Source organism: Lonepinella sp. BR2474 (genome assembly GCF_051851555.1).
Taxonomy (GTDB): domain Bacteria; phylum Pseudomonadota; class Gammaproteobacteria; order Enterobacterales; family Pasteurellaceae; genus Lonepinella.
Genome location: NZ_JBPDVH010000011.1, coordinates 1 through 48,069, shown reverse-complemented (window position 1 = coordinate 48,069; position 48,069 = coordinate 1). Strand labels below are relative to the sequence as shown.

Genomic DNA, 48,069 nt, shown 5'->3' with positions numbered 1-48,069 from the left:
TGGTTTCGGTTTCTAGTGGTTTTTCAGCGATTGGCTCAACAGCTTGATTTTGTTGAGCTTGTTTTTTGGCTTTTGCTCTTGCAATAGCTGCCGCTACTGCCGCTTTCTTCGGATCCACTTCAGCGTTGGTTTCGGTTTCTATTGGCTTTTCAACGATTGGATCAACAGCTTGATTTTGTTGGGCGGCTTTCTTGGCTTTCGCTCGAGCCAAAGCGGCTGCCACCGCTGCTTTTTTCGGATCAAGTGCGGTGTTTTTTTCTGAAATTTCGTTATTTTGCACCGCGCTTTCTGTTGTGTGTTCGGCTTGTTCCTGTTGCCGAGCTAAACGGCGAGCTTTGCGGGCGGCCATAATATCGCTGTTATCTGGCAACACTTCGCCTTTATTTTCATCTACGATAGTTTTGATTTCTGTTTCTGCAGGTGTATCGGTTTTTTTCGCTTTGAGACGAGCAAGAGCGGCAGCCACAGGATCGACGCCGTCACTGTTTGCCACTTCTTGACGGCGATTTTCAGCGGCTTTTTGGGTGCGGGCTTTGCGGGCTTGTTCTTCTTTTTCTAAGCGAGCTTGACGGGCCTCGAAGCGGAGTTTGGCGTCTTCGGCTTTTTTGGCTTTTTCTTCCTGTTCCCAAATAGCGGATTTTTCCTGACGGAAATATTGCACCAACGGAATATGGCTCGGGCAAACGTAGGCACAGATCCCGCATTCGATACAATCCATTAATTGATATTGTTGCGATTTTTCGTGATCTTCCGCACGGGCAAACCAATATAATTGTTGTGGCATAAGTTGCACAGGGCAAGCGTCCGAGCAAGCTGAACAGCGAATACAGGCTTGTTCTGCGGGCGGTGGCGCATATTCAAAATGATCGGGGGCGAGCAAGCAGTTGGCTAATTTAGTGACGGGAGCGTCTAAATTCGGCAACGCTAAGCCCATCATTGGCCCGCCTAAATACACCGGCAAGCGTTCATCCGCCTGATAACCCGCTTGAGTTAATACAGCGGAAATTGGCGTACCCAAACGTACCCAGACATTGCCTTTATTGGGGATTTTATCGCCCGTGAGCGTGACCACACGTTCAATTAACGGTTCATCATCCATCACTGCACGCTTAATCGCAAACGCCGTTCCTACGTTTTGCATATGCACGCCAATACTGGAAGAACGTTTACCAGTTGGCACTTCTAAGCCCGTGAGGATTTTCACTAATTGACTGGAATCGCCAGAGGGGTATTTGGTCGGAATCACCCGAATATCTATATCATCTGCACCGTGTAACGCAAATTCAAGGGCTGCGACCGCCTCGGGTTTGTTGTCTTCTACCGCAATCACCACTTTTTCAGGGCGAAGAATGTAGCGTAAAATGCGCACGCCCTCAATAATTTCATCGGCGTAATCCCGCATTAAACGGTCGTCACAGGTGATGTAAGGCTCACATTCTGCCCCGTTAATAATCAATAATTTCACCAAATTCGCAGCAGAACTGACTTTCGCTGCGGTTGGGAATACCGCACCGCCTAAGCCTGCCACGCCTGCTTGGTAAATCTTTTGAATAAGTTGATCGGGTGTTTGACTGAGAAAATCTTCAATGGGTTGTTGTTCACGCCATTGATCTTTGCCGTCTGCCAGAATATGCACCGCCATTTCGCTTAACCCCGATGGGTGAGCTGCGATATAAGGGGCAATGTCCGTGACAACGCCAGATGTCGGCGCATGCACAGGCAAGCAACGCAAGCCGTCGCCTTGGGTGAGCGGTTGTCCTTTGAGAACCTGATCGCCGACGTTGACAAGCAAATTCCCCGCCGAGCCAAGATGTTGTTTAATTGGCACATAGTATTTTTCCGCCAAAAGTGCGGTGAAAATCGGCGTAGAATTGGATTGTGATTTCATTTCTGGTGGGTGAATCCCACCGTAGAAATCCCATAATTTGCCTGATTGGTAGCGAGTTAAAATATCGGTCATTATTCGCCCACCACCAGTTTATTTTCATATTTAATCGGGATCACCATTTTCGGATCGAGTTTCCAGTTCCAATTTTCGACCTGTTTTTCTACTTTTTCCATGGTAATACAATCCGTTGGGCAAGGTGCCACGCAAAGTTCGCAACCCGTACAAAGATCCGCAATAATGGTGTGCATGGCTTTGTTGGTGCCGATAATCGCATCCACAGGGCAAGCCTGAATACATTTTGTGCAACCAATACACATATCTTCATGAATAAACGCCACCTTGACTTCAGGTTCTTCCATGCCGTCCAGCGTTGGAACATCAACGCCCATCAGTTCGGCAATTTTGACCACGGTTTGTTGCCCACCCGGTACGCATTTTGTGATCACATCACCGTTGGCAATGGCCTCGGCATAGGGTTTACAACCGGGGTAACCGCATTGTGCGCATTGGGTTTGAGGCAAAATCGCATCAATTTTTTCCACAATGGGATCGGCGTCTACCTTTAATTTTATCGAGGCGAAACCCAGCACCACGCCGAAAATCAAGGCGAGGACAGTGATGGCAATCAATACGCAAGAAAGGGTCGTCATCTAGGATCTCACTAAGCCAGCAAAGCCCATAAAGGCAAGGGACATCAGCCCTGCGGTGATTAAGGCAATGGATGCCCCACGAAATGGCACGGGAACATCTGCTGCGGCAAGCCGTTCACGCAAAGCCGAAAATAGCACCAACACCAAGGAAAATCCCAGTGAGGCGGAAAAACCATACACCACGGATTGGGTTAAATTATGGGCAAGATTAATATTCAATAATGCCACGCCTAACACCGCACAGTTGGTGGTGATTAAAGGCAAGAAAATCCCGAGTAAACGATACAATGTCGGACTGGTTTTGTTAATCACCATTTCGGTAAATTGCACCACCACCGCAATCACTAAAATAAACACCAACGTACGCAAAAATTGTGCGTTAAACGGGGCTAAAATATAGGTATCCACCAAATACGCCGTGAGCGAGGCAACGGTTAACACAAACATGGTCGCCAAGCCCATTCCCACTGCGGTGTCCACTTTTTTGGACACCCCCATAAACGGGCATAAGCCAAGAAATTTCACCAACACAAAATTGTTAATCAGTGCGGTGGAAATAATCAATAAAATATATTCCATAAATAGCTAAGGTATTGTTATCAGTAAAAATCGTTAAAATCTTGTGTATTATCCTTGTTTTGGGCGGTGAGAACAATAAAAAAATCAATATGTCATTAATTTTTACCGCGGTTTTATGCTAGAATACGACGAATTTTAATGAATAACGAAAATTGTAGGGGCGTATTGCATACGCCCAAATTACGCTCCGTTAATGCCAAGGGCGTATGCAATACGCCCCTACAAAAATTTTTGAAAAAATTTTGATTTTAATCGATTTAAAAGGTCAATATGAAACCCAGTATTATCAGCAAATTAGACAGCCTACAAGAACGCCATGAAGAACTTGAGGCCTTATTAGGTGATGCGTCCGTGATCAATGATCAAGACAAATTCCGTGCCTATTCCAAAGAATACGCCCAATTAGAAGATGTGGTGAAAGTCTTTGGACGTTGGAAACAACTGCATGCGAATATGCAAGAGGCGGAACTTTTATTAGACGATCCTGATATGAAAGAAATGGCCGAAATGGAAATTGAAGAATGTCGGGAAGAAGTGGACAGCGTCGAGCAACAGTTACAAATCTTGCTGTTGCCGAAAGATCCGAATGATGAATACAACGCCTATTTAGAAATCCGTGCGGGCACGGGCGGTGATGAGGCGGGGATTTTTGCCGGCGACTTGTTCCGTATGTACAGCCGTTATGCGGAAAGCAAACGCTGGCGGATTGAAACCTTGAGTGCTAACGAAAGCGAGCAGGGCGGTTATAAAGAAATTATCGTGAAAATTTCAGGGGAAAATGTCTACGGTCAGCTTAAATTTGAATCGGGTGGTCACCGTGTGCAACGTGTGCCAAAAACCGAAAGCCAAGGGCGGATTCATACCTCGGCTTGTACGGTGGCGGTGATGCCAGAATTGCCTGAAAGCGAATTACCTGAAATCAATCCAAGCGATTTACGTATTGATACATACCGATCATCTGGCGCAGGTGGTCAGCACGTGAACACTACGGATTCAGCGGTGCGCATTACCCATATTCCAACGGGCATTGTGGTGGAATGTCAAGATGAACGTTCACAACACAAAAACAAAGCCAAAGCCATGTCAGTATTGGCCTCCCGTATTGTGCAAGTGGAGCAAGAACGCCAAGCCGCCGAACAAGCGGACACTCGCCGTAATCTATTAGGTTCGGGTGACCGTTCCGATAAGATCCGTACCTATAATTATCCGCAAGGTCGTGTGACCGATCACCGTATTAATTTAACCGTGTATCGTTTAGATGAAGTGATGAATGGCAAAATTGATGAATTAATTCAACCGATTATCACGGAATACCAAGCGGATCAATTAGCGGCCTTGTCGGAACAGGGGTAAGGCTAATAGATGGATAACAAGCCATTTGATGTTATTTCGCTCTTTTCTGGTGCTGGGGGGTTAGATTTAGGCTTTAAAGGGGGCTTTGCGTATTTAGGTAAACAATATGCTCAACATCCCTTTAATGTCGTGTGGGCAAACGATCTGAATGAACGGGCTTGCAAAACATTCCAGCATAATTTTCCTAATATCCCTGTTGTTTGCGGTGATATTAATCAAATTGATAAAAACACATTGCCCTCTGCGGATATTGTGTTGGGCGGTTTTCCTTGTCAAGACTTTAGCGTTGCGGGGAAACGGCAAGGGTTAGCCGTTGAACGTGGGCAACTGTATTTGAATATGGTTGAGGTGGTGAAAAAAGTACAGCCTAAGTTATTTTTAGCGGAAAACGTCAAAGGGTTATTAACTTGGCAAAAAGGCTTGGCGATTACCACCATTGTCGATGATTTTCGTCAATTAGGCTATGACATTGATTATCGCTTGTTAAATACCGCTAACTATGGCGTGCCGCAAACCCGAGAGCGGGTGATTATTGTCGGCATTCGAAAAGACTTAAAAATTAAATTTAACTGGCCCCAAGAAACCCATAGTGAGCAGAGTGATGGTACTAAAAAACCTTGGGTGTCATTAAAGCAAGCCATTGGCGACTTAGAAAGTGATGAAGTGCATTTTTCCTTGCCAAATAGTGGTTATTCTAAGGCAAAATTATTTAAAGGGACGCAAGGCAATACCAAAACCAAAGCAGATAAACCAGGCCCTACCATGCGAGCAGAGCATCACGGCAATATCGAATTTCATTATACATTAGATCGGCGTTTATCTGCCCGTGAAGCAGCAAGAATCCAGTCTTTCCCCGATGATTTTGTGTTTTTAAATTCGACCACCGATGCTTATCGTCAAGTGGGCAATGCCGTTGCGCCAGTGTTTGCTTGGCATTTAGCGCAAGCCGTTAAGGAATCTTTACGATGATTTATAGCGATAATGTATCGGTTCATGCAGAGCAGGTATTATTTTTGCAACTGTTAGAAAAAACGAAACAGTTTGTATTGGCGAACATCGACGTAAATGTCATTAATTCCGGTAATAAATTTGAACAATTTGTGTTTGAAAGCATGCAAGCGGTCGCTCAAAATACGGTTTTTGAACATGCGTTATATCGTACGAGTGACCGAGAATTTCCCGATATTATCGCAAAAGGGTATTGGGGCGTTGAAGTCAAATTTACCAAAGACGACAAATGGCTATCGATTGGCAACAGTATTTTAGAATCCTCACGAGTGAGCAGTGTCGAAAAAATTTATATTTTTTTCGGCAAATGTGGTGGCGTACCTGAAATTAAATATCGCCGCTATGAAGATTGTTTAAGTGGTATTTCCGTTACCCATTATCCACGTTATCAAATTGATATGACCTTAGCCGAGGGCCATTCTATCTTTGATAAAATAGGTATTTCCTATGATGAATTAAGACAGGATAAGCGACCGGTTAGCAAAATTCGCCAATATTATAAAAAACAGTTAAAAAACAATGATTCCTTATGGTGGATTGACGAAGAAAGTACCGCAAAACAATTCGCCATTTATTCCTTTGCGAATTTAGAGCAGCAACAAAAAGATAAATTGATTGCGGAAAGTTTTATTTTATTCCCTGAAATCTTGAGTAATAAACAAGATAAATATGCCAAAGCCTGTGCCTTTTGGGTGTCCTATTACTCGGTGATTTGTCCGAACATGAGAGATCTGTATTCGGCAGGGGGAAAAGTTGGGTTGGCAGATATTGAGGCGGAGCAACAAGCCTATTATCAGCAATGGCAAATCGATAAATTAAGCCAAGTGTTTTATCGTTTGTTATTTCAATATCAGCCCATCATTAAATCCTTATTAGGCAACATTGATCTTGCCGTGGTGGAAGATTGTTGGAATGAACAGATGGCGGATTATGATAGTCTTGTTAAAAAATGGTGTAGCAAGATTGATCATTATTCGTTGGATCAACGCTTTCCATTCGCATTATCCCAAATGTTTATGGCGGTCAAGCCGATGAGTAGGGAATCATAAGCAGAACAAGTGGCCACATTGTTGGCATAAAATTAAGGAGAAAGCATAATGTTAGTTGAAAATCCCAATACCGTTGCTCAGACAATAAAAACGGACGAAGTAACGCCTGTTATTTATGCTGGACGTGGTTGGCGTTGGTTGGCTTCAGCCATTAATGTGTTGATTTTTATTGCATTCCTATTTGTTGGCGGATTTATTGCAGGCCTTGTCGGGGATGATATTACGGTTATTCCACTTTTAGCCGTCGTGGTTTATTTTGGACTGCAAATTTGGACAATGAAAACTTATCAACAAACCTTAGGTAAAAAATGGTTAGGCTTGAAAGTGGTGTCTTATACCACATTTCGCCCGATTAGTTTGGGACGATACATTGCTCGAGAAGTGGTAGAGGGAATTGGGGGGCAACTCGTGGCCTTAGGTTTGTTTGACGCTATTTGTGCTTTTATTCGCAAAGATCGTCGCTCTGTCGCCGATTTGATGTTTTCTACGATTGTCATTAGTGTACCGAAATAATGATGAATATTGCCCAAGGGATCGCCTATGCTCAGCAATTTTTAACCGAAAATCTTATCAACGATCCTTATTTAAACGCCAAAGTCGACAGCTATTTATTATTGCAAGCGGTAACAGGATTAAGCAAATCGCAGTTAATGGCATTTGATGATCGTAGCTTAAGCGAAGAAAATCAGCAAAAACTCACCGCACTTTTACAACGCCGAGCCAAAGGCGAACCCATAGCGTATATTTTAGGCGAAACAGAATTTTGGTCGTTAAGATTGAACGTATCGCCTGATACCTTAATTCCCCGTCCAGATACGGAAATTTTGGTGGAACAAGCGTTAACGATTGCTGAAGAAAAAATACAACAAAACGGCAATGTGTCGATTTTGGATTTAGGCACGGGAACGGGGGCGATTGCGTTGGCATTGGCTAATGAGCTTAAAAAGTGCGGTGCAAAATGTCGGATTTTAGGCGTGGATCTTATTCAGGGGGCCGTTGAATTTGCGCATAAAAATGCGGTTCGCCATGATTTGCTTGAGGTGGAATTTAAGCAAAGTGCATGGTTTGAAAAGATAGCAGAACGGTTTGATATTATTGTCAGCAATCCGCCTTATATTGATGCGCAAGATGTTCATTTACAACAAGGCGATGTACGATTTGAACCCTTGACGGCATTAGTGGCAGAGCAACAAGGCTATGCGGATTTACAAAAAATCATTGAAAATGCACCACAGTTTTTGCAGCCGAATGGCGCATTATTGCTTGAACATGGTTGGCAGCAAGGCGAAAAAGTGCGGTCATTTTTTGTGGAAAAATTATGGCAAAATGTGGTGACAGTCAAAGATTATGGCGGTCACGAACGAGTAACATTGGCAAGGTTAAAATGAAATTAGGTATTAAACAAGCCCTGTATTTGGAAATGGAAAGTTTCTATTTAATTACCACCGAAGATGAGGGTGAGGATTTACGAACCATTCGTTCACTGATGGGCGGTTTGGTTCGCAAAGCACGCAAAGTCATTCCCGCAGAGGCGGATGTAAAAGAAAAAATCCACCAGTTATTGCAATTAATGTATGGTAATTGGGGCTTTGCTTGCGATCCGCAAGAATATTTTCATACGGAAAATTTATATTTAAGTTATGTACTGCGTTCACACCGTGGTATGCCAGTGAGCTTGGGCTGCATTTTGTTATATTTAGCGGATAAATTGGATTTGCCGTTGTATCCCGTGATGTTCCCCACGCAGTTAATTTTGCGTGCTGATGTGGCGGATCAAGTGGCCTTTATTGACCCATGGGACGGCAAATATTTAAGTCAACAGGATTTGCAAAAATTGTACGAGGGGGCATTTGGCTTTGGGGCAACCATTGCCCAAGAAGATTTGGCGGTAGCCGATGATGACGCCTTGCGGGAGCGTTTTGCGCAATTAGCTAAAGGCTGTTTAATTCGGGAAGAACATAATGATGCGGCATTAAAATATATTAATAGCCGCTTAGATCGTTATGCTTATCGCCGTTTAGTGCAACCCCATCTTGAGGCACAAAAATTTGAACCCTATGAACGGCGGGATCGGGGCTTGGTGTTAGCGCAAATGGGTGCATATCATGCCGCAGTAGAGGATTTGCAATATTTTATTGAACAATGTCCAGAGGATCCGACCGCTTTTATGTTAATGGCACAACTCCCAGATATTAAAAAAGAATTACATAATGATTTATTACACTAAGGAAATAGTATGACAGACAAAATCGTAAAAATTGGCCATCTTGATGTGGCCAACAATAAGCCATTTGTATTATTTGGTGGCATGAATGTGTTAGAAAGCCGAGATATGGCGATGCAAGTATGTGAACGCTATGTGGAGGTTACGCAAAAATTAGGTGTGCCTTATGTATTTAAAGCCTCGTTTGACAAAGCCAACCGTTCTTCGATTCATTCTTACCGTGGGCCAGGGATGGACGAGGGCTTGAAAATTTTCCAAGAATTAAAACAACAATTCGGCGTGAAGATTATCACCGATGTACACGAAATTTACCAATGTCAACCGGTAGCGGACGTGGTCGATGTGATCCAGTTACCTGCCTTTTTGGCACGTCAAACAGATCTCGTGGAAGCCATGGCACACACGGGTGCCGTAATTAATGTGAAAAAGCCACAATTTTTAAGCCCCGGTCAAATGGGCAATATTGTAGAAAAAATCGCAGAATGTGGGAATGATAACGTGATTTTATGTGATCGGGGTTCTAATTTTGGTTACGACAATCTCGTGGTGGATATGCTCGGTTTTGGCGTGATGAAAAAAGCCACTAACGGTAGCCCAGTGATTTTTGATGTGACCCATTCGTTACAATGTCGTGATCCATTTGGTGCCGCCTCAGGTGGTCGCCGTGAACAAGTGACGGAACTCGCTCGTGCAGGATTAGCGATTTGTATTGCGGGTTTATTCTTAGAGGCTCATCCAAATCCAAATCAAGCTAAATGTGATGGTCCATCCGCCTTGCCATTAACGGCGTTAGAAGGGTTTGTAAGCCAAATGAAAGCGGTAGATGATTTGGTGAAATCCTTTCCAGTGTTGGATACGGCGAATTGATTTTTTGTAAAAATACCCAAGAAAAAAGGATACCTTAAGTATCCTTTTTCCATTATTTTTGATAGATCCCGAAAATACTCATCAAGGCATCGCACCTTACTCAAATTTGAGTCGTCTTACGATCAATTTCATTGGGTCTCCGTAAGTTATAGATCCATTATGCGGTGTACTTGATCAAAAATCAAGATTATTCTTTTCTACATTCTATTTTTGCCTAAGTCAATAATTAGAATGACACTATATAGATAAAAAAACGCCACTCTCTGTGGGGGTGAGTGGCGTAAAATGATGGAGTGATTATCTAATTATTGTTTGAATGAGTGAATGATACCTATTCTCAAATAGACTGTCAAGCAATAAATACGAATAATTATCAAAAAAATAATATTTTTTGGCTTTATTCGATCCAATTCACCGCATGAGTTAAGCGAAGTGCGGTGGGAATACCTTGAGAAATATCAAATTCACCCGCATAAGCATAGGCTTCGACGCCTTGTGCGGTTACTTCTTTTAATAATCGATCATATTCTGGATCCACATAGTCGGCGATTTTAAAACAATCAAAACCATTATGTAATCCAGCAAATAACACCACGGCTCGGTGGCCTTGTTTTTTCATGGCGAGCAATTCGCGTAAATGTTTTTGCCCTCGAGTGGTGACGGCATCGGGGAACATGCCAATGTTGTTTTTTACCAAGGTAATGGATTTGACTTCCACATAACAATCGGGCAAGCCTTCGCCTTTGAGCAAGAAATCAATACGGCTATTTTCTTCACCATATTTGACTTCGGGCAAAATCTGATCGTAAGCGGCCAATTCTTTAATTTGTTTCTGTTGCAATGCCTCAAACACTAATTGATTTGAACGATGGGTGTTAATGCAAACGAGTTGGCCATTTTTTAACTGGGTAATTTCCCAAGATTGGGGGTATTTTCGGGTGGTACTGCCAGAGTCAGAATACCAAACGATGTCATTTTTTTCGCCACAACCTGTCATGGCGCCCGTGTTAGCACAATGAATGGTGATTACGTCGCCATTCGGCAATTCAATGTCGGTTAAAAAGCGTTTATAACGTTTGATCAGTTTGGCGAATTGTAATAATGGGAGCTGCATGTGATTTCCTTATAATTTTTTCTGTACATTGTAATGATTTCTGCTATTCTCTCAAGCGTTAAATTGAAAGGAAAAAATGATGTTGTGCGCTATTTATAAAAGCAAGAAAAAAGATGGAATGTATCTTTATGTGGAAAAGCGAGATAAATTTGATGCCGTGCCAGATAGCTTACGTCAATTATTTGGGCCACCGATTTTTGTGATGTTATTTAACTTGATGGGCCGTCAATCCTTGGCGCAAGCAGATAAGCAAGACGTGCTAACACAGATTCAACAGCAAGGTTATTATTTACAGATGCCACCGATGCCAGAAAATTTGTTAGCACAACATAAAAATCAAGGCAAACAGTGAATTTTTTCACCTTTCTTTTGTCATAAGCATACAGTTTTCAATTAGGATGATAAAGTGGCTCAGCACGTTAAATTAGCAAGAGATAGACGCAAAAGAAAATCACGTATTAAAGCGATGATTTTCTTTGTTGCATTGTTTTGTCTTGTGATAGGTGGCTTGTTGAGTTTAAAACATACCGCTGAAAATACCCCATTGGATCCGGCTGATAATCTTGATGGTCAATATCAAGCCTTAACGCCTACCCAATCGAGTACGCAATCCACGACATCCTCAACAGAAGAAAATGCCCAAGTACCTGCGAAAACCCATCATCAGCAAGGCAGTATAGATGCCACTTCCTATGATGATGAACTGTTAGGAATTGATGATGAAGTAGACCAAGTGGATCTTGGCGATAAATTGCCAGAAGATGCACAAAATGCCGTAGATGATTTGTTAGCTGCCGCTGATCAAGCTAAACGTATTTCTGATCAATTTTCTTATACCGTGGTGCGAGGCGATAAATTAAAAGATGTGTTGGAAATGTCGGGTTTGGAAGATGAAACGAGTCAAATTTTAATCGCCAGTTATCCAGAGTTAAAAAACTTAAAAGCGGGTCAACAGATTTATTGGATTTTAGATAATGAAAATGAATTAGAATATTTAAATTGGTTGGTTTCCGAGAAAGAAGAACGCATTTATGAATTAAAAGAAAAAGGTAAATTTGCACGTCAGATTCTAGAAAAGAAAAGTATTTGGAAGAAAGATGTGCTGAAAGGCAAAATTGAGGGATCATTGCGAGCTAGCCTAAATAAATTAGGCTTGGATAATCGCCAAATTAACCAATTAAGCACCGCACTGCAATGGCAAGTCAACGTTTCCTCACTGTCAAAAGGGGATAACTTTGCTGTGTTGGTAACACGTGAATATTTGGATAATAAATTAACGGGTCAAGGGAACGTCGACGCCATTCATATTACTCATAACGGCACCAGTTATTATGCGATTCAAGCAGATAACGGCCGTTATTATAATCGTCAAGGGGAAACCATTGGTAAAGGCTTTGCACGTACGCCCTTACAACGTCAAGCCCGTATTTCATCACCATTTAATCCTGCTCGCCGTCATCCAGTGACAGGGCGAGTACGTCCACATAAAGGGGTGGATTTTGCGGTGCCAATCGGGACACCCGTGATTTTGCCAGCCGATGGGGTGGTGGAAAAAGTCGCCTACCAAGCGGGTGGGGCAGGGCGTTATATTGTGGTGCGACATAGCCGTGTGTATCAAACCGTGTACATGCACTTAAGCAAGCCTTTAGTCAGAGCAGGGCAGTCCTTAAAACGGGGGGAACGTATTGCATTATCAGGCAATACAGGCATTTCAACAGGGGCGCATTTACATTATGAATTCCATATTAACGGCCGTGCGGTTAACCCGATGACCGTGAAATTACCTGGCACGAACTCAGGTATGGGGGATAAGGAGCGTAAGAATTTCTTAGTCAAAGCCAAGTCTGCCGAGCGACTGCTGAAATTCTAGTCATAGAAAGTGCGGTGTAAAATTTTCATGAATTTTCACCGCACTTTTTTGATAAAGAAACGGAACTATGCTATTCTTAATACGCTATTCTTAAATAGAATGATTCTCATTTTTCTGCATTATTGAAAGGATAAGATTTGATCAAGCGCCGTTATTTGTGTTTACTGGTTATATTATTGTCATTGCTCTCGCTGTTTATTGGCGTGAGCACGGTCAATCTTAGCGGATTATTGGCTTTTAACCCAGAACAATGGGAAATCTTTGCGATCAGCCGTGTGCCTCGTTTGGTGAGTATTCTGATTGCTGGGGCAGCTTTAAGTATCTGCGGCCTTGTGATGCAGCAATTAAGTCGTAATCGTTTTGTGTCACCAACCACTGCAGGCACCATGGACAGTGCCCGATTAGGCATTTTAATTGCGATTTTATTGTTCCCCTCTGCCTCGATGTTACTCAAAACGGGGATCGCTATTGCGGTTTCTTTCTTAGGCACGTTGTTGTTTATGACTATTTTGTCCCGTCTTAAATTTAAAGACAGCATTTTCGTCCCGCTTGTGGGGATTATGTTTGGTAATATTATTAGTTCCATTACCGCTTTTATTGCTTATAAAGAAGATTTGTTACAAAACTTAGCGGGTTGGTTACAAGGCGATTTTTCTCTTGTGATGGCGGGGCGTTATGAAATGCTGTATTTTAGTTTGCCGGCCTTAATCGTAGCCTATCTTTTTGCTAACCGTTTTTCCATTGTGGGCATGGGCGAAGAATTTGCCACTAACTTAGGCTTAAATTATCAACAAGTGCTGTATTTAGGCTTGGCCATTGTGGCTACCGTGTCTTCTATTATTATTGTATCGGTAGGTGTCATTCCCTTTTTAGGCTTAATCGTACCGAACTTGGTAACGCTTTATTTAGGCGATAATTTGAAAAAAATCCTGTCGCATACGGCCTTATTAGGCGCTGTATTTGTATTATTCTGTGATATTTTAGGCCGCTTGGTCATTTACCCTTACGAAGTGTCGATTAATGCGGTAGTAGGGGTGTTTGGTAGTGCGATTTTCTTGCTTTTGCTATTTAAACGTTATCGACAGGGTTAGGTGAGAAAAGATGAAAACCCATTATCGGCAAAAATTGATATTATTAGTGATACTCACCCTGTTAGCGGTTTGCGCCTATCTTGGCTATAATTTGCCTAATCGTTGGGAATATGCGCTACATCATCGTGCCTTGAGCGTGCTTGCCATTGCGATCACTGGTGCAGCGATTGCGGTAGCAACCATGATTTTCCAAGTGGTCGTGAATAACCGTATTTTGACGCCCAGTGTGTTAGGGTTGGATTCTCTTTATTTATTGATTCAAACCCTAATTATTTTTTTATTTGGTTCTACTACCTTGCTTTCGGTCGATCCGATCTTGTTATTTCTTGGCTCAACGGCCATTATGGTGTTGTTTGCGCTGTTGTTGTACCGCATTTTATTTAAGCAAGAACAACAAAATCTGTTTTTCTTGTTATTAGTTGGGATCGTATTTGGTACCTTTTTCCAAAGTTTAACCACCTTTATGGAAGTGTTGATTGATCCCAATGAATTTCAGATCGCCCAAGATATTGGCTTTGCCAGTTTTAACCGCATGAATTTGGATATTTTATGGTTAGCCATGGTGATATTGTTGATCACTATTGGTGTGAGTATGCGTTATTGGCGTTATTTTGATGTATTAGCACTGGGACGTGAACAAGCGATTAATTTAGGTGTGCCGTATCAAAAAATTATTCGGCATTTGTTGATTTTGGTCGCCATTTTAACCTCAGTATCTACTGCATTGGTGGGGCCACTCACCTTTTTAGGTTTATTGGTGATGAACGTGACCTTTGAATTTATGCCGACATTTAAACATAAAATTCTTATTCCAACAGCCATGTTAATGGCGGTGGTGACCTTGATTATAGGGCAAGTCTTGGTGTCGCAAGTGTTTACCTTTAATACCACTTTAAGTATTATTATTAACTTTGTCGGTGGCGTGTATTTTATTTATTTGCTGTTGCGAACACAGAAAAAATGGTAATGAGTTATGACAATTGAAATTCAACAGATCAGTAAAAGCTATGGCAATAAAAAGGTGGTAGATAATGTATCTGTCAGTATTCCACAGGGCAAAATTACTTCATTTATTGGGCCAAATGGCGCAGGAAAAAGTACCGTATTGGCTATTATGAGCCGTTTGCTTGCGCCAGATCAAGGCGAAGTGCGGTTAAATAATGTTCCATTATCGCAACAAAAGAGTAGTGACATTGCCAAACAGTTGTCGATATTAAAACAATCCAACCATATCAATTTACGCTTAACTGTGGAAGAGTTGGTGGCCTTTGGGCGCTTTCCTTATAGTAAAGGAAACTTGACTCAAAATGACCGCACTTTTATTGATAATGCTATTGGTTATATGAATTTGCAGGACATTCGTCATCAATATATTGATGAACTCAGTGGCGGACAACGGCAACGGGCCTATATTGCCATGACCTTAGCACAGGACACCGATTATATTTTGCTTGATGAACCCTTGAATAATTTAGATATGAAACATTCGGTACAGATTATGCAAGTGTTGCGGAAACTGACCGATGAACTGAATAAAACGGTGGTGATTGTGATCCATGATATTAATTTTGCCTCTTGTTATTCCGACTATATTATCGCTATGAAACAAGGGTGTTTGGTGCAACAAGGGCCTGTCGAGGATATTATGCACCCAGAGGTGTTAGCACAAATTTATGATATGCCAATGAATATTCAAACCATTAATCAGCAACGAATTGCGGTGTATTTTAGATAAGATTTATTTTAGAAAAGGAAAAACGATGAAACACACATTAAAAAAACTAGCACTGGGCTTATTAATTGTGACCAGTATCTCAGGTTTTGCGCAAGCAAAAGATATTGAAGTAGAAAATGCGGCGGGCAAGCAAATTGTGCCACAAAATCCGCAAAAAGTGGTGGTATTAGATTTCGCTGCCCTTGATGTGATGCGAGAATTGGATGAAAAAGCCAAGATCGTCGGCACCGTAAAAGGCAAAATTCCCGCTTATTTAGACGAGTTCCAAGACGCAAAATACGCCGATATGGGGACCTCGCCAGAACCCGCTTTTGAAAAAATCAATGAATTAAACCCCGATTTAATTATTGCCTCACCAAGACAGAAAAAATTATTGGATCGTTTAAAAGGTATTGCACCCGTATTTATGTTAGAAAATGACTTTGCTAATTTCTATCCAACGTTCCAATCTAATATTGTGGCGATTGGTCAAATCTTTGATAAAGAAGCTCAAGCGAAACAAAAATTAGCGGATTTAGATAAACGTATGGCTGCCTTAGCGGAGAAAACCAAAGGTAAGACCGCCTTATTGGCCTTAGTTAATGAAAGTCGAATCAGTGCTTTTGGTGATCAATCTCGTTATGCCATGGTTTATCAAAACTTCGGTTTCACCCCAATTGACACCTCGCTTTCTGCCTCAGTGCATGGTAACAGTGTTGGCTTTGAATATGTGGCGGAAAAAAATCCTGACTATTTATTAATTATTGACCGTACGGCGGCTGTGACAGATAAGACTGACAACGCCAAACAGGTATTGGATAATGCAATAATTAATAAAACTCAAGCCGCACAACATCACCATATTGTGTATTTAAATGCCGCTAACTGGTATTTAGCGTTTGGGGGGCTCGCCTCTATGGATGTCATGGTGACTGAAATCGAAAATGCGGTTAAATAATTGAAATTTTAGAAAAGTACGTCTATAATAAACACAGTTTTAAAAGGGAAATACGCATTCAATGACTAATAAATAATCAAATTTAGGCGAGATTGCTTAGTAAATGAGCAGTATTGCGAAAAAATATTTGATTTTTCTATTTTATCATTGGATAATACGCAGACTTTTGAAACGTTACCTTAATGAGAGTTAAGGTAAGTGAATTTGTCAAAAGGAACAGTAGGGCAAATTCATTAACCCTAGTATAGGTAAATGTCGAAACCATAATTCTGTGGTAGAGATAATAAAACAGTACATCTTTTGTACTCGGAATTCAGCTGAATCCAGCTGATATTTTTTGAAATTAGATGACTAAAACAAGAGGATCATCACAATGAAAAAAACAGCTATCGCATTAGCTATCGCTGGTTTAGCAGCAGCATCAGTTGCTCAAGCAGCTCCACAACAAAACACATTCTATGCCGGTGCTAAAGCAGGTTGGGCATCATTCCATGACGGTTATACTCAATACGAAGGCACTGATAAAGACGTATACGGTACACAGAAAAATTCTGTAACTTACGGTGTATTCGGTGGTTATCAAATCATCAACCAAGCTAACACTGGTTTAGCGGTTGAATTAGGTTATGATGACTTCGGTCGTGCGAAACTTCGTACTGCAGCTGAAACAACAGCAAAACATACTAACCACGGTGTACACTTAACATTAAAACCAAGTGTTGACCTAGGTATCGTGACTCCAGCATTAGCTGGCTTAGATTTCTACGGTAAAGTAGGTGCAGCATTAGTTCGTTCAGACTATAAAACATCTGCTACTGGCCAAACTTTCAATGATGCAGAACGTGCTCACAGCTTAAAAACTTCTTTACTTTTAGGCGCTGGTGTTGAGTATGCAATTACGCCAGAATTAGCTGCACGTGTTGAATACACATGGTTGAACAATGTAGGTAAATTAAAAAATGTTGATGGTAGCCGTTTCGACTACACACCAGAAATTCACGCTGTAACTGCAGGTTTATCTTACCGTTTCGGTCAAGGTATGGCACCTATGGCTGCTCCTGAAGTGGTTAACAAAACTTTCACTTTAAGCAGTGATGTGACTTTCGCATTCGCCAAATCGACTTTAAAACCTGAAGCGGCTGCAACTTTAGACGGTATCTACGGCGAAATCGCTCAAGTAGCTAACCCAGCTGTTCAAGTAAATGGTTATGCTGACCGTATCGGTAATGATGCATCTAACTTAAAACTTTCACAACGTCGTGCTGAAACAGTAGCTAACTACTTAGTTTCTAAAGGTGTTAATGCAGGTTCTGTAACTGCAACTGGTTACGGTGAAGCAAATCCAGTAACTGGCAACACTTGTGATGCCGTTAAAGGACGTAAAGCATTAATCGCTTGTTTAGCCCCAGACCGTCGTGTTGACGTTCAAGTTCAAGGTAACAAACAAGTTACTATGTAATTTAGATTTATCTCATCACGAGATGAAATAAAGATTAAAAGACCTAAACGTTGTTTAGGTCTTTTTACATTAAAAAGGAATAATGATGAAAAAATGGTTACTGATTGTCCTTGTGGCGATAATCGCAGGTTTCACCTTAATGTCAAGTTACAATGGCTTAGTGAAAGCCGAAGAAGAAATTGATTCCGTGTGGGCGAATGTGGAATCACAATATCAACGTCGTGCGGATATGATCCCGAATTTAGTCAACACCGTCAAAGGTCAAGCAAACTTTGAGAAAGAAACCTTAACCGGCGTGATTGAGGCGCGTGCCAAAGCGACACAGGTGAAAATTGATCCAAGCAATATGACCGAAGAAAATTTAGCCCAATTCCAACAAAATCAAGATTCTGTGGGATCGGCTTTATCTCGTTTATTGGTTTCCGTCGAAAAATACCCAGAATTAAAAGCCCATGAAGGTTTTATGAATTTACAAGCGCAATTAGAGGGAACTGAAAACCGTATTAATAAAGCACGTAATGATTTTAATGCCGCAGCGAAAGTCTATAATCAAAAAGTCCGTCAATTCCCAACCAAATTGGCCGCCATGATTTTAGGTTTTAAAGAAAAACCGTATTTTAAATCTACTGCGGGTGCGGAAAATGCGCCAGTGGTGAGTTTTAATTAGAAAATAGTTAGAGATTACCCTCACCCTAACCCTCTCCCAAAGGGAGAGGGGATAATGAGGGTAAAATAAAAAATTAAACTATCCCCAAAACCGTCCCCTCTCCCTCTGGGAGAGGGCTAGGGTGAGGGTAAAACAACGAAGAAAACTATGCCTCTATTTTCCCGAATTCCCTTTGATAAAAAACAAATTGAAAACGCCATTGCTGAGTTAGAACAACAGACCTCCGCAGAACTCCGTGTTTATATCGAACGCCATTTGCCTAAAAATTCATTGGTTTTAGACCGCACTTTGGCGGTGTTTAATCAATTAGACATGCACAAAACCGCTGCACGTAATGCGGTATTGATTTACATTGCCCATAAAGATCATCAATGTTCGATTATTGGCGATCAAGGTATTCATCAATTTGTCGGTGATGAATTTTGGCAACATCAATGTCAAACAATGATCAGTTACTTTAAAGAAAAACAATATACCCTTGGCGTATTAGCAGCGATTGAAAAAATTGGTCAAGAATTATCGCTTTATTTCCCGATTCAACCAGATGATGTGAATGAATTACCCAATGAGGTCATTATTAATGATTAAATTATTGAAAACCGCGGTATTTTTTAGCCTAATTTTGTGCAGTGTTGTGGCGAAAGCAACCACCTTTCCAGAGGTGCCCAATCCATTTCGCTATGTGAATGATTACACCAAGACCTTATCGGCGCAAGAAATCCAATATTTTGAAACGAAGTTATCTCAATATGGTCAAGAAACCAGTTCACAAATTGCGTTGGTGATCATTCCGACCACAGATGGTGAGGATATTTCGCAATATACCGCCCAATTAGGGGATAAATGGGGTATTGGGCGAAAGCAATTAAATAATGGCGTATTGTTTTTGGTGGCAAAAGAGGATCGCAAAGTGTTTATTGCCACGGGCCAAGGCTTACAAGGGGTGTTGACCGACGCCTTTTTATCCCAAGTTATTCGCCAAGCTATTTTACCTTATTTTAGACAGGGCCAATATGCACAAGGGATCAATTCAGGCTTAGAACATATTATTGCCGCCAGTAAAGGAGAATATGCTGCCCAAGCGGTGGAAGAAGATAGCATGGATCAAATTGTGCCGTTTATTATGGTGGTGATTTTTATCTTGTTTGTCTTATTCGGTGAAATTAGCTGGCGTAGCAAACCTTATATCAGCCCAACAGCAAACCATAATTTACAAAATGCGGCGATTATTGCTGCCTCGGTATTAAACAGTCGTCGCCGTGGTGGCGGGGGCGGTTTTGGCGGTGGCTTTGGCGGCGGATCGAGCGGTGGCGGATTCGGTGGCGGTGGTTTTGATGGCGGTGGCGCAGGCGGTAGTTGGTAATCGTACATCAAAGATAGTTGATAAAATCAGTCGGCTTTTACACAAAGCTCAAAACTTATGTTAAAATAACCGCACTTTAACAGACAGAATTTATTATTAAGGAAACCCAATGGAAACATTAGACAAAATCAAAAAACAAATTGCCGAAAATCCGATTTTAATTTATATGAAAGGCTCCCCAAAATTGCCTTCCTGTGGCTTTTCTGCCCGTGCGGTAGAGGCGTTAATTAACTGCCAAGTGCCTTTTGGTTACGTGGATATTTTACAAAATCCAGATGTACGTGCGGAGTTACCAAAATATGCGAACTGGCCAACATTCCCACAATTATGGGTCGAGGGCGAGTTAATTGGTGGCTGTGATATTATTTTAGAAATGTATCAAGCGGGTGAATTACAAACCTTATTAAAAGAAGTGGCTGAACGTCACCCTGAATAATCGTTTTCGTTTTGTACCATATATTAAAAGGGCTAATCCTTGTGTCAGGAATAGCCCTTTTGTGTATGTGCTGACCTTATTCTGCCATGGTGCCGGAATTCCACTGTTTAGATTCATCAGGTCGGCGAATTTGTAACAGGAATCGCTGATTTGCTTTGGCTTGTGGCTGAACCACCGTACCAGATGGGGTAGAGAAGGAAATTCCGCCTTTCAATAATTGTTGCACGGTGCCAGTATTGACTTCAATGCCCGACCAACCTAAGCCTGCAGTATAGCCAGAGGAGAGCCAGAATTGTGAATTAGTGCGCACCAAATGGGCGTATTTAGGATCAATGATGATATGAATAAGCACCCGATCGCCCAAACTATTCAATTCTAAATGCCGAATTTTCCCCACATCGACACCACGATACATCACAGGCGAACCTTGTGTCACATTGGAGGCATCAGTGGTTTCTAAGATAAACGGAACCCCTTTTAAGAATTTATTGTTTTGTGGGGTATTTTTATCATATAGCACAAATTGTTTTTTCACTGCGCCAGACCCGACTTCAATATCAATATAAGGCTGCAATAAACTGTCTAAATTTTCCACGCCACTGGCGGAAATTTCCGGCGAAATCACCTTAAATACACTGCCAGTTTTGGCAACGATCCCCATATAATTCGGGTTCATCAAGGCTTTTGCGATAATCTTGTTATTGTTTTTATCTAACTGAATACTGTCGATTTCACCAACGGTTAGCCCCATATAGCGTAAACTCATGCCTTTGCTTAAATTGGTGGCATCTTCCGCCGTGAGCGTAATCACTTGGCCCGCGGATTTGGCCACTAATTCATTGGCATATAAGGTATGATTTTTGCCTCCGCCACTGTTATCAAAGCTGATGGCGCCTTTCAGTGAGCGAGCAATCGGGCTGGCTTGAATGCTGATCCCTTTCGGTGTAATGTCAATTTGTGCCGGACTTTCAACCCAGAATAAGCTGTTATTGGTGAGTAAATGGGCAAATTTTGGATAAATGGCCACGTCTACATCAAAATGATCTTTTAACGGACGAACATCTAAGATTTTGCCCACTTCATATTGACGATATAACACTAAAGACCCTTTGCTAATATTCGGAAGTTGGGTGCTTTTCAAGGTTAATGCGGGTTTTAACGTGCTGTCAGTGACGCCCATATCCGCATGCTCTTGATCTTTATAAAGCGGATATTGCGTTTTGGCGTGGCCTTGTTTCAACTGGTTAACGACTTGAATACCACCTTGTAACCAATTTCCCGCCGCAGGCGCTTGCATACGCAAGCCATCCACACCCACCGCAATATCAAAATTACTCGCCGCAATAAATTGTGTGTCCGCATGGATTAAACCACGATATTCAGGAAAAATCACGGCTTTAAATATGACACCGTCGGTGTCAATTTGTTGTTCGACTAAGCGACCAATACTGATATTATTGTAATACACTTCTTGTCCTTGACGAATACCATAGGTTTCGGGCGCCGTGAGGGTGAGTTGCAACGCATTGGCTTGTGTGAGCAACAGTTCTTTTTCATTGAGAATGGTGAAGTCGGTGGTCGGTTCGCCATCTCCCGCAATAATGTCTAAATATTGTCCCCGTAAAAGTTCAGGTAATTTATCTAACTTGGTGAGATCAACTTTGGGCGAACGCACAACAATTTTTGTATTTTTACGTAAAATGTCGTTCATATTCGGCGCCAATAATAATTTCCCTTTGCGTACATTATTATCAAGCCCCGCCTCTTCCATATAGGTTAAGGTACCGACTTGCATATCTTGATAAAATACTTCGGTTTTTCCCGCTTGGAAATTGTTTTCCGCCGGCAGGGTCACATTGACTTCAATCCCTCGTTGCGCCGAGGATAAATCAGGGTAGAGCGTATATTGTTGCTCATTTTCTGCGACGTCACTTTTTTCTGGCGAATCAAAGGTAATCGCCCCACGCACCACGGCTTGTAAACTGTCAATGTTTAAGTTGATACCGGATAAATCCATATTGGCACGAATGCCGCTAATATTCCAGAAACGGCTGTCTTTTTTAATTAAGTGCGCATAGTCTTTTTCAATGGCCACATTGATTTCAACCTGTTTTTGATCAGGTGTAAAACGGTAATCTAACACTTTCCCTACGGGCATTTTTTTATAGAAAATTGAGGCACCTTGCGAGATAGATCCTAAATCATCAGACAATAAATGAATCAGTAAATCCCCCTCGGCTAATTGCACAATTTGGCTACCACTTTCTGCCACAAAATCGTATTTGTAATCGCCGTCCCCAGGTTGTAACGTGATATAGTTGCCTGAAATTAAGGTATCTAAGCCTGAAATGCCCGCTAATGACGCATTAGGTTGCACCAACCAGAATTTGGTATTTTCTCGTAATACCGTTTTGGCCTCGGGATAAATACTGGCTTCCACTTTCACCAATTTTAAATCGTCGGTAAAGTTGACTTTTTTGACTAACCCAATTTGTAGCCCTTGATAGCGAATTTGGGTTTTATTGGCCACTAAGCCATCACCGTTGGCAAAGGTAATATGCACGGTTTCCCCCTGTTCTTTAATAATTTGAAAGAACAGGGTCGCGCCGATAATTAGCGCAATAATCGGCAATAACCAAAACGGCGAAATACGGCGAGTTTTGCGAACCTTAGCGGTGGCAATATTTTCTGGCTGTGCTGTGACAGCAAGATCAGGTTGATTTTCTTTCGTCATAGATTTTCCAAAGTAAACGACTATCAAAAGTAGTGGTGGCTATCATGGTTAAAAACACCGATAAGCCGAAATAAATGGCGGCAGGACCGACTGAAAAATTAATAATTTGGCCTCGTGTCACCAAGGACATCATCAAGGCTAATACAAATAAATCGAGCATGGACCAACGGCCAACAAAATGCACAATATGAAATAAGCGCATTTGCCATTTGATCGAATGTCGCCAATTAAAATGAATGCTGAATAACAAATAGAGCATGATGATAATTTTGCTAAACGGCACAAAAATACTGGCAAAGAACACCACGAAAGCGACAAAATAGCTGCCCATGTTAACAAACGAAACCACCCCAGAAATCAAGGTGTCACCACTGGGAATATTGGTCATAGAAATATAGGAAATGGGAAACATATTGGCCGGAAAAATCATCACAATTCCCGCTAACAAGGCCGCCCAAGTCTGTTGCAAACTGATTTCAGCAGCTTTATGTGGTTCATTATGGCAACGTGGACAGCGATCTTTGCCCTTGTGATCCTTGATAGGGTGTTCAAAAGTATAATCACAACTGCTACAAAAGTGCGGTGGATTTTCTGCGGATATTTCCGATAATTTCAGGTGTTGCGGGTAAAAATCATTCCATAATTCTTTCGGATTAATTTTGGCGAACAACAGCGTATTCAACAATGCCGTGGCTAAAAATGCAATGAGATAAATATCAAAGGAAAGCGTGGCATAATCTCGCACTTTAAAAGCCGTTACGCCGAGTGCTACTAAGTATACATCAAACATCACCCAAGGTTTAATATAATCAATGGCCATTAACAGGTTGCGAGGTTTTTGTCTGGTGAGCTTGGCCAGTTGCAATAAAATCACCAACAAGGCAAAAGCAATCGGCATAAACACCGCACAAAGAAAAATTAAAAAAGCGGTGTAAGGGTATCCCTCGGTGGCCATTTTCCAGACCCCGCCCCAAATAGAGGCATCTACTTGGGAACCAATCAAATCCACACTTAACAGCGGATAATTTAACGCAAAAGGCATTAAAATCAGAATAGAAAGGGCAATGATGGCGCAACGTTTTAATGACCAACGATCCGCTGATTGTAAATCATGATGACAACGAGGGCATTCCGCATGTTCCCCTTTTGCTAAATGCGAAACAGCCACCAAGGCATCACATTCGCCACAACGGCTAATGTGATTAATTTGGCGATCTGAAAGTGGAACATTCTGCATAGTTAACGTGCGTTTTTGGGTGATAAAGGGATATTCTATACATTAATGGGAGATTTGCCAAATGTTGCACGTAAATAGTTTGACAGTTCCGCATATTGAAAGGAAAAACCTTGTTCAAGGAGCTTTTCAGGATAAAGCCGTTGGCTTTCTAACACTAGACTGGCACGTTCTCCAAGCAGAATACGTAAGAAAAACGCTGGCACCCTTGCCCAAGCAGGACGGCGTAATTGTTTGGCGAGCAACTGATTGAATTGTTTATTTTGCACTGGTTGAGGTGAGCAGAGGTTAAAAGCGCCTTGGCAGGCTGAATTGTGCAGTAAAAAATCAATCGCATTGACAATATCTTCAAGGGCGATCCAAGGCATAAATTGATTGCCGTCGCCTAATTTTCCGCCTAATCCGCAACGATATAAGGGCAACATTTTGGCTAATGCCCCGCCTTTCGGGGAAAATACCATGCCTGTACGTAATACACATACTCGGGTATTCGCCTGTTGAGCTGCATTTTCCCAATGTTGACAAAGTTGAGCGGTAAAGCCTTGTCCTGCGGACTGTTGTTCATTAATTCGTTGTTCGCCACTGTCTGCATAATAGCCATAAGCGGATCCTGACAGAAAACAGGTCGGTGGCGTTTGGCTTGCATTAATAAGTGCGGTTAATTTTTCGGTCATTTTTAGTCGACTTTGCCACAGACGATCTTTTTGTTGGGACGTCCAAGGTTTATCAAAAATTGGCTCGCCTGCTAGATTAATTACGGCATCAACGCCATTAAAATCGCTAAAAACAGACAAATTTTCCACCGCACTTAATCGTTCAAAAAAGCGGTGAGATTGAAATAAGGCAAGGGCTTTGTGAGCTGAACGAGAGAGTAGCGTGACTTGATATTGCTGATCCAACCAGCGTTTCACCAATTCACGCCCAATTAAGCCTGTACCGCCCGTGGTCAATATTCGCATTACAAGGAACTCTCAAAAAGCTGTTGAATATTGGCGATCAACTGTTTAATGCTCGTGTTCAAGGTCGGCGTGATAAAAATCGTATCGTCACCTGCAATGGTGCCTAAAATGCCATCGGTTTTGCCCACGGAATCCAATAAGCGTGCAATTAATTGTGCCGCCCCGGGACTGGTTTTAATTACCACCAATAAATCATTGTGATCAATATCTAGCACCAAATTTTTTAATGGACTACTGGTATTCGGCACGCTTAATTCATTCGGCAAGCAATAGACCATTTCCATGCGAGTGTTGCGTGTACGCACGGCGCCAAATTTGCTCAACATACGTGACACTTTGGATTGGTTAATGGTATTAAAGCCCAGCGCTTGCAACGCATTCACAATTTCAATTTGTGAACCAAATTTTTCTTGTGCCAACAGATCTTTAAATGCCGTCATCAGGCTATCATTTTTTGTATCCATCATCATTTCTTTATGTATTAGAGAAAGCGTTGCATAAATTTTGCATAAAAATTCACAATTAAGCAATAAAAATTTACGTGTAAACAAATAAATTCATAAAAACTTGAGCTAGATCGCAAAATTGCATTTTGGTGTTTGAATTATTTGCACACAAGGCATAAACTATTAGCAATCCATCATACTTTTATATTTAAGGAGAAAACCATGAAAATTGCCGTTTTAGGTGCAGCAGGTGGTATCGGTCAGCCATTATCACTTTTATTGAAATTACAACTTCCAGCAGGATCCGAGTTAGCGTTATATGACGTGGCGCCAATGACCCCCGGTGTGGCAAAAGATTTAAGCCATATTTCCACCGCCGTGAAAGTAGAAGGTTATGCGGGCGAAGATATTGGCAAAGCCTTAACAGGGGCAGATGCAGTCATTATCTCTGCGGGTGTGGCAAGAAAACCGGGTATGGATCGTTCCGATTTATTTAACATCAATGCAGGTATTATCCGTGATTTAGTGCAAAATGTCGCAAACTTTGCACCAAAAGCCTGTGTCGGCATTATCACTAACCCAGTGAACACCACCGTTGCTATTGCCGCTGAAGTATTGAAAAAAGCAGGCATTTACGACAAACGTAAATTATTCGGTATTACCACGTTAGACGTATTACGTGCGGAAACCTTTGTGGCGGAACAAAAAGGCTTAGAAGTCGAACGTAACAGCATTCCTGTTATCGGTGGTCACTCAGGCACCACTATTTTACCAATCTTCTCACAAGTACAATACGCCACTTGGGGCCATGAAGAAATCGTGGAATTAACCAAAAAAGTACAAAATGCGGGTACAGATGTCGTTAATGCTAAAGCAGGTGCAGGTTCTGCCACCTTGTCTATGGCCATGGCTGCCGCTCGCTTTACACAAGCCTTAGTACGTGGTTTAAACGGCGAAACTGCCGTAGAATGTGCTTATGTGGAAGGCAACGGCGAGTATGCTCGTTTCTTCTCACAACCTGTACGTTTCGGCCGTGAGGGCGTTGAGAGTTTGTTACCAATCGGTGAATTAAGCCAATTTGAGCAAGAACAATTACAAGCCATGTTACCGCAATTAAAAGCGGATATTGAGTTAGGCGAGAAATTTATTGCTTAATTGAGTTTCGGGGGCGTATTTTAGTACGCCCTTTTTTATTTATCTTATGTAAGAATTATCGCTGATGAGTAATTATTCTGCTTTAGTGGATTTAATCATTAAAAATGAAATGAATGGTATTCCTGTTCATGAAATTGTTATTGAGCTTGGAGAAACGCCAGAATTATTATTGAAACATGCCGATTTTCCAATGTTACCTTTAGTCATTAAAGCGAGTACTATTGCCAAAATTTGTTTTGAACATGGTATTGCCACAACGCATATAAAAAAGATAAAAGAGTTATTACTTAGTCCAAAAGCTATTTATCGTTCAGCGACACAACAGGGCGTGATAGTTTTGACAGTGGAGCTTAAAGGTGAACATCCCATTATTATTCCTGTTCATCCCAATAAAACCATCGGTCGTAACAAATATAATGTGATAGCAAGCATGTATGCAAAAGAGGGAAATAACCCAGAAATTACATGGAAAAAATCAGGGTTATTATTATTTAATACTTGACAATAAATGTTATTTTATTAGAATAGTTAACAAAGAGCAGTCCCTCACACCACGCAATTGGAGCGGAAATGTCATACTGTTCTATCAAATAAAAACCACGCAAAGCGTGGTTTTTATGTTTCTACTGTTCTCTCGCCACATTCAACGCCGCAAAACTTTGCGACACCGGCATAATCTCAATGCGATTAATATTGACATGAGCGGGTTGCTGATAAATCCACAATACCGCATTGGCAATATCTTCGGGTTGAATGGCATTTGTGCCTTTATACAGATTGGCCGCTTTTTCGTCGTCGCCTTTAAAGCGTACATTAGAAAATTCCGTTCCGCCACATAAGCCTGGTTCTACATTGGTGACACGAATCGCCGTACCAGCTAAATCCGCCCGCAAATTCAAACTAAATTGTTTCACAAAGGCTTTGGTTGCGCCGTATACATTGCCACCGGGGTAAGGGTAGTTGCCGGCGATAGAACCTAAATTGATAATATGCCCCTGATTGCGTTCAACCATGTTCGGCAAAATTTGGCGAGTTAAATAGCTCAAGCCGATAATATTGGTGTTAATCATGGTGAGCCAATCCTCAAAATGGGCTTTATCAGCAGTTTCCAAGCCTAATGCCAAACCCGCATTATTCACCAGTAAATCAATGTTCGCCCATTCCGTCGGTAGGCTAGAAAGTGCGGTGTCAATTTCGGCTGTTTTTGATACATCCATCACAAAGGGATAGAAATGCTCTCCTAATTCTACTTGCAAATCTTGCAATTTATCCAAGCGTCGTGCTGCGCCGATAACGTTGTAACCTGCTTTAACCAGTGTTCGGCAAATCGCTTTACCAAAGCCTGCGGATGCACCTGTAACTAAAATACTCATAAGATCTCCTTATTAATTGCCTGAAATCCCTTTGTGACGCAATAATGCCTCTAAATTCGGCTTACGCCCACGGAAGCGTTCAAATAGCTGCATAGGCTCTTCACTACCACCACGGGTTAAGATTTCATCTAAGAAAGATTGCCCTGTGACAGGGTTGAAAATGCCTTCTTCTTCAAAGCGAGAATAGGCATCAGCAGATAACACTTCCGCCCATAAATAGCTGTAATACCCTGCGGAATAACCGCCGCCGAAAATATGGCTAAAGCTGTGTGGGGTTCTTGCCCAGTTTACACCTTTGATTACAGCGACTTCGTTTTTCACCGCTTTTAAGGTGTCTAAAATTTGGTTGGCTTTGCCCGTCTGATAATGATGATGTAGGCGGAAATCAAATAAACCAAATTCTAATTGGCGTAACACAAACATGGCAGCTTGGAAATTTTTTGCCTTGATTAATTGGCTTAATTTTTCTTTTGGCAATGGCTCGCCTGTTTGGTAATGTCCTGAAATGAAAGCAAGAGCCTGTTCTTCCCAACACCAATTTTCTAAAAATTGGCTCGGCAATTCCACCGCATCCCAAGGCACGCCGTTAATGCCTGACACGTCACCTACATCAATCAACGTCAGCATATGATGAATGCCATGCCCAAATTCGTGGAACAGGGTAGTCACTTCATCATGCGTGAATAAAGCAGGTTTATCGCCCACAGGGGCGTTGAAATTACAGGTTAAATAGGCAACAGGTTTTTGGATTGCGCCGTCAGCTTGGCGTTTGCGGCCAATACAATCGTCCATCCACGCCCCGCCCCGTTTATGTTCACGGGCATATAAATCCAAATAGAAACTGCCTCGCACCTCGTTGGTTTGGTCGATCAAATCAAAGAAACGCACATCTTTATGATAGGTTTCTACATCAAAATGTTCCACTGCACGAATATTGAAAATGCGTTTAATCAGCTCAAATAAGCCTGAAAGTACCCGATCTTCGGGAAAATAGGGGCGAAGTTCTTCATCATTAATGGCGTATAAGGCTTGTTTTTGTTTTTCGCTGTAAAAGGCAATATCCCAAGGATTGAGTTCGCTGACTTGATAATTTTCTTTTACAAAGGCATTCAGTTCGCTTAATTCTTTTTCCCCTTGAGCTTTGGATCTGGTGGCTAAATTTTCAAGAAAATCCAATACTTGTTGCGGATTTTCTGCCATTTTGGTGGCAAGGGAAAGATCAGTGTAATGCTCAAAGCCAAGCAATTTGGCAAGCTCCAAACGCAAGCTCAAAATTTCTTCCATAATCGCTGAATTGTCCCATTTTCCTGCGTTAGGGCCTTGCTCGGAGGCTCGGGTCACATAAGCCCGATACATTTCTTCCCGCAAATTTTGGTTTTCGCAATAGGTTAACACAGGCAAATAACTTGGCATTTCCAAGGTGAAACGATAGCCCGTTTGCCCCTTGCTTTCCGCTGATTGTTTAGCTAATTGCAAGGCACTTTCAGGCAAGCCTACGAGATCTTTTTCATCACTAATGAGCTTTTCCCAACCCATGGTGGCATCTAACACATTATTGCTAAATTGAGATTTTAAATCTGACAAACGAGCCACAATTTCGCCGTAGCGTTTTTGTTGCTCGGCAGGCAACCCAATCCCTGATAATTCAAAATCACGCAAACTATTTTCAATGGCTTTCTTTTGTGCCACGGAATAGTTGGCAAATTCAGGGCTATTTTTCAAGCTCAAATAAGCCTCATACAACCCCTTATGTTGCCCCACCCAAGTGCCATATTCCGACAACAACGGCAAACAGGCTTGATAGGCATCACGCAATTCGGGGCTATTTTTCACCGCATTTAAATGCCCCACAGGCGACCATGCTTTGCTCAAGCGATCATTGACTTCCGCCAACGGCTGATAAAAATTCGCCCAACTAAACTGCGATTGTTTTAACACTTGTTCTGTCACATCACGGCAATCTTGAATCAATTTTTCCACCGCAGGCTGAATATGTTGCGGTTCAATGCGAGAAAATGGCGGGAGTGAGTTGTTTTCCAATAATGGATTTGTCATAATTTATTCCTTTAATAATTAATATTAATTTTCATTTCGATATAATTACTGTTATATTGTGATGAATTGTAACAAATCAAGCAGACATTGTTAATTTTATAAGGAAAAAGAATGCGTTTTTTATATATTGGATTAGGATTTCTCTGTATTGGCTTAGGTGTGATTGGTGCGTTTTTACCCGTCATGCCCACCACGCCATTTTTATTGCTGGCGTTATTTTTCTTCGGCAAAAGCTCGCCTCGCCTACACGCTTGGTTTTTGCAAACAGACATTTACAAAAAACACCTTAAATCCTTTGATGAACAACGGGCGTTAACTAAAAAATCCAAAATCTCTATTTTGACCCTGTCTACGGTGATGATGGCGATTAGCTTTTATTTTACGCCCATTTACGGACGCATTTGTATTGTGATTTTATTGCTGATTGAATATTGGTTCTTTTTCTTTTGGATTAAAACGTTGGATGAAAAATAAGCACAGTTAGTCGTGTTAATAAAAAAGTGCGGTGTAAAAAATGATTATTTTTTGCACCGCACTTTTTATACTAGGTTACTTATAGGATAACGAGGCTATTTAGTAAAACGTTTCTCCGCACCACCAAATACCCCATTTTTACCTTTGTCTTCACCCGTGGTTTGATAGAATACCCCACCGATTTGGCTCGCCACGGAACCATAAAATGCCCCTTTGCTTTCTACGCCATTGGTATTGCCTGCAAAGGTATTGCCGTCAATCGTGGCATCAAAGGTAACTTTGGTTTGCGTGGTGGTCGGATCTTTTAGGGTTACATTCACGGTTTTTTCACCAAAGTCAGCTTGGATCGTGGTATCCATTAATTGATATTTGCCTTTTTCACCATAAGCAGAGAACGCTTGGGTGTAAGTCACTTTGCCGCTTTTCGGCATTGGGTAAACTTGATCGCTGTTGCGAGAGGTACCCACACCGCTTACTGGTGTGATATAACCTTGTACAAATAATGTACTGTTTTCGCCCTCGTTAAATACACCAAAGTGCATATCTTGGAAACCGCCCACGGCACCTTGGAATGTATCCCCATTCCCCATGGCATAGCCAGATACCGCACCAGAGGCTGATCCTTCTCTAACATCACGTTGAGTAAAGACTTTGTAATCTCCACCACTGAGTAATTCTCTTGCGGTGAAAATGGCAATTTTTTTATCGTCAATCACTAATTCATTTAAATCTTCTTGTGCGTAGTTGAGGGTCGCCGCCGAAGTTACGCTACCTGTTGGGCTAATTTGTGCGGTGATACCCGATAATTTTTTATCTGGCATGGTGGTGAAACCTGTTCCTGCAAAGACATTGCTGATTGTATTGTCTTTTGTTGGTGTGGTTTCCGTTGGTTTGGTGGTATTCACCGTTGGCGTAGTTTCAGCAGGTTTGGTGCTATTCACTGTTGGCGTAGTTTCAGCGGGTTTGGTTGTATTCACCGTTGGCGTAGTTTCAGCGGGTTTGGTGGTATTCACCGTTGGCGCAGTTTCAGCAGGTTTGGTGGTATTCACCGTTGGCGTAGTTTCAGCGGGTTTGGTGGTGTTCACCGTTGGCGTGGTTTCAGTTGGTTTAGTTGTGTTTACTGCAGAGGCAGTCACATTACTCTGTGTCGAAGACGATGCGCTTACATTACTGTTTTGCTCAGATCCTGTGTGTGACGTACTTGGACTTTCCACTTTGGTTTCTGCTTTCGGCGTGGTCGTGGCAGAATTTGAGTTACTTCCACCGCCACCAGATGAACAAGCGGTTAAGGCGAGAGCCGTTGCTGTGGCGATAATACTTAAACGTAGGTGTTTCATAAGATCTCCTAAGTAATCAATTAATAAAAAAGAGAAGTGTTTCATTTATAAAGCATTTAAAGCCTTATTACTTTAGGCGATTTTATATAAATAGTCAATCTTAATAAGAATTGTTTTTGTTATTGAAAATTTAAATGATTGTTGATAGAATGACTTCAGCATTTTGCTATTTTGTGAAACTATCTTATCAATTTGTTACAACCAAAAGGACTTTTTATGAAAAATATGAAAAAATTTTCGCTCAATTTGATTACCGTAGTATTGGCATCAACTGCATTAGCTGCTTGTTCATCTTCCAAAGGCGGTGATGATCCGAATACAGGCAAGTATTTAACTTCCCCTCCTACCACATCAGCTAAACCTATCGATTCTTCTTCGTCCAGTAGTGATGAAAGTTCAAGTAGCAATGATTCCACCACAGAAACAGAGCAAAGTGCGGATCAAAATACAACAGAAATGGAATTAGCACAGAAAGAGGCAGATGCCGCAGCTAAAGCCAAAGCAGAACAAGAGGCAGCAGCTGCCGCAGCCGCTGCTGAAAAGGCAAAAATTGAAGCCGAAAAAGTCGCTGCCGAGGCGGCCAAAGCGGCTGAACAAGCAAAAGTAGAGGCAGAAAAAGCCGCTGCGGCTGAAAAACTGGCTGCAGAGAAAGCCGCCGCTGATGCCGCAAAAGCAGCAGAACAGGCTAAAGCTGATGCAGAAAAAGCGGCAGCAGAAAAAGCCAAAGCTGAGGCTGAAAAAGCGGCAGCAGAAAAAGCCAAAGCTGAGGCTGAAAAAGCGGCAGCAGAAAAAGCCAAAGCTGAGGCCGAAAAAGCGGCAGCAGAGAAAGCAAAAGCTGAGGCCGAAAAAGCAGCAGCAGAAAAAGCCAAAGCTGAGGCCGAAAAAGCAAAAGCAGACGCTGAGAAAGCCGCTGCTGAAGAAAAAGCAAAAGAAGAAGCTGAGAAAGCGGATAAGCCACGTGTCGATAAAAATGTGGCAGAAGTGAAAAAAGGATTTGGCACAAGTCAAACATATACAGACGAAAATACCAATAATAAGTTTACTTATGTAAATGGTACTATCGTGAAAGTTGGCGAAGAGTTTGAAAATAAAAACTTTGCAACAGATAATAAAAACCTGAACGAATTAGTCATTGATGGTAAAAAAATCTCTTTATATAGCGATGATGAAATTGTCGCATGGCGTGATCAGTTCCATCCTGAAGATGACAAAAATGGAAAAGTAGGTAGCGGAAATAATCCTATTACAGCAAAAGACATTAAAGAAGGTGATGTGGCGATTGGTAAAGTAGGTTATTTACCAAGCAAACGTAATAGCCAAGATTTTGAACAAACACGTTTTGGTTACATTGTTAAAGATGGTATTACTCACTTATTTGTACAGGGTATTCGTACACCAGAAGAGGGCAGTACAAACCGTTCACCATTTAATTATTCAGATTTACAAAGTGGGTATGAAAGTGCTGAGGGGCAGCAAATTTATAGTGTTGATGCAGACGGTAAAGTCACTGGTGTTTACACCTATAAAGGTGGTGCATTCTATGGCAAGGATGGTCAATATATCGAGCTTAGTGCTTTAGGTGCAGTGGATTTTGATAATAAAAACCTTATGCTTGAGTTAAAAGACGGTGAGCAAACTAAGTTAACACTTGGTGCCAAAGTGAAAGGTACGGAGTTTGATGGCATGCTTAATGGGGTACAAACCAAAGGGGCATTCTATGGTTCGAGTGGTCAAGATATCGCAGGGGTATTCTACCAAACACAAGGCGATGAAAAAGACTACAATGGTGCCTTTGGTGCAAGTAAAGTGAATTGCACTTGGAGAGGTTGCGAACAATTAAGTAATGATCTAAAAGTGGTTGAGGAAATGAAAGCGGAAGTTGCTAAACAAGCTGATAATGTTAAAAATGCAACTAGCGATTGGGCTAAAGGTTATTACCAAGAGCAACTTGATAAAGCTCAAAGCAAATTAACACACTCTGAAGAAATTGTGCCAAAATTAGAGGCAGTAAAAGATAAAATTACAGAGTAATCCCTAAACCTAACGGCGGTTCGTCCGCCGTTTTTTGTTTTCAGTTTGATAATTTATTAAGGAAAATACAATGAGTTCGACATACAGATTAACACTTGGTGCGTTCTGTATTGCCTTAGCCCTTAACCCTGCGTTATCTCAAGCAGAGGAACAGTTAGAACAAATTAATGTGGTAGGCAAGGAAGACGTCAAAATTCACGGCGAAATCAAAAAAACACGTCGCCAAATTCAAGATGAATTAGTTTCTGACAGCCGAGATTTGGTGCGTTATACCACGGATGTGGGGATCAGTGATAACGGTCGCCACACGAAAGGCTTTGCGATTCGTGGGGTGGAGGGAAACCGTGTTGGGATCATTATTGACGGCGTGGCCTTGCCCGATTCGGAAGAAAATTCCCTTTATGCACGTTATGGCAACTTTAATAGTTCACGTATTGTGATCGATCCAGAATTGGTGCAAGGTATTGATATTGTACGAGGATCAGATTCTTTTAATGCAGGGAGCGGAAATCTCGGCGGCAGCGTCAATTATCACACCTTGACAGCAGACGATATTATTTTACCCACAGATGAAAACGGTCAACGCAATAAAGTCGGCGTATTGTTAAAAAGTGGTTTCGGCAGTAAAAATAACGAATGGACCAATACAGGTGGTTTAGCCTATAAAGACAACGGCTGGGAGGCGGTGGCGCTTTATTCACAACGCCGTGGGCAAGAAATGAAAAGCCGAGGTAATGGCGAAGATATTTATGGCGATGCCCGAGGTATTCCCGATCCAAGCAATCACCGCAATCATAATTTCTTAGGCAAACTGTCGTATTTACTCAACGATACGCATAAATTTAGTGTGTCTTATACAGGCGCAAGAAACTGGGCGCAGAATGATGAAAAATCCTATGCTTTATTAGACAGTTTTTTCCGTAACAGCACCGATAAAACCCACCGTGATAATTTAAACGTAGCCTACGAATATTTCCCTGTCAGTGATTATTTGGCTTATGTCAAATTGGATTACGACTGGCAACGCACGAACGTTGAGGCGTTAAATTACAAAACCTATCGTAATATTTCCTTAATTGAATGGTACGATCGCAGGATGCGTAGCCGCTTTAATCGGATTTCTTTGCGAGCAGATAGCGTGTCATTGGGGGAACGTTTTGGTACCCATTTATTGTCTTTACGCATGGGCTTATCGGACAAGCGTTTCTATAATCAAAATATTGATACCATTGAGTTTCCGAGCCAAAATCAAACCTATGTATTGCCTTATACCATTCAAAATCCAGTGAAAACCATTAACTTTTATGCCTCTTTGCAAGATAAAGTGCAATGGAATGATACTTGGAGCAGTAAATTTGGTATTCGTTATGATTACACTAAATTGACCCCACAAGATGTGAATGAAGTCTGTCATGCTTGTGAGAAAACCACGCCAAAAGGAGCAGAGTTCCAAGGCTTAAGTGCGAGCGGCAGTTTAGATTATCAAATCAATGATATTTGGCGAATTGGTTATAGTTTGTCCAGTGGTTACCGTGTACCGTCAGCCTCTGAAATGTATTTTACTTTCAAAAGCCTATCGGGTAACTGGCTAGCTAATCCAAAATTAAAAGCCGAATTAAGTTTCAACAACGCCATTCAGCTTTCCGCCAATGGCGATTTTGGCTCTGCAACGTTGAATGCTTACCACACGAGCTACAAAGATTTCTTGTATGAACGAGAAACTGTCGCTTGGGTAAGTTGTGGCGAGCTTTGTAGCCCAACAGAAACTAACGGTTATGCCGAAACCTTATTCCAACAGGCTCAAAACTTAGATAGAGCCCGCATTATGGGATTTGATTTCACAGGAAAACTTAATCTGAATGGTATTTGGAATAAAGTGCCACAGGGTTGGAATGCCATGGGATCGGTGGGGTATAGCAAAAGTAAATTATATGATACTGATTTGAGCTTACTTTCCATTCAGCCAATTAAAGTCATTTTAGGCTTTGGTTACGACGATCCTGATGATCGTTGGGGATTCTCCGCCCGTTGGACATATCTTGGTGCTAAAAAAGGCAAAGATGCTCAAATTCTGAATGCCTATAATGATCCTCGTGGCAAAACTAAGGATTACCCATGGTTAAACGGCTCAGCCGCTTTATTTGATGTATTCGGTTTCGTCAGAGTAAATAAAAACATTACGTTACGTGCCGGTGCCTATAATATTTTCAATCGAAAATATCATACTTGGGACGCTTTGCGAGGCATCAACATTACCGCTAGCACCACCAACACCGTGGATAAAGAGGGCAAAGGCCTAGAACGCTATTATGCCCCTGGCCGTAATTTTGCCGCCTCGGTAGAAATGCGTTTCTAGTGGAATTTCACATAAAAAAGCCTTGAGTTGTTGAAATTCAAGGCTTTTTTAAGCATAGTCGATTATTGCATTACATTTTAATCTTGATTATAATTGTTGATAACGATTATCAATATAAAGGATTTATTATGAACAAAACACAAAAAACCTTATTAGCGGTGAGCATTTGCCTTGCACTTTCCGCTCAGGCAGAACAAACTACGCCAACAAAAAACGAAAATCAACTTGCTGAAATTGTGGTGTACGCCAATCAAAACAGCAGAATTTCATCAAGTCAAGCTGTTAGCAGTGAAGATATTAAACAACAACCAGTCAGCAATGGCAATATTTCTGATTATTTAAAAGCCAATCCGCATGTTCGTTTTGAACACAGCGATGAAAGCAGTTTCCAACGAGGTGAAATTAAACCTGTTGCAGTGTCAATTAATGGGGCAGAGTCTAATCAAACCAGTTATTTTGTGGATAACGTCAATGCCAATAATGATTTAGGGGCAGATTTGTTTGATGGTTCAATGTTGAGCTTACCAGTGGCAAATAGTCCACAAGCCTATTTTTTTGATGCGAATTTGTTGTCTTCCGTCACGGTTTACGACAGTGATATTTCGGCCAGTTTAGGGGGATTTACTGGCGGTGCGGTAGTGGCGAAAACCAAACAATATGACGGCAAAGATGGCGTACAGTTGCGTTATCGTACTTCTCGTTCACAATGGGCGAAATTTCATTTAAGCGATGAAGATCGGGCTAAATTTGAACAGGCTACACCCAATGGTAGTGATGCAGATTATCAACCGAAATATGATAAACAGTTTTTCAGTGTTTCGGCACAAAAAGCCTTAACCGATAATTTAGGGATGGTGGTCGGATTAAGCCAACGTTCTGCCCATATTCAGCAACAGCGTTTAATCAATCCGCAAGGGGATACGGACAAACAAGATCATATTCGCCGTTCCACTAATGCCTTGTTGAATTTTAACTGGACGCCGAATGATCAAAATCGAGTTGAACTCGGTTTACGTTATTCTAATTACCGTGAAAGTAAATTCTATGCTACCAATATTGATAGCGATGTGCGTGATTATCATCAGGCCTATGGCGGTACGTTGGCGTGGGTGAAATCCTTGGATAATGGGGTGTTAACCACCACATTAGCGTACGATCAGTTTAAAGATAAACGGAAATCCGCCTCGACCCAAATGAAAACCTATATTGTGGATGGTGATGAATACTTTACCGGCGGAATGGGTAACAGTGATTTAACCCAAGATAATTTGCACGCCTCAATGGAATATGCCCTTGATGCTTTTAATCTTGGCACCACGGAACATTCCATATCCTTAGGGGGCATTTATCAGTTTACCAAATATCGTTTTAACCGTGATCAAGATGCCACAGGTGAAATCTATAATCAGGATTATTTTGACGATGATGGCGACGGTGATTATGATGAATTAGTATTGGGCAGCTCAAATCAAGTTCATAAAGGCAAAGTGAAAGCCAGTTACCAAAATATAGCGGTTTATCTGGAAGATTTAATCAGTTGGAAGAATCTTGAATTTCGCCCTGGTGTACGTTTAGAACGAGATAACTACTTAAAAAATACCAATTTTGCACCGCGGTTTGTGGCAACGTGGAAACCGTTTGAGCAAACGAAGTTAAGTGCAGGTTGGAACCGTTATTATGGTCGCTCTTTTGCATCAATGAAATTAACCCAAGCCATCTATAAATTAGAAGGCTACGATGATTCTCGTTTTACCTACAATGACTTATCTTCTTTCAAAACGCCACACACGGATGAATTGAGTTTAGGCTTGCAACAACAATGGGCGAATGTGATTTTCGATGCCAAATACATTCACCGTAAAAATAAAGATCGCATTGTGTTGCACGATGACGGTAGCGAGCGTTATTTTGCCAAAGGGCAAGATTACAGCAATGATGTTTACACTTTACAAATCAAAAATGCTGAACCGTGGAAATGGGGAGTAACGGAATGGAAAACAGCATTGGCTTTCGACTGGCTCGATATGAAAGGGGTCAATACGGGCAATTATGACGGATCTTCCTTGGTGTATTTAGACGGTAAATTAATGACTCGTGATGCTATGCGAGCCAAAATTAACAGTAATCGTGAAGAATGGGAAGTGCGTTTAGGTTTAGATATGGCGGTGCCAGATTATAATGTGGTGTGGTCGAATAACCTTTATGTGAAAGCCCCGATCAAAGGTGCCAGTGAAAATGATGATGAAATCAATGGATTACCTGCTTTCCGTAGTTACAATTACGGCACCCATACCCAATGGGACAGCAGCATTCGTTGGCAGCCGAAAGTGTTTAATAATCATTCCGTATTTGTGAAATTTGATGTGTTGAATGTGTTAAATAAAACTCGTCGTGGCATAACATCATCAGGCGAAGATTACGGCTTTTATAGTGCAGGGCGTGAATATTGGCTTGAGCTAGGCTACGAATTTTAATAATGAAAGCGATCCTAATTTTATTGGCAAGCCTATTATGTGCTTGCCAATCTTCTTTTCAGCCCACCTTTAACCTGTCGGATCCTTTGCCTTTTGAGCCTATGGCATTGCAAGGGAAATTAGATAACGGTTTGCGTTATCTCATTTTGCCGAGTGATGATCCGAAAGGGCGAGTGTATATGCGGTTGGTGATAAACGCCGGTTCTATGAATGAAGATGATGACCAAAAGGGCATCGCTCATTTAGTGGAACATATGGCGTTTAATGGTTCGGAACAATATCCACAAAATCAGATTATTAATGCCTTAGAGCAGTTAGGGATGAAATTTGCTCGGGATATTAATGCGTTTACGGATTTTGAAAACACAGTTTATACGTTAAACATCGCCAAAAATGATGATAAAACCCTGAAATTGGCATTAAACGTGATCGACCAATGGTTAAATCATTTAACCATTTTACCGCAAGATTTGGATTTAGAACGTGGTGTGGTACTAGAAGAATGGCGAGCTCGTTTAAGCCCGATGTTGCGTTTAGGGGATAAAAAAAGCCAAGTGGAAATGGCACATTCTCGCTATGTATTGCGAGATCCGATCGGCGATGTGAACATTATCAAAAATGTCACGGCACAGCGAGTGAAAGATTTCTATAAAAAATGGTATCGGGCAGATAACGCCATTTTGATTGTAGTGGGCGATATTGATCGTCAGCAAATGGAAAAGTTAGTACAAACGCAATTAGATGCACCCAACCCACAGCAAGCGATTCCTTTGCCGAAAATGGATTATCACATTCCCTTGTCCCAACAATGGCGATTGGCGACAGTGTCTGAAAAGGAAATTAAAGAACCGAGTGTTGAATTTAGCTTGTTTAGCGATGCCAATGATAAAAATACCGTGGGATCCTATCAGCAAGATTTATGGCAACAGATTGTGATTCGCTTGATGAATTTACGTTTTCAGCAGTGGGAAACAGCGTTAAAACAGCAGGAAAGTGCGGTGATAAATACAGCGAATTTTTATCATAGCCACTTAGGCAAACAAACCTTGCAAGCCACCTTTTCATTGCAACTGAATGATCAACGCTATCAACAAGCTATTTCTCAACTGTTTCATTTTCTTGCGGAAATTTATCAAAATGGATTCACCCAACAAGAACTCAATGACGAAATTCAACGCTTGCAAAAACTCAATGAACGTCAGCGAGAAGTGAAAGCTACGAGCATTAAGATGGCGAATGATTTGATTGTTTCAATGGCAAACAATCAAACGGTGCTATCAATGGAAGATAAATATCGTTTAAATCAACAGCTATTGGCTCAAATAAAGTTAAGCGATATTCACCGCACTTTTCAGCAAATGTTGCAATTAAAAGCCAAATTAATGTTGATTACCCAACCTATGCCACAACAGAAATTATCCTTTACTGCCAACCAGTTAGAACAAGAGTGGCAACGTTTATTATCCCAACCGCAACAGCATTGGCAAGCGGAACAACAAGATGTGACGTTGCCTGAGATGGAGTTTGGACAAGGGAACATTCGGGTGGAAAAACGTTGGCAAGAGCAGTCTATCACGGAATTTCGCTTAAGTAATGGTAGCAAACTTATTTACTTATACAGCAATCAAAGCCCACAACAGGTGTATTTTAAAGCCGTGACCCAAGGCGGATTGCGTTCTGTACCAGATAATCAATATCAAGCCTTGCGAACCGCAGTCAATTTGGTGGATGAAACCGGCATCGGTTCTCTTTCTCAGGGTGAAATTAATCGCTATTTTAGTCGTAATCCCATTGCCTTTACCACCGTAATTGATGACGAAAAACAAGGTTTCACGGCAGCGGGTAAAGCGGATGATTTGGATAAATTACTGTTGCTGTTTCGTTTAAAATTACAAACTAATCCCATTTCCAATAAGGTATTAATGGATTATCGAAAAGCCTTAAATCAAGAGTTGAAAGAGCATAATAAAGAAACGGTATTTATGCAACAGGTGACAGCGTTACGTTTTCCTAAACGAGAAACCGTGTATAGCAAAAACCGTAAAAATACCTTAGATTTAACCGCACAACAACTTTCTGCGTTGTATCAGCATTATGTAGCAGAGAAAACGGATTTTACCTATTTTATCGTAGGTGATATTGATGAAACGGCGGTGCAAAAATTCGCTAAATCTTATTTAGCCACAGTGCCAGTGAAAAAACAAGAGAGAGTATTTACCCCAATGATCGCCCAGATTCCGACAACACCGTTTTACTTAACAGGTTTGCCTGAACCTAGAGCAGATGTCGAAATTTATTTTACGGCGGAAAACCAATGGCAAGCAGAAAATGAAAATTTGTTAGATATTTTAGCGGATATTTTACAAGAAAAATTGCGTTTAGCCTTGCGAGAACAATTATCAGGCGTGTATTCGGTGAATACGTGGTTTAGTCAAGAGCCTTTTTCCCCCCAACTAGAGGGAAAAATTGAATTTAGTTGTGAGCCTAAACGGGCAGAAGAATTACGCTTGCAAGCACATAAAATCGTTGATGAACTGTTAGAAAAAGGCATTGATCCCACACTGCTGACAAAAAAAGTCGCCGAAAAACAAAACCAATTAATGTTAGCCAAAGAATCAATTTTGGCACAATTTGGGGCGTTGGAACAAAGTTATTGGCTGACAGATAGCCCTGCGTTAATGAATGTTGATAAGCAACTGGTCAAACAGGCAACCAAACAACGTATTGAAAAATTGGCTCAACGGATTTTGCAGAAATCTGCCAGATTTGATGCAGTGCTGACAGGTCGAGAAAATTGAAAAGCGAGGGGTTGAAATTCGACTAGAAATCCTTATAATACAAGAAAGGGCGGACCGAGGTCCGCCCCTAGTTGGGTTGCCAGTCTAGCTAAACGCTTGCGGTGTGTCGCCAGACAAGGGCGAACCGAAGTCCGCCCTTGGTTGGGTTGCTATCTGACGATAGGGGTATCAGCAGTTAGCATGAAGATAATGATCAAGATGAGTAAAATCTTCAACCATTTCATACATCATCACCTCCTTAGATCGGTAAGATTTGGGAGGATATCGCTAGCCCGAGTACCAGTCGGGAAAGCGATAACACACCCGACCAACCACGGGCGATTATAACACAAATAGCCACTTTGAAAAGTGGCTATTTGTTTTTTTATATAGTGTTTTATGAAATAAATTACAGGTTATAACGTGGCTTGTTTCATTGCTTTCACAAATTCCGCTAACTCTTTCAAGCATTGAGCGTGATTATTCAAATTTTTCTCAATAATCTTCACCGTTGCCGAGCCTGAAATTGCCCCCGCTACGCCCATAGCTAACGCATCACGCACCTGTTGCGGTTGAGCAATACCGAAACCTTGCAAAATCGGAGGTGCATTATGGGCTTTTAGACGTTCGACTAAATCATCTAAATTTTTCGCATGACTTTGGTTTTCCGCACTGGTGACACCGGCACGAGAAACCAAATAGGTATAGCCTTGGGATTTTTCCGCCACGCCTTTAATGGTCGCCTCGTCTGCATTTGGTGGGCAAATAAAGACAGGTTGAATGTCGTATTTTTCTGCGGCTTGAATATAATCTTGACTGGCTAATAACGGAATATCCGCCACGAGTACCGCATCCACGCCTACGGCTTGACAGCGTTGATAAAAACCGTCTAGGGTTTGCGCATAAATTAAATTGGCACAAAGCAATAAACTAATCGGAATCTCGGGATATTTTGACCGCACTTTTTCGATCAGTTGAAAACTTTCTTCGGTACTGCAGTTTGCTTTTAAAGCACGGTTATTGGCCGCTTGAATCACAGAGCCATCTAACAAAGGATCCGAGAAGGGAAAACCGAGTTCTAAGGCATCTGCACCGTTATCTACAAGCGTACAAATAATCTCAAAAGAACGCTCAAAATCAGGATCGCCTAAGGTAACAAATGGCACAAATCCACCTTGATTTTTTGCTTTTAAATTGTCAAATAGGGTAGCAAAACGACTCATTATAGGATCCCTCTTTCAGTAAAAATTTTATCTACGGTAAAAATATCTTTATCACCACGACCTGATAAATTCACCACCAATAATTGTTCTTTTTCTGGTGCTTGTTTTGCCATTTTTAACGCATGAGCCAAGGCGTGGGAACTTTCCAGAGCAGGAATAATACCCTCGTGTTGAGCTAATTCTCTGAACGCATCTAAGGCCTCATCATCGGTAATGCTCGGGTATTCGGCACGTCCAATACTATTTAAATAGGCATGTTGTGGGCCAACGGATGGGAAGTCCAGACCCGCAGAAATGCTGTAAGATTCTTCAATTTGACCGTCTTCCGTTTGCATAATCGGCGATTTCATACCGAAATAAATACCCGGTTTTCCCTCACCTAATGGGGCACCATGTTCACCTGTTTCAATGCCTTTTCCTGCCGGTTCAATACCGATTAGACGTACGCTTTTTTCTTCGATAAAATCTGCAAACATACCAATCGCATTGGATCCACCGCCTACGGCTGCAATTACGGCATCAGGTAAGCGTCCCTCTTTTTCTAAAATTTGGCGTTTGGTTTCTTCACCGATCATTTTTTGGAATTCACGTACAATGGTCGGGAAAGGGTGAGGGCCGGCTGCGGTACCGATTAAATAGTGGGTTGTGTCATAATTGGCTGCCCAGTCACGCATGGCCTCACAGCAGGCATCTTTGAGTGAGCAAGATCCTTTTTGCACAGGCACCACTTCCGCCCCCATTAATCGCATACGAAACACGTTTGGTGACTGGCGTTCTACATCTTTTGCCCCCATATAAACCAAACAAGGCATACCAAGCATAGCACAAGCGAGAGCCGTTGCGACACCATGTTGACCCGCGCCTGTTTCGGCAATAATGCGAGTTTTACCCATGCGTTTTGCCAATAAAATTTGGCCTAACACTTGATTGGTTTTGTGGGCGCCACCGTGCAACAAGTCTTCACGTTTGAGATAAATTTTGGTTTTGGTGCCTTTGGTGATATTTTTACACAGGGTTAATGCCGTCGGACGACCGGCGTAATTTTTGAGTAAATCTTGAAATTCGGCTTGAAATTTGGGATCCTCTTTGGCATCGACAAAGGCTTTTTCTAACTGTTTGAGTACGGGAATCAGAATTTCTGGCACATACATGCCGCCAAACTCCCCAAAATAGGGATCGAGTAACGTATCTGTCATTATATTTCCTTATATTAGGTTTAAAATAGAATGCTGTTATACTATTACACTAGTACATTTATGTAAATAGGAAAATGAAAAAAGAGATGATTTTTTTCATTTAATACAGCGTTGCCAAAATAATCTGTTCAGGATCGATCTTGACCCAAACCTGTTGCCCGACATCAAATTCTTGTTGATGTGGTGCCGTGGCACAAAATTCAAGTTGATCATTGATTGTCAGTAAAACTTCTTTACTGTCGCCTTTGTCTAAAATTGACGAAACTTGAACAGGGAATAGATTTTTTTCATCTGCTTGATATTGACTTATATCTGTATGAATTTTCACCCAAGGTGCCTTGATCATCAACATAACTTCTTTGCCCCAACTTAGCTGTAAACGCACCGCACTTTTTTGTGTAATCCACGCATAAATAGGTTGAGCAAGAGAGGGTAATTCAATTTCGACCATGGCATTAAGTTGATGAATGATACATTGTTTTACTTTGCCAAAAAGCTGATTTCTGGCACTACTTTTTAACGAAAAGCGAGCGGTTGCACTGAGTAAACTATTTAACGGAATCTGTTCATCTTGCAGAATATTAAACGCTTTTTCTTGGGTTTGTTCTAATAAATCATAGAGTTGTAATAAACGCTTGGCATAACTGGTTAAGTGGGTGCCGCCGCCATTTTTGCCGCCCACATTACGCTCTAGAATCGGCTGAGGGCTCATTTCATCCATGGCCGCCAGATGATCCCATGCGCTTTTATAGCTGACTTTGGCATTTTTGGCCGCTTGATTGATGGATCCACATTTTTGAATTTCTTTTAATAATCGAATCCTTTTCGGATCCACAAAAAGTTGCTGTTGTAATTTAATTGTGAGCAAGATTTCAGTATTCATCTTTTTCATTCCTATCAAGGCTAAACCATTTGCGCTATTTTAAAGGAAATAGGGCGATTCTTGTAGCTTTTCTTTTTGAATTCGTTATATAATCTGCGTGATACCGTTAACCATTCAAGGAGAAAATAATGAAATTAACGATGAAAAAACTCGCATTAGTTGTGGGTGTAGGTTTAATCATGAGCCAAAGTGCGATGGCAAAAGTCACTGTTTTTGCTGCTGCGTCAATGACCAACGCTTTACAACAAGTGGCAGATGATTATCAAAAAGTCAAACCAAGTGAAGAAGTGGTGTTCTCTTTTGCGTCTTCTTCTGTGTTGGCCAAACAAATTGAACAAGGCGCACCGGCGGATATTTTCGTTTCAGCCGATTTAAAATGGATGGACTATGTGGCAGAGAAAGATGCCATTGTCAAAGATAGCCGTGCCATTTTAGTGGGTAACAGCCTTGTGATGATTGCACCGAAAGATAGCAAAATTGACAGCGTAGATTTAAGCAATGACAAATGGCAAAAAGCCTTAGACGGTCATTTCTTAGCGGTGGGCGATCCTGATCACGTGCCTGCAGGTAAATATGCTAAAACAGCGTTAACCCATTTAGGTCAATGGAGCAGTGTAGAAAGCAAATTAGCTCGTGCCAACAACGTACGTGCAGCGTTAGCATTAGTGGAACAAGCGGAAAGCCCATTAGGTGTGGTTTATGGTACTGATGCCGCCGCAAGTCAAAAAGTGAAAGTGGTTGCCACTTTCCCAGAAGACAGCCACCCACCAGTAGAATATCCAGTGGCATTAATCAAAGATCATGACAGTGCAGATGCCAAAGCCTTTTTGGATTATTTAAAATCTGATGAGGCGAAAAAAGTATTGATTAGCTTTGGTTTCACAGGAAAATAACTAAAAAATAAGCAATTATATGTTATTCATGTGACCTACGTCACAAAAATGAACATTGCTATTTGCAATCATAAAAATATTTCATTATTATGACCGCACTTAAAACAAGTGCTATGATAAATAGCCAGACATATTTTGCTTTCCGAGTAGTGCCTTGAAATATAGGCACTTTTTTTATGTCCTTTTCAGCCTCTTTTTTCTCGATCCCTCTAGCCACAGCGTGGCATCATCATGCTTAACCTTGTAGTGCAATGAGTATATATAACCATTTTTTCCCGACCAAAAAAAATGCGACCTTTCGGTCGCATTTTAATGGTTTATTTAACGGCGAATTACCATTGGTAACCTAAGCCGACAGCACCACCCACATCACCTTGTGAGTTAGCGTCACCTTGAAGTTTCAAGATAAGTTTACCGTTGTCGCTCGCACGGGAATAACCCACTGCCACAGCGCTTTGGCCTTTGAATGTACCTGCAGCAGCAGCAACCATGGACTTACCTGGAATGTAAACCTGTGGTAAGGCTGCAGCAGCTCTTGCACCGGCTGCGCTTGCACGTGATTCTTTTTTCACGTCGTTAATGCGATTATTCAAGTGGTTAACTGCACCTTTTAATTGGCCTACGTTTACCGCATCGGTATTAGCCGTACCTGCCGCTACGTTCTTAATTTGAACTGGTGCGCCAGTGCTGCTGTTGCCAATCACAAGGTTACCCGCTGCATCGCTTGCAAGTTTGGTTGAACCCACAGTGGCGGTGTTCACTTCGATGTCTTTCGCCAAGCCATAAGTGACGACTGGTGTTGTCGTATCTGTCTTGTTAATGTTCACCACTAAGTTTTTACCCGCTGCATAAGTGATGTTATCACCCGCAGAGATTTGGGTTGAACCTGTATTGGCCTCAACTTGAACATCGGTGTTCGCCACAGTAACTGTATGGAATGCACTGTTAATGGCATTTGCGACATTACCCACCGTGGCAAGTTTATTATTTGCCGCTGCTTTTTCTTCATCGGTTGCATTGGCATCAATGCCGCTGACTTCGATTTTACCTTCTGGTAAGCTTACACCATCAGAAAGCGCAAGCGTGTTCACGGAGTTCGTTGAGATAAGGTTATACAACTGACTTCCGTTAATCGCTTGGGTGCTATCCTCTGAAATATCACCGTCTGCCAGACCAGAAATCACGTTAGTTGCTGCATCAATGACGACGTCGCCCACTGTCACTTTTTTAACGTCAATTTCTTCCGCCAGACCATAAGTGACCACAGGGTTTGTGGAAGACTCATTGTCCATTTTCACAAGTAAGTTTTTACCTGCTGCGTAAGTGATGTTATCACCTGCAGAGATTTGACTTGTTTTGTCTGATCCAACAACTTGCACATCGGTATTTAATGTTGATGCGCTGAAGTAAGCAGAGTTAATCGCATCAACCACGGTGCTTGCATTTACAAGGCTTGAACCCGCATTGCTGTCCGCTAATTCCACTTTACCCGTTGGTTTAGTCGTTTTATCGGCTGGTGTAATGCCTGTGGTTACCGCAGTCACATTGCCGTTTTCATCCACTTTCACGGTGCTACCGTCGGTTTTGACGTTAAATGTGACATTTGCCACGGTATCGCCATTCATTGCAACGTTCGCTGTTGTGCCGTTACCGTCCACAAAGTTTACTGTGTCGTAGGCTTTAACAAAGTCTTTGGCGCCGCCGTTTTCTTTCAAGTTCCAACCTGAATTTAACACATCGCCTAACGTCGCTGCTTTGGTTTCGTCTGCATCCGTTGGCGCATCTAAACCAGTTGCACCCTCAGCATTGGCTAACGTACCGTCTAAACCAGAGATTTCATTGTTACCAATTGTGATTGGTGTTGCATTTTCATCATCTGGATCGACAACAGTAATCGTACTGACATTGATGTCTTTAGCTAAACCGTAGGTCACAACAGGTGTTGTTGTGTCCTTATCGTCCATTTTCACCACAAGGTTTTTACCTGCGGCATAAGTGATGTTATCACCCGCTGAAATTTCAGTGGACAGGTTAGAGGCAACAACTTGATCATCGTTATTTGCAGTGCTGACAGTGTGGTAAGCCGAGTTAATCGCATCTGCTATTGTTTTCGCACCCACATAACCTTGCGGATGTTCTTCATCATAACCCACTTTACCAGTTGCCGTGGTGTTAACAT

41 protein-coding genes are annotated in these 48,069 nt (G+C 41.6%); 26 read left to right on the top strand and 15 right to left on the bottom strand.

Features of this window, described 5'->3' with window-relative positions; genetic code table 11:
* From rsxC to rsxA, 3 genes are all read right to left on the bottom strand, one after another.
* Positions 1-1,960 (bottom strand): electron transport complex subunit RsxC (gene rsxC, locus ACTG7Q_RS10470; RefSeq protein WP_439243635.1); only part of this gene is annotated, 1,960 nt, incomplete at its 3' end.
* Positions 1,960-2,538, bottom strand: coding sequence for an electron transport complex subunit RsxB (rsxB, locus tag ACTG7Q_RS10465; RefSeq protein WP_439243633.1), 579 nt, complete (start codon positions 2,536-2,538; stop codon positions 1,960-1,962). The genes rsxB and rsxC, both read right to left, overlap by 1 nt.
* The gene (gene rsxA / locus ACTG7Q_RS10460; protein WP_439243631.1) at positions 2,539-3,117 is read right to left on the bottom strand and encodes an electron transport complex subunit RsxA; all 579 of its coding nucleotides are present in this window, start codon (positions 3,115-3,117) and stop codon (positions 2,539-2,541) included.
* Positions 3,118-3,387: 270 nt separating this feature from the next.
* Between rsxA and prfA the strand changes: the two genes are divergently transcribed.
* From prfA to kdsA, 7 genes are read left to right on the top strand one after another with little or no spacing between them, the layout of a single operon-like run.
* Positions 3,388-4,470, top strand: coding sequence for a peptide chain release factor 1 (gene prfA / locus ACTG7Q_RS10455; protein WP_439243629.1), 1,083 nt, complete (start codon positions 3,388-3,390; stop codon positions 4,468-4,470).
* Between the two features lie 9 nt (positions 4,471-4,479).
* On the top strand, positions 4,480-5,439 hold the full coding sequence (locus ACTG7Q_RS10450; RefSeq protein ID WP_439243627.1) for a DNA cytosine methyltransferase: 960 nt from the start codon (positions 4,480-4,482) through the stop codon (positions 5,437-5,439).
* Complete coding sequence (locus tag ACTG7Q_RS10445) at positions 5,436-6,527, top strand: hypothetical protein (protein WP_439243625.1); 1,092 nt, start codon at positions 5,436-5,438, stop codon at positions 6,525-6,527. Before ACTG7Q_RS10450 ends, ACTG7Q_RS10445 begins: the two co-directional genes overlap by 4 nt.
* A gap of 48 nt (positions 6,528-6,575) precedes the next feature.
* Positions 6,576-7,040: an RDD family protein gene (locus ACTG7Q_RS10440; protein ID WP_439243623.1), complete on the top strand. Its 465-nt coding sequence runs from the start codon at positions 6,576-6,578 to the stop codon at positions 7,038-7,040.
* A gap of 2 nt (positions 7,041-7,042) precedes the next feature.
* Positions 7,043-7,915, top strand: coding sequence for a peptide chain release factor N(5)-glutamine methyltransferase (prmC, locus tag ACTG7Q_RS10435; RefSeq protein ID WP_439243640.1), 873 nt, complete (start codon positions 7,043-7,045; stop codon positions 7,913-7,915).
* Positions 7,912-8,754 carry a SirB1 family protein gene (locus tag ACTG7Q_RS10430; RefSeq protein ID WP_439243638.1) on the top strand — a complete coding sequence of 281 codons (843 nt, stop codon included), beginning with the start codon at positions 7,912-7,914 and terminating at the stop codon, positions 8,752-8,754. The genes prmC and ACTG7Q_RS10430 overlap by 4 nt, the downstream gene beginning before the upstream one ends.
* A 9-nt stretch (positions 8,755-8,763) precedes the next feature.
* Positions 8,764-9,618, top strand: a complete 855-nt coding sequence (gene kdsA, locus ACTG7Q_RS10425; protein ID WP_439243620.1) for a 3-deoxy-8-phosphooctulonate synthase — start codon at positions 8,764-8,766, stop codon at positions 9,616-9,618.
* Between the two features lie 397 nt (positions 9,619-10,015).
* Here kdsA and sfsA read toward each other — a convergent pair whose 3' ends face one another.
* Complete coding sequence (gene sfsA / locus ACTG7Q_RS10420) at positions 10,016-10,732, bottom strand: DNA/RNA nuclease SfsA (protein ID WP_439243618.1); 717 nt, start codon at positions 10,730-10,732, stop codon at positions 10,016-10,018.
* A 79-nt stretch (positions 10,733-10,811) separates the two neighbouring features.
* On the opposite strand from sfsA, the gene ACTG7Q_RS10415 reads away from it, so the two are divergent.
* The 11 genes from ACTG7Q_RS10415 to grxD all read left to right on the top strand — a co-directional run bounded on the left by ACTG7Q_RS10415 (position 10,812) and on the right by grxD (position 20,290).
* Positions 10,812-11,084 (top strand): YcgL domain-containing protein, encoded by a 273-nt coding sequence (locus ACTG7Q_RS10415; RefSeq protein WP_439243615.1) that lies wholly within the window; start codon positions 10,812-10,814, stop codon positions 11,082-11,084.
* Between the two features lie 54 nt (positions 11,085-11,138).
* On the top strand, positions 11,139-12,602 hold the full coding sequence (gene mepM, locus ACTG7Q_RS10410; protein WP_439243612.1) for a murein DD-endopeptidase MepM: 1,464 nt from the start codon (positions 11,139-11,141) through the stop codon (positions 12,600-12,602).
* A 137-nt stretch (positions 12,603-12,739) separates the two neighbouring features.
* Positions 12,740-13,693 carry an ABC transporter permease gene (locus ACTG7Q_RS10405; RefSeq protein ID WP_439243609.1) on the top strand — a complete coding sequence of 318 codons (954 nt, stop codon included), beginning with the start codon at positions 12,740-12,742 and terminating at the stop codon, positions 13,691-13,693.
* A 10-nt stretch (positions 13,694-13,703) separates the two neighbouring features.
* The gene (locus ACTG7Q_RS10400) at positions 13,704-14,660 is read left to right on the top strand and encodes an iron chelate uptake ABC transporter family permease subunit (protein WP_439243607.1); all 957 of its coding nucleotides are present in this window, start codon (positions 13,704-13,706) and stop codon (positions 14,658-14,660) included.
* A 6-nt stretch (positions 14,661-14,666) separates the two neighbouring features.
* Positions 14,667-15,428, top strand: coding sequence for an iron ABC transporter ATP-binding protein (locus ACTG7Q_RS10395; RefSeq protein WP_439243604.1), 762 nt, complete (start codon positions 14,667-14,669; stop codon positions 15,426-15,428).
* Positions 15,429-15,453: 25 nt separating this feature from the next.
* The gene (locus ACTG7Q_RS10390) at positions 15,454-16,365 is read left to right on the top strand and encodes a siderophore ABC transporter substrate-binding protein (RefSeq protein WP_439243601.1); all 912 of its coding nucleotides are present in this window, start codon (positions 15,454-15,456) and stop codon (positions 16,363-16,365) included.
* Positions 16,366-16,738: 373 nt separating this feature from the next.
* Positions 16,739-17,824, top strand: coding sequence for a porin OmpA (ompA, locus tag ACTG7Q_RS10385; RefSeq protein ID WP_439243598.1), 1,086 nt, complete (start codon positions 16,739-16,741; stop codon positions 17,822-17,824).
* Between the two features lie 85 nt (positions 17,825-17,909).
* Positions 17,910-18,491: a LemA family protein gene (locus tag ACTG7Q_RS10380; protein WP_439243595.1), complete on the top strand. Its 582-nt coding sequence runs from the start codon at positions 17,910-17,912 to the stop codon at positions 18,489-18,491.
* Between the two features lie 147 nt (positions 18,492-18,638).
* Positions 18,639-19,079, top strand: a complete 441-nt coding sequence (locus ACTG7Q_RS10375) for a TPM domain-containing protein (protein ID WP_439243593.1) — start codon at positions 18,639-18,641, stop codon at positions 19,077-19,079.
* Entirely contained in the window at positions 19,072-19,854 is a 783-nt protein-coding gene (locus tag ACTG7Q_RS10370; protein ID WP_439243591.1) for a TPM domain-containing protein, read from the top strand. The genes ACTG7Q_RS10375 and ACTG7Q_RS10370 overlap by 8 nt, the downstream gene beginning before the upstream one ends.
* Positions 19,855-19,963: 109 nt before the next feature.
* A complete protein-coding gene (gene grxD, locus ACTG7Q_RS10365) occupies positions 19,964-20,290 on the top strand; it encodes a Grx4 family monothiol glutaredoxin (RefSeq protein WP_439243589.1) in 327 nt (108 codons plus the stop codon).
* A 76-nt stretch (positions 20,291-20,366) separates the two neighbouring features.
* Here grxD and ACTG7Q_RS10360 read toward each other — a convergent pair whose 3' ends face one another.
* From ACTG7Q_RS10360 to argR, 4 genes are read right to left on the bottom strand one after another with little or no spacing between them, the layout of a single operon-like run.
* Positions 20,367-23,024 carry an MlaD family protein gene (locus tag ACTG7Q_RS10360; RefSeq protein ID WP_439243587.1) on the bottom strand — a complete coding sequence of 886 codons (2,658 nt, stop codon included), beginning with the start codon at positions 23,022-23,024 and terminating at the stop codon, positions 20,367-20,369.
* The gene (locus ACTG7Q_RS10355) at positions 23,002-24,261 is read right to left on the bottom strand and encodes a PqiA/YebS family transporter subunit (RefSeq protein ID WP_439243585.1); all 1,260 of its coding nucleotides are present in this window, start codon (positions 24,259-24,261) and stop codon (positions 23,002-23,004) included. The genes ACTG7Q_RS10360 and ACTG7Q_RS10355 overlap by 23 nt, the downstream gene beginning before the upstream one ends.
* Positions 24,262-24,296: 35 nt before the next feature.
* Positions 24,297-25,217 carry a TIGR01777 family oxidoreductase gene (locus tag ACTG7Q_RS10350; protein WP_439243582.1) on the bottom strand — a complete coding sequence of 307 codons (921 nt, stop codon included), beginning with the start codon at positions 25,215-25,217 and terminating at the stop codon, positions 24,297-24,299.
* A complete protein-coding gene (gene argR, locus ACTG7Q_RS10345) occupies positions 25,217-25,684 on the bottom strand; it encodes a transcriptional regulator ArgR (RefSeq protein WP_439243579.1) in 468 nt (155 codons plus the stop codon). The genes ACTG7Q_RS10350 and argR overlap by 1 nt, the downstream gene beginning before the upstream one ends.
* Positions 25,685-25,885: 201 nt before the next feature.
* Between argR and mdh the strand changes: the two genes are divergently transcribed.
* Together mdh and ACTG7Q_RS10335 are read left to right on the top strand one after the other, a co-directional pair.
* Positions 25,886-26,818, top strand: coding sequence for a malate dehydrogenase (gene mdh / locus ACTG7Q_RS10340; RefSeq protein WP_439243576.1), 933 nt, complete (start codon positions 25,886-25,888; stop codon positions 26,816-26,818).
* Between the two features lie 64 nt (positions 26,819-26,882).
* Entirely contained in the window at positions 26,883-27,320 is a 438-nt protein-coding gene (locus tag ACTG7Q_RS10335) for a hypothetical protein (protein ID WP_439243574.1), read from the top strand.
* A 121-nt stretch (positions 27,321-27,441) separates the two neighbouring features.
* Here ACTG7Q_RS10335 and ACTG7Q_RS10330 read toward each other — a convergent pair whose 3' ends face one another.
* Both ACTG7Q_RS10330 and prlC read right to left on the bottom strand, forming a co-directional pair.
* Positions 27,442-28,191: an SDR family oxidoreductase gene (locus ACTG7Q_RS10330; RefSeq protein WP_439243571.1), complete on the bottom strand. Its 750-nt coding sequence runs from the start codon at positions 28,189-28,191 to the stop codon at positions 27,442-27,444.
* A 12-nt stretch (positions 28,192-28,203) separates the two neighbouring features.
* A complete protein-coding gene (gene prlC / locus ACTG7Q_RS10325) occupies positions 28,204-30,246 on the bottom strand; it encodes an oligopeptidase A (RefSeq protein WP_439243569.1) in 2,043 nt (680 codons plus the stop codon).
* Positions 30,247-30,357: 111 nt separating this feature from the next.
* Here prlC and ACTG7Q_RS10320 point away from each other — a divergent pair, with 111 nt between their 5' ends.
* The gene (locus tag ACTG7Q_RS10320) at positions 30,358-30,720 is read left to right on the top strand and encodes a YbaN family protein (protein ID WP_439243566.1); all 363 of its coding nucleotides are present in this window, start codon (positions 30,358-30,360) and stop codon (positions 30,718-30,720) included.
* A 95-nt stretch (positions 30,721-30,815) separates the two neighbouring features.
* Here the strand turns inward: ACTG7Q_RS10320 and ACTG7Q_RS10315 are convergent, their stop codons facing one another.
* Positions 30,816-32,057: a transferrin-binding protein-like solute binding protein gene (locus ACTG7Q_RS10315; protein ID WP_439243563.1), complete on the bottom strand. Its 1,242-nt coding sequence runs from the start codon at positions 32,055-32,057 to the stop codon at positions 30,816-30,818.
* Between the two features lie 216 nt (positions 32,058-32,273).
* Here ACTG7Q_RS10315 and ACTG7Q_RS10310 point away from each other — a divergent pair, with 216 nt between their 5' ends.
* From ACTG7Q_RS10310 to ACTG7Q_RS10295, 4 genes are all read left to right on the top strand, one after another.
* The gene (locus ACTG7Q_RS10310; protein WP_439243561.1) at positions 32,274-34,088 is read left to right on the top strand and encodes a hypothetical protein; all 1,815 of its coding nucleotides are present in this window, start codon (positions 32,274-32,276) and stop codon (positions 34,086-34,088) included.
* Between the two features lie 70 nt (positions 34,089-34,158).
* Entirely contained in the window at positions 34,159-36,444 is a 2,286-nt protein-coding gene (locus tag ACTG7Q_RS10305; protein WP_439243558.1) for a TonB-dependent hemoglobin/transferrin/lactoferrin family receptor, read from the top strand.
* Positions 36,445-36,572: 128 nt separating this feature from the next.
* The gene (locus tag ACTG7Q_RS10300; protein ID WP_439243556.1) at positions 36,573-38,918 is read left to right on the top strand and encodes a TonB-dependent receptor plug domain-containing protein; all 2,346 of its coding nucleotides are present in this window, start codon (positions 36,573-36,575) and stop codon (positions 38,916-38,918) included.
* Positions 38,919-38,920: 2 nt separating this feature from the next.
* A complete protein-coding gene (locus ACTG7Q_RS10295) occupies positions 38,921-41,716 on the top strand; it encodes a M16 family metallopeptidase (RefSeq protein ID WP_439243553.1) in 2,796 nt (931 codons plus the stop codon).
* A gap of 395 nt (positions 41,717-42,111) precedes the next feature.
* Here the strand turns inward: ACTG7Q_RS10295 and trpA are convergent, their stop codons facing one another.
* The 3 genes from trpA to ACTG7Q_RS10280 form a co-directional block, all read right to left on the bottom strand.
* The gene (trpA, locus tag ACTG7Q_RS10290; protein WP_439243549.1) at positions 42,112-42,918 is read right to left on the bottom strand and encodes a tryptophan synthase subunit alpha; all 807 of its coding nucleotides are present in this window, start codon (positions 42,916-42,918) and stop codon (positions 42,112-42,114) included.
* Positions 42,918-44,114 carry a tryptophan synthase subunit beta gene (gene trpB, locus ACTG7Q_RS10285; protein WP_439243546.1) on the bottom strand — a complete coding sequence of 399 codons (1,197 nt, stop codon included), beginning with the start codon at positions 44,112-44,114 and terminating at the stop codon, positions 42,918-42,920. Before trpB ends, trpA begins: the two co-directional genes overlap by 1 nt.
* A 100-nt stretch (positions 44,115-44,214) precedes the next feature.
* Positions 44,215-44,997, bottom strand: a complete 783-nt coding sequence (locus tag ACTG7Q_RS10280) for a TOBE domain-containing protein (RefSeq protein ID WP_439243543.1) — start codon at positions 44,995-44,997, stop codon at positions 44,215-44,217.
* A gap of 125 nt (positions 44,998-45,122) precedes the next feature.
* Between ACTG7Q_RS10280 and modA the strand changes: the two genes are divergently transcribed.
* Positions 45,123-45,890, top strand: a complete 768-nt coding sequence (gene modA, locus ACTG7Q_RS10275) for a molybdate ABC transporter substrate-binding protein (protein ID WP_439243636.1) — start codon at positions 45,123-45,125, stop codon at positions 45,888-45,890.
* Positions 45,891-46,222: 332 nt separating this feature from the next.
* Here the strand turns inward: modA and ACTG7Q_RS10270 are convergent.
* Positions 46,223-48,069 (bottom strand): YadA family autotransporter adhesin (locus ACTG7Q_RS10270; RefSeq protein WP_439243540.1); only part of this gene is annotated, 1,847 nt, incomplete at its 5' end.

Excerpts from the sequence above, each read along its gene's own strand:
- rsxB (WP_439243633.1), bottom strand. The coding sequence starts at position 2,538 with ATGACGACCCTTTCTTGCGTATTGATTGCCATCACTGTCCTCGCCTTG.
- rsxA (WP_439243631.1), bottom strand. The coding sequence starts at position 3,117 with ATGGAATATATTTTATTGATTATTTCCACCGCACTGATTAACAATTTT.
- prfA (WP_439243629.1), top strand. The coding sequence starts at position 3,388 with ATGAAACCCAGTATTATCAGCAAATTAGACAGCCTACAAGAACGCCAT.
- ACTG7Q_RS10450 (WP_439243627.1), top strand. The coding sequence starts at position 4,480 with ATGGATAACAAGCCATTTGATGTTATTTCGCTCTTTTCTGGTGCTGGG.
- ACTG7Q_RS10445 (WP_439243625.1), top strand. The coding sequence starts at position 5,436 with ATGATTTATAGCGATAATGTATCGGTTCATGCAGAGCAGGTATTATTT.
- ACTG7Q_RS10440 (WP_439243623.1), top strand. The coding sequence starts at position 6,576 with ATGTTAGTTGAAAATCCCAATACCGTTGCTCAGACAATAAAAACGGAC.
- prmC (WP_439243640.1), top strand. The coding sequence starts at position 7,043 with ATGAATATTGCCCAAGGGATCGCCTATGCTCAGCAATTTTTAACCGAA.
- ACTG7Q_RS10430 (WP_439243638.1), top strand. The coding sequence starts at position 7,912 with ATGAAATTAGGTATTAAACAAGCCCTGTATTTGGAAATGGAAAGTTTC.
- kdsA (WP_439243620.1), top strand. The coding sequence starts at position 8,764 with ATGACAGACAAAATCGTAAAAATTGGCCATCTTGATGTGGCCAACAAT.
- sfsA (WP_439243618.1), bottom strand. The coding sequence starts at position 10,732 with ATGCAGCTCCCATTATTACAATTCGCCAAACTGATCAAACGTTATAAA.
- ACTG7Q_RS10415 (WP_439243615.1), top strand. The coding sequence starts at position 10,812 with ATGTTGTGCGCTATTTATAAAAGCAAGAAAAAAGATGGAATGTATCTT.
- ACTG7Q_RS10400 (WP_439243607.1), top strand. The coding sequence starts at position 13,704 with ATGAAAACCCATTATCGGCAAAAATTGATATTATTAGTGATACTCACC.
- ACTG7Q_RS10395 (WP_439243604.1), top strand. The coding sequence starts at position 14,667 with ATGACAATTGAAATTCAACAGATCAGTAAAAGCTATGGCAATAAAAAG.
- ACTG7Q_RS10390 (WP_439243601.1), top strand. The coding sequence starts at position 15,454 with ATGAAACACACATTAAAAAAACTAGCACTGGGCTTATTAATTGTGACC.
- ompA (WP_439243598.1), top strand. The coding sequence starts at position 16,739 with ATGAAAAAAACAGCTATCGCATTAGCTATCGCTGGTTTAGCAGCAGCA.
- ACTG7Q_RS10380 (WP_439243595.1), top strand. The coding sequence starts at position 17,910 with ATGAAAAAATGGTTACTGATTGTCCTTGTGGCGATAATCGCAGGTTTC.
- ACTG7Q_RS10375 (WP_439243593.1), top strand. The coding sequence starts at position 18,639 with ATGCCTCTATTTTCCCGAATTCCCTTTGATAAAAAACAAATTGAAAAC.
- ACTG7Q_RS10370 (WP_439243591.1), top strand. The coding sequence starts at position 19,072 with ATGATTAAATTATTGAAAACCGCGGTATTTTTTAGCCTAATTTTGTGC.
- grxD (WP_439243589.1), top strand. The coding sequence starts at position 19,964 with ATGGAAACATTAGACAAAATCAAAAAACAAATTGCCGAAAATCCGATT.
- ACTG7Q_RS10360 (WP_439243587.1), bottom strand. The coding sequence starts at position 23,024 with ATGACGAAAGAAAATCAACCTGATCTTGCTGTCACAGCACAGCCAGAA.
- ACTG7Q_RS10355 (WP_439243585.1), bottom strand. The coding sequence starts at position 24,261 with ATGCAGAATGTTCCACTTTCAGATCGCCAAATTAATCACATTAGCCGT.
- ACTG7Q_RS10350 (WP_439243582.1), bottom strand. The coding sequence starts at position 25,217 with ATGCGAATATTGACCACGGGCGGTACAGGCTTAATTGGGCGTGAATTG.
- argR (WP_439243579.1), bottom strand. The coding sequence starts at position 25,684 with ATGATGGATACAAAAAATGATAGCCTGATGACGGCATTTAAAGATCTG.
- mdh (WP_439243576.1), top strand. The coding sequence starts at position 25,886 with ATGAAAATTGCCGTTTTAGGTGCAGCAGGTGGTATCGGTCAGCCATTA.
- ACTG7Q_RS10335 (WP_439243574.1), top strand. The coding sequence starts at position 26,883 with ATGAGTAATTATTCTGCTTTAGTGGATTTAATCATTAAAAATGAAATG.
- ACTG7Q_RS10330 (WP_439243571.1), bottom strand. The coding sequence starts at position 28,191 with ATGAGTATTTTAGTTACAGGTGCATCCGCAGGCTTTGGTAAAGCGATT.
- prlC (WP_439243569.1), bottom strand. The coding sequence starts at position 30,246 with ATGACAAATCCATTATTGGAAAACAACTCACTCCCGCCATTTTCTCGC.
- ACTG7Q_RS10320 (WP_439243566.1), top strand. The coding sequence starts at position 30,358 with ATGCGTTTTTTATATATTGGATTAGGATTTCTCTGTATTGGCTTAGGT.
- ACTG7Q_RS10315 (WP_439243563.1), bottom strand. The coding sequence starts at position 32,057 with ATGAAACACCTACGTTTAAGTATTATCGCCACAGCAACGGCTCTCGCC.
- ACTG7Q_RS10310 (WP_439243561.1), top strand. The coding sequence starts at position 32,274 with ATGAAAAATATGAAAAAATTTTCGCTCAATTTGATTACCGTAGTATTG.
- ACTG7Q_RS10305 (WP_439243558.1), top strand. The coding sequence starts at position 34,159 with ATGAGTTCGACATACAGATTAACACTTGGTGCGTTCTGTATTGCCTTA.
- ACTG7Q_RS10300 (WP_439243556.1), top strand. The coding sequence starts at position 36,573 with ATGAACAAAACACAAAAAACCTTATTAGCGGTGAGCATTTGCCTTGCA.
- ACTG7Q_RS10295 (WP_439243553.1), top strand. The coding sequence starts at position 38,921 with ATGAAAGCGATCCTAATTTTATTGGCAAGCCTATTATGTGCTTGCCAA.
- trpA (WP_439243549.1), bottom strand. The coding sequence starts at position 42,918 with ATGAGTCGTTTTGCTACCCTATTTGACAATTTAAAAGCAAAAAATCAA.
- trpB (WP_439243546.1), bottom strand. The coding sequence starts at position 44,114 with ATGACAGATACGTTACTCGATCCCTATTTTGGGGAGTTTGGCGGCATG.
- ACTG7Q_RS10280 (WP_439243543.1), bottom strand. The coding sequence starts at position 44,997 with ATGAATACTGAAATCTTGCTCACAATTAAATTACAACAGCAACTTTTT.